Annotated in this window: 49 protein-coding genes; 17 read left to right on the top strand and 32 right to left on the bottom strand. The window is 70.4% G+C overall.

All coding sequences use genetic code 11. The features are described from left to right. Positions 1-4: 4 nt before the first annotated feature. Genes C466_RS13535 through C466_RS13525 form a run of 3 tightly spaced genes read left to right on the top strand, consistent with a single transcriptional unit; the run spans position 5 to position 1,594 of the window. Complete coding sequence (locus C466_RS13535; protein WP_004599298.1) at positions 5-946, top strand: tetratricopeptide repeat protein; 942 nt, start codon at positions 5-7, stop codon at positions 944-946. Continuing rightward, positions 947-1,246 (top strand): DUF424 domain-containing protein, encoded by a 300-nt coding sequence (locus C466_RS13530; protein WP_004599299.1) that lies wholly within the window; start codon positions 947-949, stop codon positions 1,244-1,246. 60 nt (positions 1,247-1,306) lie between these two features. After that, on the top strand, positions 1,307-1,594 hold the full coding sequence (locus C466_RS13525) for a hypothetical protein (protein WP_004599300.1): 288 nt from the start codon (positions 1,307-1,309) through the stop codon (positions 1,592-1,594). 37 nt (positions 1,595-1,631) lie between these two features. On the opposite strand, the gene C466_RS13520 is transcribed toward C466_RS13525, so the two are convergent. Then, positions 1,632-2,741 (bottom strand): pyridoxal-phosphate-dependent aminotransferase family protein, encoded by a 1,110-nt coding sequence (locus C466_RS13520; protein ID WP_004599301.1) that lies wholly within the window; start codon positions 2,739-2,741, stop codon positions 1,632-1,634. 230 nt (positions 2,742-2,971) lie between these two features. Here C466_RS13520 and C466_RS13515 point away from each other — a divergent pair, with 230 nt between their 5' ends. Beyond that, positions 2,972-5,374 carry an amino acid permease gene (locus tag C466_RS13515; protein WP_004599302.1) on the top strand — a complete coding sequence of 801 codons (2,403 nt, stop codon included), beginning with the start codon at positions 2,972-2,974 and terminating at the stop codon, positions 5,372-5,374. Positions 5,375-5,438: 64 nt separating this feature from the next. On the opposite strand, the gene C466_RS13510 is transcribed toward C466_RS13515, so the two are convergent. The 4 genes from C466_RS13510 to C466_RS13495 all read right to left on the bottom strand — a co-directional run bounded on the left by C466_RS13510 (position 5,439) and on the right by C466_RS13495 (position 10,417). Beyond that, on the bottom strand, positions 5,439-5,696 hold the full coding sequence (locus C466_RS13510; RefSeq protein WP_004599303.1) for a DUF7561 family protein: 258 nt from the start codon (positions 5,694-5,696) through the stop codon (positions 5,439-5,441). A 447-nt stretch (positions 5,697-6,143) separates the two neighbouring features. Continuing rightward, entirely contained in the window at positions 6,144-7,304 is a 1,161-nt protein-coding gene (locus tag C466_RS13505) for an ABC transporter ATP-binding protein (protein ID WP_004599304.1), read from the bottom strand. Then, on the bottom strand, positions 7,294-9,132 hold the full coding sequence (locus C466_RS13500) for an ABC transporter permease (RefSeq protein WP_004599305.1): 1,839 nt from the start codon (positions 9,130-9,132) through the stop codon (positions 7,294-7,296). The genes C466_RS13505 and C466_RS13500 overlap by 11 nt, the downstream gene beginning before the upstream one ends. 28 nt (positions 9,133-9,160) lie before the next feature. Next, a complete protein-coding gene (locus C466_RS13495) occupies positions 9,161-10,417 on the bottom strand; it encodes a thiamine ABC transporter substrate-binding protein (RefSeq protein WP_004599306.1) in 1,257 nt (418 codons plus the stop codon). A 167-nt stretch (positions 10,418-10,584) separates the two neighbouring features. Here C466_RS13495 and C466_RS13490 point away from each other — a divergent pair, with 167 nt between their 5' ends. The 5 genes from C466_RS13490 to C466_RS13470 all read left to right on the top strand — a co-directional run bounded on the left by C466_RS13490 (position 10,585) and on the right by C466_RS13470 (position 16,604). Then, complete coding sequence (locus C466_RS13490) at positions 10,585-11,403, top strand: hypothetical protein (protein WP_004599307.1); 819 nt, start codon at positions 10,585-10,587, stop codon at positions 11,401-11,403. A gap of 466 nt (positions 11,404-11,869) precedes the next feature. After that, positions 11,870-12,622 carry a 1-(5-phosphoribosyl)-5-[(5-phosphoribosylamino)methylideneamino]imidazole-4-carboxamide isomerase gene (gene hisA, locus C466_RS13485; protein ID WP_004599308.1) on the top strand — a complete coding sequence of 251 codons (753 nt, stop codon included), beginning with the start codon at positions 11,870-11,872 and terminating at the stop codon, positions 12,620-12,622. 441 nt (positions 12,623-13,063) lie between these two features. Then, positions 13,064-13,660, top strand: a complete 597-nt coding sequence (hisB, locus tag C466_RS13480; RefSeq protein ID WP_004599309.1) for an imidazoleglycerol-phosphate dehydratase HisB — start codon at positions 13,064-13,066, stop codon at positions 13,658-13,660. Positions 13,661-13,764: 104 nt separating this feature from the next. Next, positions 13,765-14,652 carry a YkgJ family cysteine cluster protein gene (locus C466_RS13475; RefSeq protein ID WP_004599310.1) on the top strand — a complete coding sequence of 296 codons (888 nt, stop codon included), beginning with the start codon at positions 13,765-13,767 and terminating at the stop codon, positions 14,650-14,652. A gap of 164 nt (positions 14,653-14,816) precedes the next feature. Continuing rightward, the gene (locus C466_RS13470; protein ID WP_004599311.1) at positions 14,817-16,604 is read left to right on the top strand and encodes an L-aspartate oxidase; all 1,788 of its coding nucleotides are present in this window, start codon (positions 14,817-14,819) and stop codon (positions 16,602-16,604) included. A 52-nt stretch (positions 16,605-16,656) separates the two neighbouring features. Here C466_RS13470 and C466_RS13465 read toward each other — a convergent pair whose 3' ends face one another. The 7 genes from C466_RS13465 to larE all read right to left on the bottom strand — a co-directional run bounded on the left by C466_RS13465 (position 16,657) and on the right by larE (position 21,692). After that, on the bottom strand, positions 16,657-16,947 hold the full coding sequence (locus C466_RS13465; protein ID WP_004599312.1) for a DUF7861 family protein: 291 nt from the start codon (positions 16,945-16,947) through the stop codon (positions 16,657-16,659). Then, complete coding sequence (locus C466_RS13460; protein WP_004599313.1) at positions 16,944-17,564, bottom strand: GNAT family N-acetyltransferase; 621 nt, start codon at positions 17,562-17,564, stop codon at positions 16,944-16,946. Before C466_RS13460 ends, C466_RS13465 begins: the two co-directional genes overlap by 4 nt. Positions 17,565-17,629: 65 nt before the next feature. Beyond that, positions 17,630-18,802: a Brp/Blh family beta-carotene 15,15'-dioxygenase gene (locus tag C466_RS13455; protein ID WP_004599314.1), complete on the bottom strand. Its 1,173-nt coding sequence runs from the start codon at positions 18,800-18,802 to the stop codon at positions 17,630-17,632. Beyond that, positions 18,795-19,625, bottom strand: coding sequence for a lycopene cyclase domain-containing protein (locus C466_RS13450; RefSeq protein ID WP_004599848.1), 831 nt, complete (start codon positions 19,623-19,625; stop codon positions 18,795-18,797). The genes C466_RS13455 and C466_RS13450 overlap by 8 nt, the downstream gene beginning before the upstream one ends. 105 nt (positions 19,626-19,730) lie before the next feature. Further along, positions 19,731-20,381 (bottom strand): phosphoserine phosphatase SerB, encoded by a 651-nt coding sequence (gene serB / locus C466_RS13445; protein ID WP_004599316.1) that lies wholly within the window; start codon positions 20,379-20,381, stop codon positions 19,731-19,733. A gap of 46 nt (positions 20,382-20,427) precedes the next feature. Then, complete coding sequence (locus C466_RS13440; RefSeq protein ID WP_004599317.1) at positions 20,428-20,631, bottom strand: hypothetical protein; 204 nt, start codon at positions 20,629-20,631, stop codon at positions 20,428-20,430. Between the two features lie 95 nt (positions 20,632-20,726). Further along, positions 20,727-21,692, bottom strand: coding sequence for an ATP-dependent sacrificial sulfur transferase LarE (gene larE, locus C466_RS13435; RefSeq protein WP_004599318.1), 966 nt, complete (start codon positions 21,690-21,692; stop codon positions 20,727-20,729). Between the two features lie 132 nt (positions 21,693-21,824). On the opposite strand from larE, the gene C466_RS13430 reads away from it, so the two are divergent. After that, positions 21,825-23,864, top strand: a complete 2,040-nt coding sequence (locus tag C466_RS13430) for a MutS-related protein (protein WP_004599319.1) — start codon at positions 21,825-21,827, stop codon at positions 23,862-23,864. Between the two features lie 24 nt (positions 23,865-23,888). On the opposite strand, the gene C466_RS13425 is transcribed toward C466_RS13430, so the two are convergent. Both C466_RS13425 and C466_RS13420 read right to left on the bottom strand, forming a co-directional pair. Further along, positions 23,889-24,746 carry a hypothetical protein gene (locus C466_RS13425; protein WP_004599320.1) on the bottom strand — a complete coding sequence of 286 codons (858 nt, stop codon included), beginning with the start codon at positions 24,744-24,746 and terminating at the stop codon, positions 23,889-23,891. Positions 24,747-24,818: 72 nt separating this feature from the next. After that, positions 24,819-25,199 (bottom strand): RidA family protein, encoded by a 381-nt coding sequence (locus C466_RS13420; protein ID WP_004599321.1) that lies wholly within the window; start codon positions 25,197-25,199, stop codon positions 24,819-24,821. A gap of 117 nt (positions 25,200-25,316) precedes the next feature. Here C466_RS13420 and C466_RS13415 point away from each other — a divergent pair, with 117 nt between their 5' ends. Further along, a complete protein-coding gene (locus C466_RS13415) occupies positions 25,317-25,565 on the top strand; it encodes a hypothetical protein (RefSeq protein WP_004599322.1) in 249 nt (82 codons plus the stop codon). 598 nt (positions 25,566-26,163) lie between these two features. Here C466_RS13415 and uvrA read toward each other — a convergent pair. Together uvrA and tatC are read right to left on the bottom strand one after the other, a co-directional pair. Further along, on the bottom strand, positions 26,164-29,115 hold the full coding sequence (gene uvrA / locus C466_RS13410) for an excinuclease ABC subunit UvrA (RefSeq protein WP_004599324.1): 2,952 nt from the start codon (positions 29,113-29,115) through the stop codon (positions 26,164-26,166). Between the two features lie 117 nt (positions 29,116-29,232). Then, positions 29,233-31,461 (bottom strand): twin-arginine translocase subunit TatC, encoded by a 2,229-nt coding sequence (gene tatC / locus C466_RS13405; RefSeq protein WP_004599325.1) that lies wholly within the window; start codon positions 31,459-31,461, stop codon positions 29,233-29,235. A gap of 181 nt (positions 31,462-31,642) precedes the next feature. On the opposite strand from tatC, the gene C466_RS13400 reads away from it, so the two are divergent. The 5 genes from C466_RS13400 to C466_RS17035 all read left to right on the top strand — a co-directional run bounded on the left by C466_RS13400 (position 31,643) and on the right by C466_RS17035 (position 37,750). Continuing rightward, on the top strand, positions 31,643-32,815 hold the full coding sequence (locus C466_RS13400; RefSeq protein ID WP_004599326.1) for a twin-arginine translocase subunit TatC: 1,173 nt from the start codon (positions 31,643-31,645) through the stop codon (positions 32,813-32,815). A gap of 191 nt (positions 32,816-33,006) precedes the next feature. After that, positions 33,007-35,889 (top strand): bacterio-opsin activator domain-containing protein, encoded by a 2,883-nt coding sequence (locus C466_RS13395; protein WP_004599327.1) that lies wholly within the window; start codon positions 33,007-33,009, stop codon positions 35,887-35,889. A gap of 113 nt (positions 35,890-36,002) precedes the next feature. Then, on the top strand, positions 36,003-36,146 hold the full coding sequence (locus C466_RS16645; RefSeq protein ID WP_004599328.1) for a rubrerythrin-like domain-containing protein: 144 nt from the start codon (positions 36,003-36,005) through the stop codon (positions 36,144-36,146). After that, positions 36,143-37,450 carry a glutamate dehydrogenase GdhB gene (gene gdhB, locus C466_RS13390; RefSeq protein ID WP_004599329.1) on the top strand — a complete coding sequence of 436 codons (1,308 nt, stop codon included), beginning with the start codon at positions 36,143-36,145 and terminating at the stop codon, positions 37,448-37,450. Before C466_RS16645 ends, gdhB begins: the two co-directional genes overlap by 4 nt. A gap of 144 nt (positions 37,451-37,594) precedes the next feature. Further along, on the top strand, positions 37,595-37,750 hold the full coding sequence (locus C466_RS17035) for a hypothetical protein (protein ID WP_004599330.1): 156 nt from the start codon (positions 37,595-37,597) through the stop codon (positions 37,748-37,750). Positions 37,751-37,794: 44 nt separating this feature from the next. On the opposite strand, the gene argF is transcribed toward C466_RS17035, so the two are convergent. From argF to C466_RS13320, 14 genes are all read right to left on the bottom strand, one after another. Beyond that, positions 37,795-38,694: an ornithine carbamoyltransferase gene (argF, locus tag C466_RS13385; protein ID WP_004599331.1), complete on the bottom strand. Its 900-nt coding sequence runs from the start codon at positions 38,692-38,694 to the stop codon at positions 37,795-37,797. 55 nt (positions 38,695-38,749) lie between these two features. After that, the gene (locus tag C466_RS13380; protein WP_004599332.1) at positions 38,750-39,913 is read right to left on the bottom strand and encodes a [LysW]-lysine hydrolase; all 1,164 of its coding nucleotides are present in this window, start codon (positions 39,911-39,913) and stop codon (positions 38,750-38,752) included. After that, positions 39,913-41,040 carry an aspartate aminotransferase family protein gene (locus C466_RS13375; RefSeq protein WP_004599333.1) on the bottom strand — a complete coding sequence of 376 codons (1,128 nt, stop codon included), beginning with the start codon at positions 41,038-41,040 and terminating at the stop codon, positions 39,913-39,915. The genes C466_RS13380 and C466_RS13375 overlap by 1 nt, the downstream gene beginning before the upstream one ends. Beyond that, a complete protein-coding gene (locus C466_RS13370; RefSeq protein WP_004599334.1) occupies positions 41,037-41,963 on the bottom strand; it encodes an acetylglutamate/acetylaminoadipate kinase in 927 nt (308 codons plus the stop codon). Before C466_RS13370 ends, C466_RS13375 begins: the two co-directional genes overlap by 4 nt. Further along, positions 41,960-43,009 carry an N-acetyl-gamma-glutamyl-phosphate reductase gene (argC, locus tag C466_RS13365; protein WP_004599335.1) on the bottom strand — a complete coding sequence of 350 codons (1,050 nt, stop codon included), beginning with the start codon at positions 43,007-43,009 and terminating at the stop codon, positions 41,960-41,962. Before argC ends, C466_RS13370 begins: the two co-directional genes overlap by 4 nt. After that, positions 43,006-43,935, bottom strand: a complete 930-nt coding sequence (gene lysX, locus C466_RS13360) for a lysine biosynthesis protein LysX (protein ID WP_004599336.1) — start codon at positions 43,933-43,935, stop codon at positions 43,006-43,008. The genes argC and lysX overlap by 4 nt, the downstream gene beginning before the upstream one ends. 78 nt (positions 43,936-44,013) lie before the next feature. Then, positions 44,014-44,202, bottom strand: a complete 189-nt coding sequence (gene lysW / locus C466_RS13355; RefSeq protein WP_004599337.1) for a lysine biosynthesis protein LysW — start codon at positions 44,200-44,202, stop codon at positions 44,014-44,016. 249 nt (positions 44,203-44,451) lie between these two features. Continuing rightward, the gene (argH, locus tag C466_RS13350) at positions 44,452-45,924 is read right to left on the bottom strand and encodes an argininosuccinate lyase (RefSeq protein WP_004599338.1); all 1,473 of its coding nucleotides are present in this window, start codon (positions 45,922-45,924) and stop codon (positions 44,452-44,454) included. Next, positions 45,925-47,166 (bottom strand): argininosuccinate synthase, encoded by a 1,242-nt coding sequence (locus C466_RS13345; RefSeq protein ID WP_004599339.1) that lies wholly within the window; start codon positions 47,164-47,166, stop codon positions 45,925-45,927. Positions 47,167-47,907: 741 nt separating this feature from the next. Further along, positions 47,908-49,245, bottom strand: coding sequence for a glutamate-1-semialdehyde 2,1-aminomutase (gene hemL / locus C466_RS13340; RefSeq protein ID WP_004599340.1), 1,338 nt, complete (start codon positions 49,243-49,245; stop codon positions 47,908-47,910). Between the two features lie 120 nt (positions 49,246-49,365). Then, complete coding sequence (locus C466_RS13335; protein WP_004599341.1) at positions 49,366-51,045, bottom strand: ammonium transporter; 1,680 nt, start codon at positions 51,043-51,045, stop codon at positions 49,366-49,368. 497 nt (positions 51,046-51,542) lie between these two features. Further along, a complete protein-coding gene (gene radA, locus C466_RS13330) occupies positions 51,543-52,574 on the bottom strand; it encodes a DNA repair and recombination protein RadA (RefSeq protein ID WP_004599342.1) in 1,032 nt (343 codons plus the stop codon). 181 nt (positions 52,575-52,755) lie between these two features. Beyond that, positions 52,756-53,256, bottom strand: a complete 501-nt coding sequence (locus C466_RS13325; RefSeq protein ID WP_004599343.1) for a hypothetical protein — start codon at positions 53,254-53,256, stop codon at positions 52,756-52,758. A 55-nt stretch (positions 53,257-53,311) separates the two neighbouring features. After that, positions 53,312-53,782, bottom strand: coding sequence for a hypothetical protein (locus C466_RS13320; protein WP_004599344.1), 471 nt, complete (start codon positions 53,780-53,782; stop codon positions 53,312-53,314). A gap of 189 nt (positions 53,783-53,971) precedes the next feature. On the opposite strand from C466_RS13320, the gene C466_RS13315 reads away from it, so the two are divergent. Further along, a complete protein-coding gene (locus tag C466_RS13315) occupies positions 53,972-56,182 on the top strand; it encodes an ATP-dependent DNA helicase (protein WP_004599846.1) in 2,211 nt (736 codons plus the stop codon). Positions 56,183-56,251: 69 nt separating this feature from the next. Here the strand turns inward: C466_RS13315 and C466_RS13310 are convergent, their stop codons facing one another. Together C466_RS13310 and C466_RS13305 are read right to left on the bottom strand one after the other, a co-directional pair. Next, complete coding sequence (locus tag C466_RS13310) at positions 56,252-56,611, bottom strand: DUF7473 family protein (protein ID WP_004599346.1); 360 nt, start codon at positions 56,609-56,611, stop codon at positions 56,252-56,254. 114 nt (positions 56,612-56,725) lie between these two features. Next, on the bottom strand, positions 56,726-57,286 hold the full coding sequence (locus tag C466_RS13305) for a TATA-box-binding protein (protein ID WP_004599347.1): 561 nt from the start codon (positions 57,284-57,286) through the stop codon (positions 56,726-56,728). Positions 57,287-57,319 lie beyond the last annotated feature (33 nt).

Raw genomic sequence — 57,319 nt, 5'->3', positions numbered from 1 at the left:
GGGTATGACCGACGAACGCGACGACGACGGCCACGAGTTCTCCTCGGGGCAGGGCGTCGACGCCGACTACGACGCGTTCACGCTGGACCCGCCGGAGCTCGGCGAGGACCCGAGCCGCGTCGACCCCGTCGACTCCCGCGTGTTGACCGAGGAGCTGGACCGCCGGAACATCGGCAGCGAGGACGTCGACGTCGAGCAGCTGATCGACGTCGGCCTCTCGTACATGGGTATCAACCGCTTCGAAGAGGCGACGGAGACGTTCGAGCGCGCCGCCAACTTCGCCGAGGAGGACTCGCTCGAGGCCCAGGAGGCGTGGGTGAACAAGGGGGCCGCCCACGCCCAGCTGGAGGAGTTCGACCAGGCGATCGGCGCGTATCAGGAGGCGCTGCGCATCGACGAGGAGTCCGAGCACGCCGCGACCGCGGAGACGAACCTCGCGTACGCGCTCTGGGAGTCCGGGCAGGGCGAGCAGGCGCTCGAACACGCCGAGCGCGCCGTCGAGACCGACCCGCGCTTCGCGGAGGCGTGGTACAACCGCGGGTTCCTGCTGGTCGAGCGCGGGCTCGCCGAGGACGCGGTCTCCTGTTTCGACAACGCGATCCGGCTCGGCTACCGCGACGCTGGCGTCTTAGAGGAGAAGGCGCGGGCGCTCGAAGAGGCGGGCGAGCACGAGCAGGCCGAGGAGGTCGCCGATCAGGCCGAGGAGCTCCGCCGCGAGACGGAAGAACAGATGATCGAAGAGCAGACCGGCCAGGCGCCAGGTCCCGGCGGACAGCCGCCGCAGGGCGGTCGCGGCGGACAGGGCGGCGCCGGCGGCCCCGGGGGCCAGCCCGGTGCCGGCGGGCGCGGCGGGCAGGGCGGCGGCCGCGGCGACCGTACCGGGCAGGACGGCGAGGCCGAGGGCCCGGAGCGAGAGCTTCAGGGCGAGGGGCCCGAGGGCTTCTGAATGCTGCTGCGCGAGCGCGAGACCGCCGAGGGACGGCTCGTCTCCGTCTGCGACCCCGACTGCCTCGGCGAGACGTACGACAACGGGAGCGCGACGCTCACCGTCAGCGAGGAGTTCTATGGCGGGGACGACGCCGTCGAGGCGACCGCCGAGGAGGTGATCGCGGGCCTTCAGCGCGCGCAGGTCGCGAACATCGTCGGCACCGAGGCGGTCGGCGTCGCGGTCGAGGCCGGGCTCGTCGACGAGGAGACGGTCCTAGAGTTCGACGGCACGCGGCACGCGCAGCTGCTCTGGCTGTAGCGGGCTCCGACTTCGCCGGATTCCGAACCGGCTAAGGGCGCGCGCGACGAGTCGAACCCGATGAGACGACTCACGCGGAGCGAGTTGGCGTCGCGGGTGGGGCCGCGGCCGCCCTCGGACGCCTTCTGGCGGCGCGCGATCGACCGGGGAGCGGCCGCGCTCGCCGTCGGCGCGGACGCGGTCGTCGGCGAAGGGGAGGAGGAAACCGACGGGCCGACGGAGCCGCTCGACACGGGCGACATCGTCGATGTCGGCGACCGCGCGTTCGTCGTCGTGGGCGCGGAGCGAACGGAGAGCGGCGGCCGGATCTACAGGATCGAACTCGTCGCCGACCGCGACGAGGGCTGAGCGGGGCGGGTCGGCGGGTTCGCGGGGACGCGCCCGCTCAGAGGTCCGCGACGTCCTCGATGGCGTCGGTGAGCTCCGTCACGCTCTCGACGGTGTGTTCGCCCATGTGACCGATCCGGAACGTCTCCTCGCCGAGGTCGCCGTAGCCGTTCGAGAAGGCCATGTCGTACTCCTCGTTCACTTCCTCGATGGTCGCGGCCACGTCGATCCCCCGCGTGTTCTCGACGCAGGCGACGGTCTGCGACTCGTACCCGTCCTCGGGGAACATCGCGAAGTGCTCGTCGGCCCAGTCGTGGACGTACTCCATCATCTCGCGGTGGCGCTCGTCGCGGGCGCGGTGGCCCTCGTCGAGCATGTGCTTCATCTGCTGGCGGTACGCCAGCATGATCGGGATAGCGGGCGTCGAGTGGGTCTGTCCCTTCCGGTCGTAGTAGTCGATGGTGCGGCGGAAGCCGCCGTACCACGAGGAGTCGCCCTTCTCGACCTCGCGGTCGTAGGCGTCGTCGCTGACGACGCAGACGGCGAGCCCGGGGGGCATCGCGAACGCCTTCTGGGTTGACGCGAAGATGGCGTCGATGCCGTGGGCGTCGATGTTGATGTAATCCCCGCCGAGACAGGAGACGGCGTCGACGGCGAAGTAGGTGTCCGGGTACTCTTTGAGAACGTCGCCGATCTCTTCGATCGGATTGCGGACGCCGGTCGAGGACTCGTTCATCACGCCCGCGACCATGTCGTAATTGACGTCGGCGGTCTCGATCGCCTCGCGGACGTCCTCCGGCTTGACCGCCTCGCCCCACTCGTACTCCAGACGGTGGACGGTCTTCCCGAGGCGCTCGGCGACGTTGGCGTAGCGCTCGCTGAACGCGCCACAGGTCGGGACGAGGAGGTGTTCGTCGACGAGGTTCAGCGTCGTCGCCTCCCAGAACTCAGTGCCGGAGCCGGTGAGGATGACGACCTCGTTGTCGGTGCCGAGGAACTCCTTCGTGTCCTCGACGATGGTGGTGTAGAGGTCGGTCATCCGGTCCATCCGGTGGCCGAACGTCGACTCCGTCATCGCCTCGATGACGTCGTCGCGGACCTCCGTCGGGCCGGGGATGTACAGCGTCTTGTCGTCGTAGTCGTCGCGGTATTCGCGTTTCTTCGTCACGGGATCCACCTGTTGGATCGTACCGGGACGCGTGAGGGTATGGACCTTGTGTTCCGTTCAAAAGGCGCGAGGTTGAACGCTCCGTGACCGGGTGGCTCCGGACCGCCGAACCCCGCGCTCCCTTCCGGAAACGGCGCTGTCGACGGGATCAACCGACTTTATACGAACGGAGAAGAGAGAGGGCGTATGATATACGCCCGAAGAGTTACAACCGCCCGAGGTGGCCCGCCGTGAGCGGCGACGAGGAGCTCGCGAAGGACCTGGGCCCGCTCGCGGCGCTCACCATCGGGATCGGGACGATGATCGGCGCGGGGATCTTCGTGCTGCCCGGTACCGCGGTCGCCCGCGCTGGCCCGCTCGCGGCGTTCACCTTCGTCCTCGGCGGCGTGATCGCCTTATTCACCGCGCTGTCGGCGTCCGAGCTGGGGACCGCGATGCCGAAGTCCGGCGGGGCGTACTTCTACGTCAACCGCGCGCTCGGCCCCATGTTCGGCTCCGTCGCGGGGTGGGCGAACTGGCTCGGGCTGGCGTTCGCGTCTGCCTTCTACATGTACGGCTTCGGCGAGTACGTCAACGCCCTCCTCGGCCTCGGGCCGGTCGGACTCGGCTTCGTGACGCTGGAGGCGGCGCAGGTGATCGGCCTCGCGGGCGCGCTGCTCTTCATCGCGGTCAACTACTTCGGCGCGAAGGAGACGGGCGGGCTCCAGATCGTCATCGTGATGTCGCTTCTGGGCATCCTCGCCGTCTTCACCGTCGTCGGGCTGCTGAACGCCGAGATGTCGTCGCTGCGGCCGCTCGCGCCGCCGGGCACGACGAGCCAGGTGCTGCCGGTGACGGGGATCATCTTCGTCTCCTATCTCGGGTTCGTCCAGATCACCTCGGTCGCCGAGGAGATCAAAGACCCCGGGCGGAACCTCCCGCTCGCGGTCCTCGGCTCGGTCGTCATCGTCACGGTCGTGTACGCGCTGTTCCTCCTCGTGCTGCTCGCGGCGGTCCCGAACGACCTCGTCGCGAACAACGAGACCGCGGTCGTCGACGCCGCCAGACTGCTGTTCGACAACTACGAGGTGTTCGGCTACTCGCTGGGCGCCGTCGGCGCTGGAATGTTACTGATCGGCGGGCTGCTCGCGACCGCCTCCTCCGCGAACGCCTCCATCCTCTCGTCGTCCCGGATCAACTTCGCGATGGGCCGCGAGAAGATCGTCACCCCGAAGCTCAACGAGATCCACGACCGGTTCGGTACGCCGTACAAGTCGATCGCGCTCACCGGCGCGCTCATCCTCGTCTTCCTCGTCGCCGGCGGCGTGGAGTCGCTGTCGACGATGGGCTCCGTCCTCCACCTCATCGTCTACGGGCTGCTCAACCTCGCGCTCATCGTGATGCGCGAGTCGGAGGTCGAGGGGTACGACCCCGACTTCGAGGTCCCCTTCTACCCGGCCGTTCCGATAATCGGAACGCTGTCGTCGTTCGCGCTGATCTACTACATCGACCGGACGATCATCCTGATCTCGTTCGGGCTCGTCGTCTTCGCCGCCCTCTGGTACCTGCTGTACGCCCGCGGGAAGGTCGAGACACGCGGCGTGCTCGGGACGTGGATCCTCGACCGCTCCGAGGACCTGCCCGAGCAGGCCGTTTCGGCGGCGACCGCCGTCCAGCCGAGCGGCGACGACTACCGCGTGATGGTGCCGCTCGCGAACCCCAAGACCGAGGAGCACCTGATCACGCTCGCCTCGGCCATCGCCAAGCAGCGGAACGGGACGGTCGTCGCGGTCAACATCGCGAACGTCCCCGACCAGACCTCGCTCGAGGCCGCGCGCGACCGCGGCGCCCACGAGGCGGCTCACGGCCTCCTCGACCAGGCCCGCGAGGACGCGGAGACGTTCGGCGTCGACGTGGAGACCCACGTCGTCCTCTCGCACCGCGTGTTCGAGGAGGTGTTCGACGCCGCGCGCACCTACGGCGCCGACATGACCGTGATGGGCTGGGGCGAGGACTCCCACGGGGCGCCCGGGCGCGCCGAGTCCGCCGTCGACGAGCTGGCGTACTCGCTCCCCTCGGACTTCCTCGTGTTCCGCGACCGCGGGTTCGACGCCTCGCGCATCCTCGTGCCGACCGCGGGCGGTCCGGCCTCGGACCTGTCCGGCGCCGTCGCGAAGATGCTCCAGGCGGAGTTCGGCGGCGAGGTGACCCTGCTCCACGTCGCCGAGGACGGCGAGGAGGCGGGCCGCGCGTTCCTCGCCGAGTGGGCCGACGCCCACGACCTCTCGGACGCCACGCTGCGGATCGAGACCGGCGACGTCGAGGACAGCATCGAGCGCGCCGCCCGCGACGCGACGATGCTCATCATCGGCGCGACCCAGAAGGGGCTCCTCTCGCGGCTGGTCCGCGGCTCGCTCGTGTTGGACGTGCTCAACGAGGTGGAGTGTTCCGTGCTGCTTGCCGAGCCGAAGAGCGACCGCGGCTTCCTCGACCGGCTGTTCGGCAGCGGCGCGCGGTCGAACGACGTGACCGACGCGACCCCGACGCCCGCCGAGACCGGCGTCGAGCCGGAGCCGTCGACGCCGGAGATCGACGAGGGCGGGTCCGGCGAGGAGCCGAAGTCGGACGCGGACGAGGAGTCGAAGTCCGACTGACGCGGCGGCTCATTTTTAAACGGCGGGAACATAGCGGTGCGGAAGCCGTCCGAACCGACCGGCGTCAGCCCCAGTGCCAGAAGTGGTTGTCGTCCTCGTCGACCGGGTCAGTGCGCTCCCGGAGGTCGGCGACGTCCTCGGCGGTCGGCTCGTGGTCGTCGGGGAGCCGCTCCATGCAGTCGAAACAGAGGAAGAACTCCGAGCCGTCGGTGAGTTCGAGCGTGAGTCCCTGCGTCGACTCGAACGCGAAGTTCCACAGGTCGCCGATCCCGCCGGCGATCCGCACTGACCGCTCGCAGACGTCGCACGCCTCGGAGGCCATATACGTGCCTTACTGGGTCCGCGGGGTAAGGCGTGTCGCCTCGATACGTTTACATCGTTGTTGGTTGGGAATACGCGACCGGTCGCTCCTCGGGGAGCGCCTCTTAAGCCCCAGCCGTTTGCTTATAAATGACTGGCCATAGATCGACGGACGACACCTCCAAAGCCCCAGCCGGCGAGGCGGGCGCACGCTCGCTGTGTTCCTCGGTCGCTCACTCCGTTCGCTCCCTGCGGTACTTGCGTCGCCTGCGCCCGCCTCGCCGGCTGCCCCTTTGAGTCCCGCCCGACCGCGACCGCACGGCGCCTCACGCCTCCCCAGCCTCGTCGCTGGCACCCTCCGCTTCGCTCCGGGAGCCAGCGACTCCCTCGCGCGTGCTCCTCGCGGCCGCCTTCGGCGGCCACTCGGAGGCACGCGCCACCGCATCTATTTATAAATAAACGTCGCTGTTCACCGCGATTCGACCTCGATCACGTGCGCGTCTTCGGGGTCGAACCCGACCGTGACAGCGCCGTCGAGGGGGTCCACGGCCCGGACGAGCAGTTCGCGGTCGCCCCAGTCGAGCGTGACGCGCGTCGTCTCCCCGAGGAACTCCGCGCTGGCGACGGTCGCCCGGAGGGCGTTCTCGCCCGCGGGGGCTGCGCTCTCGTCGGCCCCTCCGTCGTCCGCGCTCGCGACGCGGAGGTGTTCCGGACGGACGCAGAAGGCGATCCGGTCGCCGACCGACGCGGCTGTGCCGGGGTCGGCGTCGGTTCGCGCCCGGAGCGTCTCGTCGCCGCCGTCGACGTCGACCGCGAGCTCGCCGTCGGGCGCTGCGGGCGCGTCGACGACGCTCCCGGTGAACACGTTGTTGTCGCCGACGAACTCCGCGACGAACCGGGTCGCGGGCTCGCGGTAGACCGTTCTGGGGGGCGCCACCTGCTCGGGCGTCCCGCCGTTCATCACCGCCACGCGGTCGGAGACGGCCAGCGCCTCCTCCTGGTCGTGGGTGACGTATATCGTGGTGATCCCCAGCTCGGACTGGATCTCCTTCACCTGCGCGCGCAGTCGCTCGCGGAGCCGCGCGTCGAGCGCGCTCATCGGCTCGTCGAGGAGGAGCACGTCGGGGCCGGGGGCGAGCGCCCGGGCCATCGCGATCCGCTGTTGCTGCCCGCCCGAGAGGCTCTCGGGGTCGCGGTCGGCGGCGTCCGGGAGGTCGACGAGTTCGAGCAGCTCCGCGACGCGCTCGTCGCGCGTCGTCCCCTCGGGCGGGTCGGCGAAGTTGAGCCCGTACGCGACGTTCTCGCCGACGGTCATGTGCGGGAACAGCGCGTAGCTCTGGAAGACGACGCCCACGTCGCGGTCCTCTGGCGGGACGCCGGCCATCGACTTCCCGCCGAACCGGACCGTCCCGCTCGTCGGCTCCTCGAACCCCGCGATCAGCCGCAGCGTGGTCGTCTTCCCGCAGCCCGAGGGGCCGACGAGCGTGAAGAACTCCCCCTCGCGCACCCGGAGGCTCACGCCGTCGACGGCGGCCGTCTCGCCGTAGCGCTTCGTCACGCCGTCGAGTTCGACGGCGACCGCGGGGTCCGTCTCGTCGCCTGTCGGTTCCGCCGGCGGTTCAGAGCCCACGGTGCTCACCTCCCAGCCGCTCGATGACGACGAAGCTGAGCCCGGTGACGACCAGCAGGACGACGCCCATGGCGGTCGCCGGTCCGAGCCGCCGCCCGATGAACCGTTCGATCGCGACGGGCATCGTGTACGCGTCGGCGCCGGTCGCCAGCACGACCGTCGAGGTGAACTCGCCGATGGAGATGGCGAACGCGAACGCCGCGCCCGCGACGACCGCGGGCCAGACGAGGGGGAGCTCCACGTCCCGGATCACCCGCGCCCGCGAGGCGCCGAGCGCCCGCGCGGACTCGACGAGCGAGCGGTCCAGCCCGGCGAGCCCGGGCGAGACGGTGCGCACGACGAACGGGTAGCCCGAGACCGCGTGCGCGACCACGACCGCGACCGCGCCGCTCGCGGCGATCCGCCAGCCCGCGATCTCGACGCCGAAGACGAGCCCCCGGAGGAGCCCGAGCCCGACGATGATCCCCGACACCGCGAGCGGCGCCATCGCGGCCGCGTCGACCAGCGTCCGCCCGCGGTACCGCCGCGTGGTCAGCACCGCGACGACGACGCCCATCGGGAGCGCGAGCAGCGTCGCCCCCGTCGCGAAGAGGAGCGAGTTGCGGATCGCGGGCCACGGCCGCACCTGAAACGCCGCCCCCGTCTGCTGGCGCTCGACGAGGAACCGGTAGTGGTCGAGCGTGAGCGCGCCGTCACCGCCCGTGACGCTCGCGAGGATCATCGACGCGATCGGCGCGAGGAAGACGACCCCCGCGACGGCGACGTACGCGGCCAGCCCCGCCCGCGGCAGCAGTTCGCGGAGGGTCGGCGCGGGCGGGACCAGCGAGCGCCGGGGGAGGGGTCGCGCTCCGCGGGTGCTGGTCGAGTTGCGGGCCTCGTACCGGAGGTACGCGAGCAGGACCCCGAGCGAGATAACGAGCTCGACGATCGCCAGCGCGGCGGCCTCGGCGTAGCTCAGGTCGCGCACCAGCCGGTAGACGAACACCTCGACGGTCGCCAGCTGGAACCCGCCGAGCGCGAGCACGATGGGGAAGGTGCCGAAGGTGAACACGAAGGTGAGCGCCGCGCCCGTGAGCACGGCGGGGTACACCTGCGGCGCGACCACGTCGACGAACGCCCGGACCGGGCCGGCGCCGAGGCTCCGGGCGGTCTCGACCGCGCTCGCGTCCACCGACTCCCACGCCGCGGTCGTCACGCGCGCCACGAGCGGCGCGTTGTAGAACGCGTGGGCGATCACGACCGCTTCGAGCGTGAACAGCAGGTCGACCCGCGGGAGCCCGAACGCGGTCAGGGCGGCGTTTAACGTGCCGTTGTCGCCGAACGTCGCGACGAACCCGACCGCGACCATGATCGACGGGAGGACGAACGGGACGATGGTGAGCGAGCGCAGCGTCTTCCGGCCGGGGAACTCGAACCGCGCGAGCAGGTAGGCGGCCGGGAGTCCGAGGGCGACGCTCGCGATAGTCGAGAGGACCGCCTGGTACGCGGTGAAGCCGACGATCCCGAGCCGGCGGTCCGGCGAGAGCAGCGAGCGCGCGACCGCCGCCGGCGACTCGCCCGACAGCAGCCGCGCCAGCTCGCCGAAGTAGAACGGGTCGGTGAGAACGTCCGCGAAGACGCCGAGGGTGACGGCGCCGTCGACGACGACCGCCTCGACGAGGACCGTCGCGGTCGGGTAGTAGAAGGCGACGACGAGCGCGGCGCTGGTGATGACCGCGAGCGCGGTCAGCGCGTGCGACTCGACGCCCTCGCGGAGGCGGGCCAGCCGATCCCCGTGGTCGCCGCGGCCGCCGCGGTCGGCCGCGCGATCGCCGTCGACTCCCGTCACGCGCTCGGTCCCTCGTCGCGCACGCGGCTTAGTTCTCGGCGAACTGCCGCTCCCAGGCCTCGACCCACGCGTCGACCGATCCCTGGAGCTCGTCGTAGGTGAACGTCACCGGGTCGGCCGGCTCTTGGGCCAGCTCGGCGTAGTCGCTCGGGAGCTCGGCGCCGCCGGTCGCCGGGAACGCGACGTTGCGCTGGGCGATCTGTCCCTGAACGTCCGGCTCCAACATGAACGACATGAACTGCCGGGCGAGGTCGGGCTCGGCGGCGTCGGCGAAGACGGCCATCCCCTCCGGGTTCGCGTACGCCTGGTCGTTGAGGAAGCGGATCTGGTGTTTGTCGAGGTCCTGGCCCTCCATGTCCGCGAACACCTGATCGGTGGAGTAGGAGACGACGATCGGCGCCTCGCCCTCGCTCCAGGCCGCGTACGCGTCGTCCCAGCTCCCCAGTACGCGCACGTCGTTCTCCTGGAGGTCCGCCCAGTAGTCGAGGTAGTCGTAGTCGGGGTCGCCGTCCTCGCCCTCGATCGCCTCGCCGTCGCCGTCGCTCGCGACGCCGCCGTCGCCGAAGCGGCTGACCGTGTGGAGGAGGAACGCGCGCCCGGTCGAGGAGGCGCCGGGGTTCTGCGCGATGAGCGCGCCCGCGTGCTCGTCGTCGAGCAGCCCGTCGAACGTCTCGGGCGCCTCCATCGTCGTGCCGTCGTACACGAGGCTCACGTAGCCGGTGTCGTACGGGACCGCCCGGTCGAACGGGTCGAACCGGAGCCCCTCCTTGACCGCGTCGCGCCCCTCGATATCGCCCGCCTCGGCGAAGAGGTCCTCGTCCAGTTGCTCGTCGACGCGCACGAGGTCCTCCGTCGTCAGGCCGACGTAGAGGTCGGCGTCGATGCCCGCGCCCGAGGCGGCGCGCTCGACGTAGTAGTTCACCTCGTTGTCCGGGGTCGCCCACTCCAGCTCGGCGTCGTACCGGCTCTCGAACTCCTCTTTGAGCCACTCGCCGGGGCTCACCGAGGGCGCGTCGATGAAGCTCGTGTAGGTCGCCACCGTCAGCGTCGGGGTCTCGTCGTCGCCGCCGTCGCCCTCCCCGTCGCCGTCGTCGGTGTCGTTTCCGTCGCCCGTCCCGTCCCCGTCGCTCCCGGAGCCGTCGCCGCCGTCGTCCCCGTCGCCGGTCCGCTCGGCGCTACAGCCGGCGAGCGCGACGGCTCCCGCCGTCCCGGCCGCCGTCAGGAACCGCCGTCGGGTGCGTGGCCGGGCGCGTCGCCGCCGCGTCTCGCTCTCGTCGGTGGTCATCACCTGGTTGTTGTACTCGGTGGTTACATAAGGGATCCGTCCGCGTCCCGACGCCGTCGCCGAGCGACGTCCCCGAGCTGCTCCGCCCGATCTCCGCCCGATCTCCGCTTCGTGTCCGAACACTGGCCCGCCGACACCCATTTACTCCGGGACGACCACCCGGATCCATGGACGAGCACTCCGGAGCGCGGTCGACGCGGACGACCCGGCGGCGGCTGCTCGCCGGCGGCGCGGCGATCGGAACCGTCGGTCTCGCGGGCTGTCTCGGCGGGCGCGACGGGCCGGTGCCGGAACCCGAGGTGACGAGCGACCGGATCGAAGACTGGCGGCAGACCGACGGGTCCGAGAGCACGGTGTTCGAGCAGTCGTACGGCCCCGTCACGGTTCGGGCGCTCGAACGCACGCGGATCTTCGAGTACGCGCCCGTCGCGGACGCGCTCGCCGAGACGATCGACGCGTCGGGGTCGCCGGTCGTCTTCTTCGCGACGCGGATCGACCTCCGGCCCGCGGTCGACCAGCTCCCGGCCGGCGTCGGCCGCGACCGGGTGATGAGCGAGGTGGAGACGGCGGCGACCGACGCGTTCCGCGCGCAGCTCCGGACCGCCGGCATCGAGGACGTCGAGGTCGCCGAGGAGATGACCACCACCGTCCGGTCCGGCCACACCGCGACCGCGTGGCGGCTGACGGGCGAGTACCCGATCGACGGCGGGATCCCGCTCCCGACCGGGTCGACCGCCGAAATCGATCGGCCCCTCGAGATCGAGGCCCGGCTCGGCGTCTGGCACGACGGGACCGACGTCATCGTCGCCGGCGGCGCCTACCCGACCGAGCCGCTCCTCGAGATCTTCGACGCGGCGCTGCCCGACTCGGTCGACGCCGAGACCGCTGTGACGCAGCTCGCCGACGCCGAGACCGCCGAGGCGCTCGCGACCGACCCCGCGGCCTACGACGAGGACGTCTCGCAGCTGCTCATCTCGGTGGAGTGAGCGGATCGGGATTCCGGCTTTTCGGCTCCGTTGAAACGCTATTGCTTATAAATGAACGCGGTGGCGCGTGCCTGCGAGGCCGCCTCGCGGCCGAGCAGCACCGCGCGAGGGAGTCGGTCGCCGGAGCGGAGCGGAGGCGACCGACGAGGCTGGGGAGGNTCAAAGGGGCAGTCGCGAGGACGCCGTAGGCGACGTAAGCACCGCAGGGAGCGAGTGAAACGAGCGACTGAGGAGCGCAGCGACCGTACGGCGTCCTCGCGACTGGGGCTTTGGAGGTGTTCGCCGTCGTTCTCCGGTCAATCACGTATCGCCGAGCGACTGGGGCTTTGGAGGCATTCGCCGTCGATCCACAGCTGGCCATTTATAACCAATTGACTGAGGATTTGGAGACGATCAGTTCACTGGTTCGCCCTCTGTTTCATCTCGAATCGACCAGTTTAATCACCGGCCGCGACTCCCCTCCCGTATGAGCCAGTTCCCCGAGTTCGAGGTGATCCCCGCCGTCGACGTCCAGGACGGCGAGGTCGTCCAGTTGGTCGGCGGCGAGCGCGGGACGGGCAAGCGCTACGGCGACCCCGTCGCGGCCGCCGAGCGGTGGATCGAGGCGGGCGCCGGCACGCTCCACCTCGTCGACCTCGACGGCGCGTTCGAGGGCGAGCGCGTCAACGCGACGGCGATCGAGTCAGTCGTCGAGGCCGTCGGCGGCGACGACGAGGACGGCGTCGGCCTCCAACTGGGCGGCGGCATCCGGACCGCTGACGGCGCGCGCGACCTCTTGGACTTGGGACTCGACAGCGTCATCCTCGGCACCGCGGCGGTCGAGACGCCCGAGATCGTCGCCGAGATCGACGAGACGCACCCGGGGAGCGTCGTCGTCAGCCTCGACGCGAAGGACGGCGAGGTCGTCGTCTCGGGCTGGACCGAGGGGACCGGACTGGACCCGGCGGAGGCCGCGGCGCGCTACGAGGAGCTGGGCGCCGGCGCGATCCTCTTCACGAACGTCGACGTGGAGGGGCAGTTAGAGGGGATCGACCGCGAGGCGGTGGCGAGCGTGGTCGAGGCCGTGGATATTCCGGTCATCGCGTCCGGCGGGGTGGCGACGGTCGAGGACGTCGTTGATTTAAAAAAGGCCGGCGCGGCCGCCGTCGTCGTCGGCACCGCCCTGTACGAGGGCGAGTTCACGCTCCGAGAGGCGCAGAACACGGCTGACGAGGTTTAAATAGTAAGCGCCGGACGTGTCGTTGATTACTTATAAATAAATGACATCGGATCGTCGGCGAACACCTCCAAAGCCCCAGCCGGGAGGACTCGCGCGGCTTGCTGCGCTCCTCGGTCGCTCGTTTCACTCGCTCCCTGCGGTGCTTACTGCGCCGGGCTTCGTCCTCCCGGCTGCCCCTTTGAGTCCCACCCGACCGCGACCGCACCGCTGCCTCACACCTCCCCAGCCTCGTCGGTGGTCCTCCGCTTCGCTCCGGACCACCGACTCCCTCGCGCGTGCGACTCGCGGCCTCCGCTTCGCTCCGGCCGCTCGCAGACACGCGCCACCGCACCTCTTTTATAAATGCTTCTTCGACTCCCGCATCGCGTCCGCTCTTCTGTCACGGACCCAGACCCCCGCCCCACCCGCAACCGACTTACGAATCCCCCGCGACGGGCCGGTATGAGCGAGCACGACCGGACCGCGGCCGTCACCCGCGAGACGAGCGAGACGACGATCGAACTCACCCTCGCGCTCGACGGCGACGGCGACAGCGAGGTCTCGACGGGGATCGGCTTCTACGACCACATGCTCGAATCCTTCGCCAAGCACGGCCTTTTCGACCTCACGGTCCGCTGCGACGGCGACCTTGACATCGACGACCACCACACGGTCGAGGACGTGGCGATCTGCCTCGGGGAGGCGTTCGACGAGGCGCTCGGCGACAAGCGGGGAATTCGGCGGTACGCCGACCGCCGCGTGCCCCTCGACGAGGCGGTCGCGAGCGTCGTCGTCGACGTCGCGGGGCGCCCCTACTACGAGTTCGAGGGCGCCTTCTCCCAAGAGTCGGTCGGCGAGTTCACCAGCGTCATGGCCGACCACTTCGCGCTCTCTCTGGCCCACAACGCCGGGCTGACGCTCCACGCGACGGTCGAGAAGGGCGACAACGCCCACCACGAGGTCGAGGCGCTGTTCAAGGCGCTGGCGCGCGCGCTCGACGACGCCACCCGCCTCGACGAGCGCCGCAGCGACACGCCGAGCACGAAGGGCGAGCTCTGAGCGACCGCCGGCCGGCGAGCCGCCGACGCCGACCGCCCTTTTCACCGCTCTGTCCCCCGCGGCCGCCGATCGCTTATCCCCGCGCGAACCGTTAGCACGGACGTATGGAACTCGACTGCGAGGGCTGTGCCGGCTGCTGCGTCGACTGGCGCCCGCTCGACCCGGCCGCCGCGGGCTCGGACCGCACCGGCCCGCGTCCCCCGCTCGACGACGCCTACGACCTCGTCCCGCTCACCCGCGACGAGGTCGCCCGGTTCGTCGACGACGGCCTCGGCGACGCCCTGATCCCCCGGCTGTTCGAACCTGCCGAACGGGACGACAGCGTCCGGATCGACGGGGTCGAGCTCGCCGCCGTCGACGACCGGCCCGTTTTCGTCGTCGGCCTCCGGAAGCCCCCCAAGCCGGTCGCGCCGATCGGGACCGACGAGCCGCGCTGGCTCGACGCGTGCGCCTTCCTCGACCCGACGACGCTCCAGTGCCGGATCCACGACACCGACCGCTACCCGCGGACCTGTTCGACGTACCCGGGACAGAACCTCGACCTCGGCGCCGAGACGGAGTGCGAGCGCGTCGAGGCCGCGGGCGGCGGCGAGCGCCTCCTCGACGACGAGCCGCCCGAGGACCTCCCGGCGCCCGCGTTCGGTCCGCAGGCCCTCGGCGCGACGGTGTTCGCCTACCCGGATCCGGACGGCCTCGACGGCGCCGTCGTCCGCCTCCGCGACGGCGCCGGGACCGCCGACGACCGCGCGCGCTTCGCCGGCGCCGCCGTCGGCTCCCGCCCGGGGTCGCTGTCGGTGAACCGCGAGCGCATGACTGAGGCCCGAGAGCGCGCCCGCGAGGCCGACTCGTGGGTCGGCCGAGCGATCGGGGCGTGGACCGAGCGCGCCGGCGACGACGGCGAGCGCGTCGCCCTCGACCGCGAGGCCCGCGACCGACTCGTCCGCGAGACGGAGGACGACGCCGGCGCGCCCGGGACGCCGGGCTGGGACTGACGCGGCCGCGCGGTCGCCGGATCGGAGCCTCAGACGCGTCTCTCACGGGCCGTCAGCAGCGCGCATCGCCTCTCTCGCAGGTCGCCGGCGACTCGGTCTCCGTCTGCCTCGCGTGCGCGCACACGCGCGTGAGGCTTACCCGTGTCCGGCCCCTCCCGTACGGTATGAGCGAACGCCAACCGATCGACGCCGAGCCGGTCGAATACGACTGCGAGGACGTCTCCGTCCTCGTCGTCGGCGCCGGCGCAGCGGGCGCCCGCGCCGCGATCGAACTCGCCCAGCGGGGCGTCGACGACGTGCTCGTCCTCGGCAAGCGCGGCCACGGCGACGCGCACACGACGTGGGCCCGCGGCGGGATCAACGGCGCGCTCGGGACGCACGACCCCGAGGACTCGCCGGCGATCCACGCGGCCGACACCCTCAACGAGGGTCACTTCGTCAACGACCCGGCGAAGGTCGAGACCGTGACCGAACAGATGCCGGAGCGGCTCCGCGAACTCGACGAGTGGGGCATGGCGTACTCCCGCACCGAGGACGGCGAGATCGACCAGCGCTTCTTCGGCGCGCAGTCGTTCCGGCGGACGGCGTTCGCCGGCGACCACACCGGGGAGTCGATGCTGAACGCGCTCGTCGATCGCGCGCAGGAGCTGTCGGTCCCGTACCGCGAGAACGTGATGATCACGAAGCTCGTCTCGGACGGCGACGCGGTCCACGGCGCCGTCGGCTTCGACATGGACACGGGCGAGTTCGTCCTGTTCAACGCGGGGACGGTCGTCCTCGCCGCCGGCGGTCACGCGGCGATCTACAACCGGCACACCTCCAGAGACGACGAGAACAACGGCGACGGCGCGGCGCTGGCGTACGACGCCGGGGCGTCGCTGATGGACATGGAGTTCATACAGTTTCACCCCACGGGGATGGCCGTCGACGAGGACGACCCCGAGTGGGAGCCGTGGAGCGGCCGCCTCGTGACCGAGGCGGTCCGCGGCGAGGGCGGCCGCCTGTTCAACGCCGAGGGCGAGCGGTTTATGGAGCGCTACTCGCCGGATCAGATGGAGCTCGACGCCCGCGACGTTGTCGCCCGGGCCATCGCGCAAGAGGTCGCCGAGGGGCGCGGCACCGAGAACGGCGGCGTCTACCTCGACATCTCCCACCGCGACGCCGAGTTCATCGAGGAGCGGCTCCCCCGGATGTACGAGCGGTTCGACGACCTCGGGGTGGACATGGCCGAGGAACCCGTCGAGGTGGCGCCGACCTCCCACTACGGGATGGGCGGCGTCGCCGTCGACGATCACGGCGAGACCGACGTCGACGGCCTGTTCGCGATCGGTGAGACGATGGCCGGCGTCCACGGCGCCAACCGCCTCGGCGGGAACTCACTGGCCGAGACCGTCGCGTACGGCGTCGTCGCCGGCGAGCGGATCGCCGACCGCGCGGACGGCCCCGGGACGGTCCCGGACGACCTCCGCGAGTCGCTCGTCGAGCCGCACTTCCGCGAGCTGCGCGCGATGGCGAACAACGACGGCGAACACGACGTGGGCGCGGTGCTCGCCGACCTGCGCGAGCTGATGTGGGAGCACGCGGGCATCCTCCGCGACGAGGCGTCGCTCCGGGAGGGGCTCGACCGCCTCGCCGCCGTCCGCGACCGCGCGACCGATCTCGACGTCGGACCCGTCACGAGCGAGACGTTTGAGTTCGCGGTCGATCTCGGATTCATGACCGTCGCCGCCGAGGCGGTCCTCCGCGGCGCGCTCGAACGCGAGGAGTCCCGCGGCGCCCACTTCCGCACCGACTACCCCGACGTCGACGGCGACTGGCGGCGCAACGTCCACTTCGACGCCGCCGACGTGGGCGGCATGCGACTCCGCACCGAGCCGGTCGACGAGCCGAGCGAGGCCGTTCAGGCCGCCCTCGACGAAGGCCACGAGCTGGACTACCACCAGCTGGAGTAGCGGCGTCGACGCCGGCGGGGACTCGCTTTATCCGCTCACCTACCCAGCCCGCTCACCCGCCCCGCTTCCGATACCAGACGCGCTCGCCGACCGGCGACTCGCCGTCGTCGATCGGGAGCCGGCTCACGAACAGGTCCCGCACGGCGAGCGTGAGCGTCAGCTCGACCGGCTCTCCGCGGTCCGCGTCCTCCGCTGGCTCGTCTCCCTCTTCACCCTCCGGCGCGACCGGTCGGACCGTCACGACGTAGTGGCCGTCGCGCTCGCCGATCGACTCGACGACACCGACCGTCCACCGGTCGACGTGGTGCGACGGCTCCCGGGCGTGGACGCGGTCGTGGTTCACGACCGGGTCGCCTCCGCGTCACTCTCCTCGCCTGCGACCCGCCGCACCGCGAGCGCGCCCTCGCAGACGCACTCCCCCTCGCACTTCGGACACTCCGCCGCGGGGCGCTCGATCGGCTCGCGGTGGACCGTCTCGTAGCCGTGCGCGTCGAACAGCCGCTCCGGCGAGTCGTCGCCGCCGTGGTACCACGAGTCCGCGAGGAACAGGTCGACGCCGCGCGCCGCGCCCACCGCGTGGAGGCGTTCGAGCAGTCGGCTCCCGATCCCTCGGCCGGTCGCGCCGTCGCGGACGTACCCCATCTCCAAGTGGCCGTACAGCCCCGCGTCGGGGAGCAGGTCGGGGTCGTCGAAGAAGTACATCTCCTCGGCCACGTCGGTCGGGTCGTCGAACTCGCGGAGCGCCATGACGCCGAGGATCGCGTCGTCGCGGTCGCTCTCGCCCCGGGTCGCTTCCGCATCCGCGGCGCCGCCCTCGACCGCGACCAGCACGTGGTACGTCGGGTCGCCGATCCCGAGGTCGACGCCGTAGGAGCTCCCCTCGCTGAAGTGCGAGGTGATGAGCGCCTCCAGCGGCTCGGCGTCCGCCGGCCGGGGGTCGCGGATCGCGATATCGTCCATCTATCGGAGAGACGCCGCCGCCGACAAAGAACGGTGCGGTGTCGGCACCGCGCGTTCCGCTCGCCTCACGCGTCGGCACCCGGCCGCCAGACGCCCTGCCGCCGGTCGAGCCACGCGACGACGACCACGTGCGGCAGCGTCATCGCCGCGATGGCGACCAGCGACACGGCCAGCAGGTCGCCGGGCGCCGCGACGCCCGCGGGGACGCTCGCGCCGACCGCGGCCACGACGAGAAACCCGCCGAGCGTGAGCGGCGCGGCGTCGCGGCCGAAGCGGGCGAGCGCCCCGAAAGCGTCGCCGGCGGACGCCGCGCCCGCCGCCTCGGGGTCCACGAGGACGAGCCGCCCGACGTGCCGGAGCGCGTGCCACAGCGCGAAGTACACGCCGATCGCGAACACGGGCGCGGCGAGCAGGAACCACGCCCACAGCACCGCGAGCTCGCCGACGTCGCGCCGCCAGCCGCCCGGGTCACGCCGCGAGCCGTCCGCGTCGCGCCCGTCCCGGACCCGACGGTATCCCAGTCCGACCGACGCCAGCGTCGCCGTCGCCATCCCGACGCCGACCCCGATCCGGACCGCGGGCGCAAAGAGGGGGTCGACCGCGGTCGCGGCCGCACCGGGGTCGACGAGGAACAGCCCGACGATCCACTCGGCCACCAGCCGGTACTCCTCGGGGTGTGCGAGGAGGGGGACGCCCATCGGCAGGCCGCCGCGGACGACGAGCGCGAGCCACCGCTCCCCGGAGGTGGGCAGGTGGTCGACCCCGGCGATCGCGAGCGTCGCCACGTCGCCCTGCCCCCAGTGGAGCCAGGTGAGCGCGATGAACCCGACGAACGCCGCGACGGGCGCGGCGAAGAACGCGGCGACGACCGCGCCGCCGAGGACCGCGTAGACGACCGAGACGACCGCGATCGACCGCCGAAGCGACACGCCCGGCGCGCCCCGGAGGGGAACGAGGTGGTCGACCGCGCCGTGGGCCATCCCGACGGCGAGGGTGCCGAGCGCGAACGTCGCGACGCCGACTTCGACCGGAAACAGAGGGGTCACGGCGCCGATCGGCAGCAGCGCGGCCAGCGCCAGCGCCGGGCGGCGCGCGAACCACCGGTCGACGCGCTCGCTCGCGGCGGCCGTTCCGGCCCCGGCTCGCTCGCCCGGGGACGCCTCCCCGGCGTCGCGCTCGCGAGCCTCGGCCGGAGGGGCGTCGGCCGCGCCCGTCGACGCCGAGGACGCCTCAGTCATCGACCACGTCTGGGTCCGGGTCGGCCGGCGCCTCCGGGCTGGGGACGTCGCGCTCGGTTCCGCCGGACGGCGACGGCCCGGCGACCGATCTCCGGCGGTCGTTCCAGTCGAGCACCCACTCGAACAAGACGAGGCCGTTGATCGTCATCGCTCCCGCGGCGACGAAGAACAGCATCTCCTCTATCGGAAGTCCGAGGACCGCGATCCCGGTCGTCAGCTCCGGCGACAGGTACCAGGTCCCCATCCCGATCGCGATCCGGTCCGCGACCCAGAAGTACGCTGCCGGGACCAGCGTCGCCGTGACCCACAGCCGAGGCGTGCGCGCGAGGTACCCCCCGCCCACGCTCCACTGGAGCGCGAGGACCGGCCCGACCCACGCGATCAGCCCGCCGAGGTACAGGAACGAGGGGTCGAGCCGAACGAGCCCCAGCCCGACCGGCACCATCGCGAGGCCGACGGCGACCCCGGCGGCCCGCGGCGCGCGGTCGAAGTCTCCCTCCCGGAACGTCGGGTCGAAGCCGATCCGGTGGAGCGCGAACGCGACGACGACCGTCTGTACCGTGAAGAAGAGGTACTCCCCCAGCGGGATCGACAGCGCCCGCGCGACGACGGCACCGTCGGCGTATCCCCACGCCCCCCGTCGGATCATGTAGCTGATCCACGGCGTGGTGTAGGCGTACGCGATAGCGACGAGGATCGCGATCCCGGCGACCGCCCGGCGCTGGCGCTCCGGCTCGTACCGCGGGGCGACGTACCACAGCAGCGCCAGGACGGGGAGACTGAAGACGAGATGAAACTGGAGATACGTCAGCGTCGGCAGCATCGGACCACCCCAACGAGGACGCTCATGTCTACGTGTACTCTCTAGTTCTCTTTAACCCTTCAGCCGAACGTGGTCAGGTATCTCCGGCCCGAACCGGTTCGGGGGTCACGCTTCGGCGGCGAGCACGCCGTGCGACTCCAACACCTTTCCGAGCCGGTACATGGATGCGACGACCGAGTCGCAGACCGGGCGCACCGCGGACTTGGGGACGAAGCCGACGGCGAGTCCCGCGACCTCCAGCATCGGGAGGTCGTTCGCGCCGTCGCCGACCGCCACCGTCTCCGCCATCGGCACGCCGGCCTCGGCCGCGAGGTCGGCGAGCGCGTCGTCCTTCGTCCCCTCGATGAGCGGCCCCTCCGCCTCGCCGGTGAGCGCGCCGTCTGCGTCGGTCGGCAGCCGGTTGGCGACTATCGTGTCCACCGAGACGCCCTCGCGGGCGAGCGCCGCCTCGACGCCGCGCTCGAACCCCCCGGTGAGCACGGCGACGTGGTGCCCCTCGTCGCGTAAGCGCTCGATGAGGCGCGCGGCGCCGGGACGGATCCGGACGGCGTCGAACGCGTCCTCGACGTCGGCAGCCGAGAGGCCCTCCAGTAGCTCCGCGCGCTGGTAGAGGCTCTCGGCGTAGCTGAGCTCGTCGTTCATCGCCCGCTCGGTGATCTCGGCGACCTCGTCGGCGACGCCGGCCCGCTCGGCGAGTAAGACGGTCATCTCGGAGTCGGAGAGCGTTCCGTCGAAGTCGAACGCGATGAGGCTCATGGCACCCGTTCGTCCCGGCGGGGCCTTGAAGCGCGCGGTCGACGGGTCACTCGCCGTCCGCGTCGGCGAGGAACTCCACGTCGCCGGCGATCACCGCGCTCGCGATGACCCCGACGCCGACGAGGAGCGCGACCCCGAGGGTCGTCAGCGTCACCGAGACCGCGGACCCGCCGACCGCGACGCCGACGAACGCCCCGACGGTCCCGCCGACGCCGCCGGCGATCACCGCAAGCGTCTGTGCCTCGCGCATAGCTGTCGGTTCAGTAACACGGTTTATAAGCGTTCCTCCCGGGTTCTCTCGGGTGATAACGCTGAGAGGGTGGCCCGAGTCCGTCCGGATCCGCTTCAGCGCGGATAGCTCCGACCGAGGTCGACGCCGACGGACTCGTCGCCGTCGTCGTTCGCCTCGTCGTCGCCGTCGTCGTTCGCCTCGTCGTCAGCGCCGTCGGAACCGCTCTCCTCCTCGCCGCCCGGACTCACGCTCCCGGTCCGGTAGCCGGCCATGTCGAGGGTGACGTACTCGAAGCCGAGGTCGGTGAGGTGTTCGTGGACGGCGTCGGCGAAGGCGGGGTCGAGCGCGCGCTCCAGCTCGTCCGGCGCGATCTCGACGCGGGCGAGGCCGTCGTGGTCGCGGACGCGGAACCCCGAAAAGCCCCACTCGCGGAGCACCCGCTCGGCCTTCTCGACGCGGGTCAGCCGCTCCTCAGTCACCTCCAGCCCGGTCGGGATCCGCGAGGAGAGACACGCCATCGAGGGCTTGTCGGCCACGGAGAGGTCGTAGGCGTCGGCGATCGCGCGGACCTCCGCCTTCGAGATCCCGGCGTCGAGCAGCGGCGAGAACACGTCGAGCTCCTCGACCGCGCGCAGCCCGGGCCGATGCCCCTCGCCCGGATCGTCCGCGTTCGTCCCGTCGCAGACGGTGTCGATCCCGAGCCCTTTGGCCGTCTCGTACATCCGGCCGAGCCGCATCGTCCGGCAGTGGTAACACCGGTCGCCGTCGTTGGCGACGAAGTTCGGGTCGTCGAGCTCGGAGAACGTCACCGTCTCGTGGTCGATTCCGATCTCGTCGGCGACCTGCTTCGCGTCGTCGAGCTCGGCCGCGGGGAGCGTCTCGCTGCGGGCGGTACACGCCACGGCGTCGTCGCCGAGCGCGTCCCGCGCCAGCGCGGCCACCACCGCGGAGTCGACGCCGCCCGAGAACGCGACGAGGACCCCGTCGCGCTCGCCGAGCGCGTCGCGGGCGCTCGCAGCCTTCGCCGCCGTCTCGGGTGCGAGCGACCCGTCGTCGGCCGCTCGCGCGTTTCGGCTCATGGCCGGCGTTCGCGGCGGGCGTGAAAAAGCCCGTCGCACGCGGAACCGACGCCGTCGTCCCGCGCTTCCGAACCGGCGGACCCCGGGAGCGACCCGCACGCTTTACATCGTTGCCGCGATACCGGCGGGTAGATGGAGCTGGAGGCGATCCCCGGCGTCGGCGCCAAGACGGCCGCGGCCTTACGCGAGCTCGACGACCCGGCCGCGACCGTCGAGTCCGGCGACGTGGCCGCCATCGCCCGCGCGCCGGGCGTCAACGAGGCCCGCGCGGCCCGCATCGCCCGCGGGGCGATCCGCCGCCGCCACGGCGACGACGGGCGCGTGCTGGCCACCGATCGCGCCCGCGAGCTGTACCGGGAGGCGATCGACCTGCTGCGCGAGCGCACCGTCACCGACTACGCGGCGAAGCGGCTGGAGACGTTCTACCCGAGCGCGTCGGCCTCGCGGATCGAGGAGGCGCAGGCGTTCGCCGCCGAGGCGACCGACCGCGAGCCCGCCCCGGCGGTCCGCGAGGCGCTCGCCGACTGCGCGCCCCTCTCCGACCCGCCGACCGTCCGCGTCCGCGACCGCTGCCTCGCCACCGCCGACGCCGAGACGCTCGCTCGCGCCGAGGCCGAGGTGCCGGAGCTCTCCGTCGAGACCGTCGAGGACGCGCGCGACGTCTCCGAGCTCGGCCGGTCGTACGCCTCGGTCATCGTCTTGGACGAGTCGTTCGCCGGCCTCGACGTGGAGGGCGACGTGAGCGTGCGGCCTGACGCCCTCGAAAACCCCGCCGAAACCGTCCCCGAGCGCCTGCTCGCGTTCTTCGCCGAGAACCGCGAGCGGCTGGAGGCGGCCGCGGCGGTCCACGAGGCGGCCGCGGCGGCCGGCGACCCCGTCTCGGGAGGTGATCCCGACGGCGAAAGCGACGCCGGCACCGACCCCCCGGTCGAGACCGACCGCCTGCGCGACGCGCTCTCGCGGCTCGACGACGACGGCACCATCGCCGGCGACGCGGAGCTGGACCGGCTGACGGCCGCCGTCGACGACCTCGACGCCGCGGTGTCGACCGCCGCGTCCGTCGCCGACGACCGCCTGCGCGAGGCGATCCGCGAGCGCGACGTCACCATCGAGGGGACCGACTTCCTCTCCCTCGTCGAGCAGGGCGCCCGCGTCGACTCCCTCCTGGACCGCGAGCTGGCCGACGAGTACGACGCGGCGGTCGACGCCGCCCGCGAGCACCTCGCCGACGCGCTCCGCCTGGAGCCCGAGGAGGCGGAGCTGGCCGAGCGCGTCTTCGGCGGCGACCCATCCTTCCCGGTCGACCACGACGAGAGCGCCGTCTCGCGGCTCCGGACCGAGCTCTCCGCGGCCCGGGACCGCCGCGCGGCGAAGCTGAAAGCCAACCTCGCGAGCGACCTCGGCGACCTCCGCGAGCCGGTCGAGCAGTTGGTGCGCGACGCGTTGGAACTCGACGTGGAGCTCGCGATTTCGCGGTTCGCACGCGACTTCGACTGCGCGATGCCCGAGGTGGTCGACCCCGACTCGTCAGATCCGGGCTTCCGCATCGAGGGCGGCCGGTCCCCGCTGCTCGACGTCGACTTCGCGGCGGTCGAGCCCGTCGACTACGCCGTCTCCGGCGCGACGCTCCTGTCGGGGGTCAACTCCGGCGGGAAGACCTCCACGCTCGATCTGGTCGCCCTCGTCGTCGTCCTCGCGCAGATGGGGCTCCCCGTGCCCGCCGAGTCGGCCACGGTCGAGCGGTTCGAGGAGATCCACTACTACGCGAAGTCGCAGGGGACCCTCGACGCGGGCGCGTTCGAGGCGACGCTGCGCGACTTCGGCGACCTCGTCGACGGCGCCGACGGCCGGCTCGTCCTCGTCGACGAGCTCGAATCCATCACCGAGCCCGGCGCCTCCGCGAAGATCATCGCGGGCATCTTGGAGGCGCTCGACGACCAGGACGCCACCGCCGTCTTCGTCTCCCACCTCGCCCGCGAGATCCGCGACGCCGCCGACTTCGAAGTCGCGGTCGACGGCATCGAGGCCGCGGGGCTCGTCGACGGCGAACTCCGGGTGAACCGCTCGCCGAAGAAGGGGCACCTCGCGCGGTCGACGCCGGAGCTCATCGTCGAGAAGCTCGCGGACGACCGCGGCGGCGAGTTCTACGGCGACCTGTTGGAGAAGTTCTGAGCGGCGGTTCGTCGACGGCGCGTCTCAGAGCCAGACGAGCCGCCACTCGCCGTCGTCGGTCGCGACGAGCCACTCCAGCTCGAACTCGTCGCCGTCGTCGGCGGCGACCGTCACCGAGACGATAGCGTTCTCCGCTGCGACGGCCTCGACCGTCTCGCCGTCCGCCGCCCCGCCGAAGAAGTCGGAGACTGCGCGGACGCGCTCGGCGTCCACGTCCCGCGCAACGACCTCGGCCGCGACGAGCTCCTGCTCCCGCGCGCCGTCGAAGAGGCCCGGCACGTCCGCCGCGACCTCGCCCAAGGGGGAGGCGGGGTGCGCGAGCGCCTCGACGTCGGCGGCGAACGCCGCCGCACTCTCGGCCGCGCCCGCCCGCCGGTAGTACTCCCTGACGACCGTCACCGGCCCCTCCGGCTCGCCGGGCCACACGAGCCGCCACTCGCCGTCGTCGGTCGCGACGAGCCAGCGGAACTCGGCCTCCTCGCCCTCGCCGCCGATTACGGTCGCCGAGACGACCGCGTTCTCCGCCGCGATCGACTCGATCTCCTCGTCCGTCAGCGAGGCCGCGAGGAACCCCGAAATCGACCGGATCTCGTCGGCCGAGATGTCCTCGCCGACGACCGCGGCGTCCGAGAGCTCCTGCCTGATGACCGCGTCGAACGCCATCGGGACGTCCTCGGCGATGCGCGACAGGGGAGAGAAGGGGTGTGCGAGGGCCGTCACGTCCGCCGCGAACGCCTCCGCGTCTTCGCTCGCGCTCGCCCGCCGGTAGTACGCCTCGACCGCCGTCGCGGGACTGCCGGCGTCGCCGGCGGTGGAGGAGCGTCCGGCCGCGAGCGCGAGGACCGCTGCGCCGCCCGCAGAGAGGAACGACCGTCGTTCCATGAGCGTGTGGGAAGGAGTAACAAGTAAAAATTCTTTTCCCAATTTCGCCCCGAAACGGCCCGCAGATGCCGCTCAGTCGCCGTCGAGCTCCGCCGTGACTGTGATCTCCACGTCGAGCGGCGCCGGAAGTCGAGATACCTCGACGCAGGTCCGCGCCGGGTACGGTTCCGAGAGGAACGACCGGTACGCCTCGTTCACCGCGTCGTAGTCGTCCATGTCCGTGAGGTAGATGGTCGCCGACACGATCGCGTCCGGGGTCGTCCCGGCGGCCTCCAAGATCGCGGCGACGTTCTCGAGCGTCTGCGTCGTCTGTTCGGCGACCGACTCGGGGGCCTCGCCGGTGTCGGGGTCCACGCCCGTCTTCCCCGAGACGTGGACCGTGTCGCCGGAGACGATCCCCTGTGAGTACGGGCCGAGGGCCTCCGGCACGTCGTCCGTCGTGATCTCTCGCATGACCGGGGCGACGGCGCGCCGCGGTATCAAGATACGGGTCGCGGGGGTCGCCCCGGCCGCTCCGGCGCTCTTCGTTCCGCCGACATATTCATACTGGCTCGGTCGGAATCGAGCCGTATGCCAGCCGTGTCCCCGTTCGGCGTCCTCCTCTTCGCGGCGCAGGTCGGCGTCGGCGCTCAGGTGTCCCGCTTGCTTTCGACCACCGACCGCGCTCGTCGCGCCGCGGTCGGGCTCGCGGTCGCGGTGCTCGGACTGTTGGTCCTGTTCCGCTTCGGCGCGGTCGCGGCGCTCACGGCCGACCTGATCGCGCTCCTCGTCGTTGCGAGCGCGACCGGATCGTCCGGTCGTCGCCCGACTGCGGGGTGACCCTCGGCAGGTGACCTCTCGGCTTCGTTCGCTTCTTATAGTGATCGCGACGGTCGATAGCGGGAGTAGGTGTAGTACATCTTTAGTGGGCAGTTTATAAGTGGAATCTCGACGTTGCCGTCGGTTGTTTATAAGTAATCGATGCTACTGCGGTGAGGGCTTCCAAAGCCCCAGCCGTCGAGGGCGGTGTACGCTCGCTGCGCTCCTCATTCGCTCGCTGCGCTCCTCATTCGCTCGCTTCGCTCCCTCATTCCGGTGCTTACGTCGCCTACACCGCCCTCGACGGCTGCCCCTCTAAGTCCCTCCCCACACCGCACAGCACCGCAGCCTCACGCCTCCCCAGCCTCGCCGCTCACGCCCTCCGGGCGTTCGCGGCGTCCCTCGCGGGCTGGCTCGCGGCCGCCGGTGGCGGCCGCTCGCAGGCGCGCCACCGCACTTTCTTTTTATAAGCGCTCGTCGCCGTCGTCCACGGCTATTTAAATACGACATCGCGACCGACGATCTGCGATACCTCCTCTCGGTATCGCTCGACGACGGGAAATCTCAGTTTCGTCTCCGTTCGATCCGAGGCGCGGAACCCCACCGGAGCGCTCCCGCCTCAGTCGTCGTCGGCCACCGCGGGCTTCCGGCGGTCGTCGCGGGGCCCGTCGAGGTCGACCTTCGGGAGCATGTCTCGGAGGTAGCGCCCGGTGTGGGACGCCTCCTCGTGCGCGATCTCTTCGGGAGTGCCGTCCGCGACGAGTTCGCCGCCGCCGTCGCCGCCCTCGGGACCGAGGTCGATCACGTGGTCGGCGTTCTTCACGAGGTCGAGCTCGTGTTCGATGACGACGACGGTGTTGCCGGCGTCGACGAGGCGGTGGAGCACGTCGATCAGCTTGCGCTCGTCCTCCTTGTGGAGCCCCGTCGTCGGCTCGTCGAGGAGATAGAGCGTGTCGCCGGTCGCGCGCTTGCCCAGCTCCTCGGCGAGCTTCACGCGCTGCGCCTCGCCGCCGGAGAGGGTCGTCGAGGGCTGACCGAGCTCCATGTAGCCGAGCCCCACGTCCTTCAGGAGCTTCAGGCGGCGTTCGAGCCCGCGGTGGCTCTCGAAGAACTCGTGGGCCTCCGCGACGCTCATGTCGAGCACGTCGGCGATGGTCTTCCCCTTGTACTCCACGTCGAGCGTCTCGTCGTTGTAGCGCGAGCCGCCGCACTCCTCGCAGGGGACGTACACGTCCGAGAGGAAGTTCATCTCGATCTTGACGGTGCCCTGCCCGCCGCACTCCTCGCAGCGGCCGCCCTTCACGTTGAACGAGAACCGGCCCTTCTCGTAGCCGCGGCGCTTCGAGAGCTTCGTCTCCGCGAACAGCTCGCGGACGTGGTCGAACACGTCCGTGTACGTCGCGGGGTTCGAGCGCGGGGTCCGCCCGATCGGCGACTGGTCGATGAGCCGCACCGTCTCGACCTCGTCGAGCCCCTCGATCGCGTCGTGCTCGCCGGGGTCGACCGAGGTGTTGTCGTTCATCTCGCGGGCGAGTCCTTTATAAAGAATGTCGTTGACGAGCGTCGACTTCCCCGAGCCGGAGACGCCGGTGACGGTCGTCAGCGTGCCGAGCGGGACCGGCACGTCGAGGTCCTTCAGGTTGTGCTGGCGGGCGCCGCGCACCACGAGCTCGCCGTCGGGCTCGCGGCGCTCGTCGGGCACCGGAATCGACTTCCGGCCCGCGAGGTAGTCGGCGGTGACCGACTCGTCGGTCGCGACCACCTCGTCGAAGTCGCCCTGCGCGACCACCTCGCCGCCGCGCTTGCCCGGGCCGGGGCCCATGTCGATGATCTCGTCGGCGCGCCGCATCGTCTCCTCGTCGTGCTCGACGACGAGCAGGGTGTTTCCGAGGTCGCGCAAGCCTTCGAGCGTGTCGAGCAGCCGGTCGTTGTCGCGCTGGTGGAGGCCGATGGAGGGCTCGTCGAGGACGTAGAGGACGCCGACCAGCCCGGAGCCCACCTGCGTGGCGAGCCGGATGCGCTGGCTCTCGCCGCCGGAGAGGGTCGACGCCTCGCGGTCGAGCGTGAGGTACTCCAAGCCGACCTCCTCCATGAAGCCGAGCCGCGCGCGGATCTCCTTTAAGATCTCCTCGGCGATGGTCGTCTCGCGCTCGTTGAGCTCCGACTCCATCCCCTCGAAGTGCTCGCGCGCCTCGGCGATCGACAGCTCGTTCACGTCGGTGATCGACGTGCCGGCGACGAGGACGTGCCGCGACTGCTCTTTCAGGCGCGTCCCCTCGCACTCGGGGCAGGTCGTCACGGCCATGTACTCCTCGATGTGGTCGCGGGCGCGCTCGGAGTCGGTCTCCACGTGACGGCGCTCCAGGTTCGGGATCACGCCCTCGAAGCGCTCCGTCTTCTCGCGCGTGCCGTTCTTGGTGGTCCACTCGAAGTGGACCATCTCGTCGGTGCCGTAGAGGAACTGCCGCTGAATCCCCTCGTCGAGCTCCTCGAACGGGGTGTCGAGGTCAACGCCGAAGTGGTCGGCGACGTTGTCGAGCTGGCGGGAGTAGTAGGTGCGGTCGTAGCTCCACGGCTCGAACACGTGTTTGAGGGGTTTCGAGGGGTCCTCGACCACGAGGTCCTCGTCGACCTCCTTCGTCGAGCCGATCCCCTCGCACTCGGGGCAGGCGCCGTACGGGCTGTTGAAGGAGAACGAGCGCGTCTCGATCGCGGAGAACTGGACGTCGGAGTTGGGGTTGCCGAGCTCCTCGGAGAACTCCACGACGAGGCGGTCGTCGCCGTCCGCGTCGGCCGCGAGCGACCCCGTCGAGCGCGCGTTCGACGCGAAGGGCACGTCCTCGGGCGGGTCGGGGACGATCAGCTTGAGGGCGCCGTCGGCCTCTTCGAGGGCCGTCTCGACGGAGTCGGTGATCCGCGAGCGGGCGTCCGACGAGACGGTCACGCGGTCGACGATCACGTCGATCGTGTGGTCGTAGTTCTCGTCGAGGTCCGGGTCGTCGAGGGTCAGGTCGACCGGCTCGCCGTCGACCTCGACGCGGCTGTACCCGTCGCTCACGAGCTCTTCGAAGAGGTCCTCGAACGCGCCCTTCTGGTCGCGGACGACCGGCGCGGCGATCTTCGCGCGGGTGTCCTCGGGGAGCTCCAGGATCTGGTTCACCATGTCCTGAGCGGACTGCTCGCCGACCTCCTCGCCGGTGACGGGGTCGTACTGGGTGCCGATCCGGGCGTACAGCAGGCGGAGGTAGTCGTGGAGCTCCGTGACGGTCCCCACGGTCGACCGGGGGTTGTTCGCGGCGTTCTTCTGATCGATGGAGATCGCCGGGGAGAGCCCCTCGACCGACTCCACCTGCGGCTTGTCCATCTGCCCGAGGAAGTTGCGGGCGTACGCGGACAGCGACTCGATGTAGCGGCGCTGCCCCTCGGCGTAGACGGTGTCGAACGCGAGCGACGACTTCCCGGACCCGGAGAGCCCGGTGACGACCGTGAACTCCTCGCGCGGGATCCGGACGTCGAGGTCCTTGAGGTTGTGTTCCTCGGCGCCGCGGACCTCGATGTACTCCTTACTCATTTCACTCCTCCGTTGCGGGCGCGCGCGGGAATAGTCGTCGGTCGCGGGGGCCGCGAGGGGCCGTTCCCGCCGTCGGCCGCGTCGAGCGCGGGGCTCACTCCGCGTCGAGCGCGGGGCTCACTCCCCGACGAACTCCGCGGGCGGCGAGAGGTCGCGGCGCCCCCCGAAGGTGACGAGGAAGAGGACGCCAATCCCGACGCCGTACGCCAGCATCAGCGGAATCGTCGCGAGGAACATCGTGATCACGTCGGCGGGGGTGAACACGGCCGCGACGAGCAGGATCCCGATCGTCACCTCGCGCCAGCGTGCGCGGAACACGCGGTACGGGACGCCCGCGTTGTTCAGCAGCACCATCGCGATCGGGATGTCGGCGAGGAAGCCGATCCCGATCGTGGTGTAGATGACGAGCCAGAGGAAGTCGCTCACCTGGTAGGTGATCACCATGTCGGCGAGGCGGGCGTCGGTGACGAGCCAGCCGATGAGCCCCGGCGCGATGGTCGTGTAGCCGAGCGCGAAGCCGCCGATCATGCCGGCGCCGAGCGCGCCCGCCCACAGGTACACCTGGTAGAGCCGCCCGGCGACGAAGCCGCGCTCGCGCAGCGCGGGCCACGCGTAGTAGAGGGCCACCGGGAACGCGGCGAAGATCCCGAGCATCACCGAGAACTTCACCATGAAGATGAGCGCCTCGACCGGGTGGAGGGTGATGATGTTGATCCCGCCCTCGATCTCCGCGGGCACGCGCCGCTCGAGGTCGCCGCGGACGGTGCCGAGCCCGCCGAGGTACAGCCACGTGAACGCGGCCGCCATCACGGCGCCGAACACCGCGACGATCCGGAACGACCGCGTGCGCAGCGAGTCGAAGATGAACTTGAGGTCCGTGTAGTAGCCGCCGATGTCGTCCTCGGCCGCCTCCTCCTCGCCGTCCGTGAGCTCGGCGAGGAACGTCGAGCTCGCGCGCGAGGTCCGGTTCTGGACGGAGCCGACCAATCCGTCCCCGCCGGCGTCGCCGTCGCCGCCAGCGCTTCCGGCGTCGCTCGTGTCGCCGTCCGCGTCGCCCCCCTCGCCGTCGCTCCCCTCGTTCACCTCGTCGAAGCGGTCGAGGATCGCCTGCGCCTTCTCCGGGTCGTCGTCGTCGATCGCGGCCTGCGCCAGCGCGAGCGACTCCTCCTCCTCCATCTGGGCGAACGCGTCCGCGGGGGCCGCTCGGACGCCCGCGGCGTCGAGCTCGCCCACGTCGATGGCGGTCGGGTCGCCGTACTGGTAGCCCGCGCTCGCCGTGTCGAGGTCGGTGTACACCGCCCACAGCGTCGCGACCGCGGCGAACGCCAGCGCCCACAGCGCGGCGTAGATCCCGAGCGCGGTCGCGGGGTCGAGGCCGAGCCCCTCGCCCGGCGCGAGGAAGCGCCGGGTGCTCCCCGCGAGCCGCAGGAGGTCGTTGAACGCGGTCCGGCCGCCGTACTCGTAGAAGCCGTACACGACCGCGCCGCCGAGGACGGTCGCGCCCCCGACGACGTTCCAGTGGTTTCGGACCGCGCCGAGCACGTCGATCCGGTCTGAGCTCCGCTTCGCCGTGACGACGAGCTTCGCGAGGTAGAGGCTGAAGCCGTACAGCGCGACCAGCGGGAACGCCCACAGCAGCTGGGTGAACGGGTCCGGCGGGGAGAAGACGGCGCCAAACACGAAGATGGCGACGACCGCGTAGCGCCACTTGTCGCGGAACGTCTCGTACGGGACGATCTCGGCGTACGAGAGGCCGGTGATCACCATCGGCATCTGCCCGGCGAGCCCGAAGGAGAGCGAGAGGAAGACGATGAACTCGGTCCACATCACGATCCCGTAGGTCGGCTGGATGTCGGCCTCGAGGCCGAACTCCGCGAGGAAGCCGAACATCAGCGGGAAGAAGGCCAACACGCCGTAGGCGACGCCGGCGGAGAACAGGCCGGCGCCGAGCAGCCCGAGCAGCGCGAGCTTCCAGCGGGCGATCGGCGACTTCGGCCACATGCCGCGGGCGCGGAGCTCGTCGCGGGTGACGTAGATCAGCGGCGGGATCGCGACGATCGCGCCGACGATCAGCCCGATCTTCGCCTGGAGGAGGATCACCTCGAACGGGGTCGTCGCGATGATGTCCGCCTCCTCGGCGACGGCGGCGCTCATGTTCGACTCCGTCACCTCCCGGAGCCGGTCCCAGATGTACGTCCGGAGCGCCCAGAACGTCGCGAGGAAACCGATCAGGAAGACGACGAACACCTTCTGGAGGTCCTTCTGGATCGACCGAAGGAACGCCTTCGCCGTCTCTTGGCCCTCCGCGATCGACCGTTGGGTGTCCTCGTCGAGGGCGCTCGCCATACGGAGGGCGAAGGCCGTCGCCGTTATCAACCTTTTCGACCGCGGGCGCTCCCGCCGCCGACGCTCCCCGCCGATCCGGCCGACGACGCTCCCGGACACGCCGGCGAACGGGGCCGATCGACCCCGCGCGGCGCCGCTATCCGAAAAGGTTGATAACCGCCCGGTCGCGTAGGGCAACTGAATGGACGACTCGGACCGGTCGCGCGACGACGACTCGGCCGCCGCTGACGGGTCGACCGACGAGGCCGAACCCGGAAGCGACGGCGCCGTCGACGGGGGGTCCGAGGCCGACGAACCCGACGACTCGCCGGCGTCCGAGAGCGTCGAGTCCGAGGTGACCGCGGAAGTCGAGCCCGAGGTGGGGTCGGCCGAGAGCGACGCGGACGAGTCCGCCGACGAGCGGCCGGAGACGCTCTCGGACCCGGACGAGGTGGTCGAGGCCGAGGACGCCGGTCGGTCGGACGCCCTCGACGACGAGAGCGAGAGCGACCAGGGGTCGGTCGACGACGCCGCGGGCGCGGGCACCGAGGCCGCCGGCGACGGCGGCGCCCCGGCGACGACCGCCGACGCCGCGGACCCCGCGACCGCCGGCGTGCCGGCGACCGAGGACGACGAGCCCTTCGACGGGATCGAGGGCCCCGAGACGGACGAGGAGATGCCGCTGGCGGCCCACATCGAGGAGATGATGCGCCGGCTGGCGGTCGTCTTCCTCATCGGCGGCCTCGCCACCCTCGTCGTCGTCACCGAGTCGACGGAGCTGATCAACTACTTCTGGAGCTACCACATCCCGGCGCCGATGGAGAACCGCCCGCGGCTGTACGGCCCGCTCGAACTCCCGCTCACCCGGCTGAAGGTCGCCGGCCTCGCGGGCGTCGTGGTCGGGCTCCCGGCGTTCGTCTACGAGACGTACCGGTTCATGCGGCCGGGGCTGTACCAGACCGAGCGGCGCTACTACCTCGCCGCGGTGCCGACGAGCCTCGTCTTAGGTGGCATCGGGATCGCGTTCGCACACTTCCTCGTGTTGCCCGCGATCTTCTCGTACTTCACCACCTACACCGCCGACGCGGCGACGATCGCCTTCGGGCTCGCGGAGACGTTCAACCTGATCGTCATCATGCTCGCGTTCATGGCGATCGTGTTCCAGATCCCGCTTTTCATTATGCTCGCGATCATGATGAACCTCGTCACCCGGCAGTGGCTGGAGGCGAAGCGGCTGATCTTCTGGGGGTCGTTCCTCGGGATCGCGTTCCTCTTTAGCCCCGACCCGACCGGCATGGCGCCGATCATCGTGACGCTGACGATGATCGCCCTCTTCGAGGGGACGCTCGCCATCCTGCGCTGGACCGGGAACTAAACCGGCGTCGGGCTCCGGTGGCGTGTCTCGACCGCACGTCCCCGGAGGTTCGACACCAAACAGCTTTGGTAAGCGGTGGTTCGGTGTTATACACTCATGTGCGCGTGTCCCCGGACCGACGCCAGTGGCATAGCCGAGACGGAGCGCGACTCGCGGTCGAGAACCGCGTCGGCTCCTCCCTTCGGCGAACGATGACTCCAGAGACACGGGTCCTCGATTCGTCGACGGTCTTGCTCGTCGGGGCGAACGACTGGGTCGTCCGGCTCGCGGAGACGCTTGAGGGCCGGACTGACGCGACCGTGACGCGGGTCCGAACCAAGGCGGAGGCGCTCGACGCCGTCAGGGAACGATCCCCCGACTGCCTCGTCAGCGAGTACGCGCTGGAACGCGAGACCGGGATCGACCTCCTCAGAGCGGTCCGCGACGAGACCGCGACGCTCCCGGTCCTGTTGTGTACCGCGGCGGGGAGCGAGGCCGTCGCCAGCGAGGCGATCGGGGCAGGGGTCACCGATTACGTCGCGCTCACGGAGCCGGACGCACGGATGACAGACGAGCTCGTCGATCGAACGGAACGGGCCGTCCGGTCCGCAAGGCGCTCGGTCACGCAACGGGAGCGTGCCAGACAGTTCGACGCGGTGTTCGACGACTCCCGGACCGCGACGTGGGTGCTCGACCCGGACGGATCACTCACCCGCGCGAACGAAACGGCGCGGGAGATGATCGACGTCGACGTCGAGGCGACGCTCGGCGAGCCGTTCTGGACGCTCCCGTGGTGGTCGCGGAGCGACGCCCCGAACGCGGACGTCCGACAGATCGTGACGGACGCGCTGGGCGGCGAATTCGTCAATGCCGTCGTCACGCAGCCCCCGGGCGTCGACGACCAGCGCGTCGTCGACCTCTCCGCGCGCCCCGTCGAGAACGAGCGCGGAGCGCTCGTTTCGGTCGTCGTCGAAGGGGTCGATATCACCGAGCGCGTCGAGCTGGAGCGCGACCTCCGTCAGTCGGAGGAGCTCCACCGCGTCACGCTGAACAACATGACGGACACGGTCCTCATCACGGACGAAGACGGCGAGTACACCTACGTCTGTCCGAACGTCCACTTCATCTTCGGCTACACGGCCGACGAGATCCGCGAACAGGGGACGATCGACGACCTCCTGGGCGAGGACCTCTTCGATCGCGCCGAACTCGCGGCGGACGGCGTTCTCAAGAACATCGAAACCACCGCCACGGACAAGGCCGGCCGCGAGCACACGCTCTTGGTCAACGTCCGCGAAGTCTCGATTCAGGACGGGACGGTCCTCTTCAGCTGTCGGGACATCACGAAGCGCAAGCGGCGTGAGGAGGCGCTCACGACGCTCCACGAGACGGCTCGCGATTTCCTCTACGCGGAGACGCATCAAGAGGTCGCCCAGCGCGTCGTCGACGACACGCCGGGCGTGTTGAACCTGGACGCGAGCGCGGTGTACCTCTTCGACGCCGACACCAACGACCTCCGGCCCGCGGCGTATTCCCCCGCGATGAAGTCGCTCAACGGGCCGCTCCCGGTCGTTCACGCCGACGGGGAAGCGATCCCGAGCTACAGCTTCGTCGAGGACGAAGCGCTGTTTTTCGACGACGTCCACGGAGCCGACCGCCTCGAAAACCGGGCGACGGACCTTCGGAGCGCGACCTACATCCCACTCGGCGACCACGGCGTGTTCGTCGCCGGCTCGGACCGGGTGGGCGCCTTCGACGACGTGACGCGGGACCTCGCCGATCTGCTCGCCGCGACCGCCGAGGCGGCCCTCGACCGAATTTCCCGGGAGTCGCGACTCCGCGAACAGGACCGCACGCTCCAGCGCCAAAACAAACAGCTCACCGCCCTGAACCGAATCAACGAGACGATCCGCGAGATCGATCAGGCGGTCGTCCAAGCCGAAACGCGAGAGGAGATCGACCACGCGGTCTGTGAGCTGTTGACCGGGGCCGACCGCTTCAGGTTCGCCTGGATAGGCACGGTCGACCCGGCGACCGACACCGTCGAACCGCGGGCCTGGGCGGGCACCGGGCGGGGGTACCTGGACAGCCAGTCGTTCGCGGTCGGCGTGGAACACGCGGAACCGGCCGGCCGAACCGCGGCCACCGGCGACGTGACGCTGGTGACGAACGTCGCCGCCGAGCTCCGAGACGCCCAGTGGCGCAAGGACGCGCTGGCCCGCGACTACCTCTCCGTGCTGAGTATTCCGCTCGTGTATAACGACCTCTCGCACGGCGTCCTGACGGTGTACGCGCCGGCCCGGGACGCGTTCGACGACACGACGAAGGCCGTCCTCGCAGAGCTCGGCGAAACGGTCGCCTCCGCCCTCAGCGCGATCGAGCGGAAGAACGCGCTGCTCACGACGTCGATGACGCGCGTCGAGTTCGACGTCGACGATCCGGGGTTCGTCCTCTCGCGGCTCGCGCGGGACGCGGGCTGTACCCTCTCGTATCAGGGGGGCGTCCGACAGTCCACCGAGGGGAGCTACGTGTTCGTCACCGTCGAGGACACCGCCTTAGAGGCCGTTATCGAGGCCGCCTCGCAGCTCGTCGCGATCGACGACGTGCGGACGATCAGCGCCGGGGAGGACGGCGGGGTCTTGCGACTCAGGCTCACGCAGCCGTTCCTCGCCTTGGACCTGGCCGATCACGGCGCCGTGTTTCGCGAGGCGACGGCCGATCCGACCACGACGACGCTCGTGATCGACATCCCGGACAGCATCGAGGTCCGGACGATCACGCGGCTCGTCCGGGAGACTTTCTCCACCGTCGAACTCAGCGCCAAACGAACGCTCGACCAGACCGCCACGCACGACCCCTACTCGAAGTTCCTCGACAAGCTGACCGAGCGGCAACTCGAGGTGATCCAGACCGCGTACTACAGCGGGTACTTCGAGTCTCCACGCGAGAACACCGGCGAAGACGTCGCGGCGACGTTAGGGATCTCTCCGCCCGCCTTCTACGCGCACGCCCGGACCGTCCAGCGCAAACTGTTCGCGACGCTCTTCGAGGAGAACAACCTCCCGATCGCCGCGTCCGCGGAAACGGTTGAATAACGAACAACCTCTCTCTGAAATGGTTCTATAATAAACCTGTACACATACCCTTATACACTTATTATGTCTGCCCAGAGTGTCCCGCGCCGTCTGCTGGCACTCGTGAACTCACGATGAAAGACCTCGAACCCGAAACGGACGACGAAACCACGTACGAGTGCTTCGAGTGCGGAAACATCCTCATCAGCGAGCGCAAGCCCGGGCAGTGTCCGGACTGCGGCGGACCGATGCGAAACCGGCAGATGCCGCTCGAATGACGATGGCCTCCAAATCGGACAACGCCGGCGACGAGTCGGCCCAAGAGGCGGACGAACCGGTTGAGCCGACGTCCGCGGTCGAAACGGCCCGTCGCCAGCTGTCCCACGCCGCCGACCACCTCGACATCGACCCGAACGTCGTCGAACGCCTCAAACACCCGAAGAAGGTCCACGAGGTGACGATCCCCGTCGAGCGAGACGACGGGACCGTCGAGGTGTTCACGGGGTATCGCGCCCAACACGACAGCGTCAGAGGCCCGTACAAGGGCGGGCTCCGGTACCACCCGCACGTAACCAGAGACGAGTGCGTCGGGCTCGGTATGTGGATGACCTGGAAGTGCGCGGTCATGGACCTACCGTTCGGCGGCGCCAAAGGCGGCGTCGCCGTCGATCCGAAGGAACTGAGCACGGACGAGAAAGAGCGGCTCACTCGTCGGTTCGCACAGGAGCTCCGGGACGCCATCGGTCCCAACCGAGACATACCCGCCCCCGACATGGGAACCGACCCGCAGACCATGGCGTGGTTGATGGACGCGTACTCGATGCAGGAGGGCGAAACGATACCCGGTGTCGTCACCGGGAAACCGCCGGTCGTCGGCGGCAGTGAGGGTCGCGAGGAGGCCCCGGGTCGCAGCGTCGCGATCATCACGCAGTTGGTCTGTGAGTACTACGACCGTCCGCTCGCGGAGACGACGGTCGCGGTCCAGGGGTACGGGAGCGTCGGGGCGAACGCCGCGCGGCTGCTCGACGACTGGGGAGCGACCGTCGTCGCGATCAGCGACGTGAACGGGGCGATGTACGACCCGGCGGGGATCGACACGGCGTCCGTCCCGTCGCACGACGAGGAGCCGGAGGCCGTCACCACGTACGCGGACACCGTGATCACGAACGACGAGCTGCTCACGCTCGACGTCGACGTGCTCGTTCCGGCGGCGCTGGGGAACGTGATCACCGAAGCCAACGCCGACGCGATCGCCGCGGACCTCGTCATCGAGGGCGCGAACGGGCCGACGACCGCGGCGGCCGACTCGATCCTCGCGGCGCGGGACGTCGCGGTGATCCCGGACATCCTCGCCAACGCCGGCGGCGTCACGGTGAGCTACTTCGAGTGGCTCCAAGACATCAACCGTCGGTCCTGGTCGCTCGAACGCGTGAACGACGAGCTCGAAACGGAGATGCGGGCCGCCTGGCGGGCCGTCAGAACGGAGTTCGAAGCGCGCGACGTCACGTGGCGCGACGCGGCGTACATCGTGGCGCTCACGCGGATCGCCGAGGCCCACGAGTCCAGGGGACTCTGGCCGTAGCGGATCGGGCTCCTCCCAGCCCGCACGGCACCGCCGGCGGACGTTCCCCCGCGGTTTAGCGTCGCAGCGCGGCGCTCAAGAGGCCGACGCCGCGTCGCCGCGCCGCCGATACGCATTTGTCCGCTGCGGAGCGATCGGACCCGTATGGTCCTCGGTCTCGTCGTTCCGGCCGCCGTCTCGTTCGTGTTCGCCGCGATCGCGGCGTACGTGGGTGCCCTCCGCGCGCTGGAGGTCTACTTCGACCCGAACCAGGACAGCGTCTTCCTCATGGACGACCGCGACCCGCCGCGGCGGCAGTGACGCCGCGGCGGCCGCGTCGCGGCCGGTGACCCGTCCTCGCCCTCTCACTCCCCGCCGAGCAGTTCGACGAGCAGCGCGTTCTGCGCGTGCATCCGGTTCTCCGCCTGGTCCCAGACGAGGGCGCGGTCGGACTCCAACACGTCGTCCGTGATCTCCTCGCCGCGGTGTGCGGGCAGGCAGTGCATCACCTTCGCGTCGGTGCCGGCGAGCAGGTCTTGGTTCACCTGGAACCCGTCGAAGGCGGCCAGCTTCTCGCCGCGTACGTCCTCCTGTCCCATCGAGATCCACACGTCGGTGTACACCACGTCGGCGCCCTCGACGACCGCCTCGGGGTCCGTCGTCGGCGCCACGTCCAGCCCGAACTCCGCGGCCCGGTCGAAGACGGATTGGTTCATTCCGTACTCCGCGGGCGTGGCCACCTCCACGTCGATGCCGGCCATCGCGGCGCCGACGACGAACGACTGCCCGACGTTGTTGCCGTCGCCGACCCACGCGACGGTGGCGTCCTCGCCGACCGTCTCCCGGATCGTGAGCAGGTCCGCGAGCGTCTGGCAGGGGTGCGCCTCGTCGGTGAGCCCGTTGATCACGGGGCAGTCGGCGTACTCGGCGAGGACCTCGACGTCCTCGTGGTCGAAGAGGCGCGCCATCACGCCGTCGACGTACCGCCCGAGCACGCGCGCCGTGTCCCGCAGGGGTTCCCCGTGGCCCAGCTGGATGTCGTCGGGCCCGAGGAACATCGCGTGGCCGCCGAGTCGGGTCATCCCCGTCTCGAAGGAGACGCGGGTGCGCGTCGAGGGCTTCTCGAAGATCATCCCGAGCGTCGCGTCCGCCAGTCGGGGGTCCGTCTCGCCCGCCTTCATCGCGGCGGCGCGGTCGAGCAGGGCGTCCAGTTCGGCGGGCGTCACGTCGTCGATGTCGAGGAAGTCGTCGGTGGCGAGTGGCATCGTTGGGTTGAGTGTGGTGTCGTTCGAAAACGGTGTGCGTCGGGTTCGCGGACGGTCAGCGTCGCTTCCGGCAGACCTCGGTCAGCACGTCCACGGCGCGGTCGAGGTCAGGGAGCGGGAGCCGCTCGTCGGGCGCGTGGTCGAGGTCGGAGTTCCCGGGGCCGTAGGTGACCATCGGGCAGTCCCACGCGGCCGCGAAGAGGTTCATGTCGCTCGTGCCGGTCTTCCGGAGCAGGCGCACGTCGCCGCCGGCGCCCCGTATCGCGACGCGGAACGCCCGCGCGAGGTCGGTCCGCGGGCTCTCCATCACGGGCGGCATCGGCTCGCCCCAGTGGACCGACCCGGTCGACAGCTCCGCCTCCGCCAGCTCGTGGATCTCGTCGACCGGGCGCGAGGGCGGGATCCGGAGCTGGACGTCCATCGTCGCCTCCACGGCGAGCCCGTCGTCGCTCAGGCCGCCGTCGACCGAGATGGGCTTCGTCGTCACCTGGTCGAAGACGGCGGTCTCGGCGTCGTCCGGCGTGAACGCCGCCTCGACGCCGTGCCACCAGTCGATCGCGTGCTGGATCGCGTTCGGCTCCGGCCGCGAGGAGTGGCCCGACTCGCTCGTGTTGACGTACGTCCCCTCCAGCAGGCCGCGGTAGCCGAGGGTGATCCCCCGCCAGCCCGAGGGCTCGCCGTTGACAACCGCCTCGGGCGCGTCGCGGTCCTCGATGAGGGCGCGCGCGCCGCCGGAGTCGACCTCCTCGCGGACGACGCCCGCGAACGAGACCCCCGTCTTCACCGCCGCGACCGCCATCGCGACGAGCGGGCCCGTCGCGTCGACCGATCCGCGGCCCCACAACACGGGGTCGCCGGGCTCGCCGACGCGGACGTCCGAGGGCTCGGGCAGTTCGCCCTCCGGCGGCGCCGGCCGCACCTCGACGGGGATATCGCCGGGGACGGTGTCGACGTGGGAGGTGAGGAGGACGGCGTCGTCCGCCGGCGCGCGGACGTTCCCGACCTCGTCGATCCACGCCTCGCGGCCGTTCGCCTCGAAGAAGTCGACGAGGCGCTCCGCGGCCCGCTCCTCCTCGCCCGACGGCGAGGGGATGGAGACCATGTCGTACAGCAGCTTCCGGGCGGGCGTGTCGCAGGCCGCGGGGTAGCCGCCGCCGGCGACGACGTCGGTGCCGCCCTCGGAATCGGATTCGGCCTCCCGCTCCGTGCCGGCCGCCATCAGCCGATCACCTCGGCTATCGCGTCGACGACGGCGTCGGCGTGTTCGCGCTCGATCGTCAGCGGCGGTAGCAGCCGCAGCACGGTCCGCCCCGCGGGGAGCGCGAGGATCTGGTGGTCGATGGCGAGGTCGCGCAGGAGGCGGTTCGAGCCGCGGCGGACCTCGATCCCGACCATCAGCCCGTCGCCGCGCACGTCGCGGACGTCGTCGCCGAGACGGTCGCGGAGCTCGCCGCGGAGGTAGCTCCCTATCTCGTCGGCGTGTGCCGCCAGCTCCTCGCGCTCGATCACGTCGAGGGTGGCGCCCGCGGCCGCGGAGACGACCGGGCCGCCGGAGAACGTCGAGCCGTGGTCGCCGCTGTCCTCGGCGATCCAGTCGCGGCACAGCGTCGCGCCGATCGGGAGCCCGCTGCCGAGCCCCTTCGCGGTCGTGAGGATGTCCGGGACCACGTCGTGGCGGTCGGCCGCCCACATCGAGCCCGTCCGGCCGAGTCCGGTCTGGATCTCGTCGAGGATCAGCGCCGCGCCGCTCGTCGCGGTCGCGACGCGGACGGCCTGGAGGTACTCAGTCGAGACCGGGTTGATCCCGCCCTCGCCCTGGAGCGGCTCTAAGATCACCGCGGCGGTGTCCTCGTCGACCGCCTCGCGCATCGCGTCGGCGTCGCCGTACTCGACGAACTCGACGCCGCCGGCGAGGGGGCCGAACCCCTCCTTGTACTTCTCCTTCCACGTGGTCGCGAGCGTTCCCATGGTCCGGCCGTGGAACCCCTGCGTGGTGGCGACGATCTTCTGCCGCCCCGTCGCGTGCCGGGCGAACTTCAGCGCGGCCTCGTTCGCCTCGGTGCCGGAGTTACAGAGCCAGACGTTGTCGACGTCGACCGGGGCGACCTCGGCGAGCCGCTCGTACAGCGCCGTCCGCGCCGCGTGCGGGTACGACGCCTGGACGTACATGAGATCCTCCAGCTGACTCGTCGCGGCGTCGACGACCTCGGGGTGACAGTGCCCGACGGGCGTACAGGCGTAGCTGGCGCCGAAATCGAGGTACTCGGTGCCGTCGGTCGCGGTGAGGTACACGCCGTCGCCCGACGCCATCTCGATCGGCTTCTCGGAGAAGACGAAGCCGCTCACGCGTCGATCCCCTCCGTTTCGTCCGCGTCGCCGGTCTCGCCACCGGCGTCGTCGTCAGCCAGCGCGGACCGTTCGATCGTCGTCCCCTCGCCGCCGAGCGCGGCGACGACCGGGTCGCGGACGTTGGCGTCCGCGATCACGACGCGGCCGGACCCGCCTTCGAGCGCCTCCGTCGCGGCCATCACCTTCTTGCCCATGAACCCCTCGGCGGCGTCCTCGACGGCCGCCAGCTCGCCGGGCGTCGCGGCCGAATCGATGCGCGTCTCGGGGTCGTCCGGGTCGGCGTACACGCCGGACACGTCCGTCAGCAGGACGAGGTCGGCACCGAGCGCGCCCGCGACCGCCGCGGCCGCGCGGTCGGCGTCCGCGTTGACGGGAGTGACCTCGCCGTCGCCCTCGTCGCCCGCCATCGGCGGCGAGACGACCGGGGTGTAGCCGTCGTCGAGGAGCCCGGCGAGGAGGTCGGCGTTCACCGACTCGATCGTCCCGGAGTGGTCGCCGCGCCGGATCTTCTTCTTCCCGTCCTCGACGACGCGGACGGCCGACTTGCGGGGTCCCGCGAGGAGCCCGCCGTCGACGCCGCTCAGCCCGACCGCGTCGACGCCGGCCGACCGGAACTGTGCCGTCAGCTCGGTGTTGAGCTTGCCCGCCATCGCCATCGCGAACGCCTCCATCGTCTCCGCGTCGGTGAAGCGGCCGGTGACGCCGGAGGCGGACTCGACGTACTCCGGCTCGATGCCGAGCCGTTCGAGCGTCTCGTCGACGACCGTCGAGCCGCCGTGGACGACGACGACCGCGCGCCCGTTGGCCGCGAGGTGCGCGACGTCGCCGACCGCGCCGGCCGGGTCGACCGCCTTCGCCCCGCCGACCTTGACGACGACCGGGGGCTCTGCCCCCGACGCCGCCTCGCTCTCGCCCGTCATGGCGACCCCACCGGGTGGAGCCCGTCGAACTCGAGGCCGGCGGTCTCCGGCAGCCCCAAGGCGACGTTCGCCGCGTGGACGGCCTGCCCCGCCGAGCCCTTGGTCATGTTGTCGATCGCCGAGAAGACGACGACGCGCCGGTTCCCGGGGTCGAGCTCGAAGCCGACCTCGCCGTGGTTGGTGCCGGCGACCGACTTCGGCTCGGGGTAGCGGTAGACGCCGCCCCCGCCGGAGACGATCCGCATGAACGGCTCGTCGGCGTAGGCGTCGCGGTACGCGCCCCACAGGTCCCCCTTCGAGACCGGCTCGTCGGGGAAGACGTGGCAGGTCGCGCTCGCGCCGCGGACCATGTCGACCGCGTGGACGGTGAACGAGACGGAGAGGCCGAGGTACGCCTCGATCTCCGCCTCGTGGCGGTGGCCGGTGGGTGCGTACGGACGCACGACGCCCGAGCGCTCCGGGTGCGAGGAGGCCGCGCCGCCGCCGGCACCGCCCTCCGAGGAGCCGACCTTCACGTCGACGACGACCTCTCCGGCGTCCGGACCGAGCGCGCCCGCGTCGACCAGCGGCTTGAGGCCGAGGATCGTCGCGGTCGCGTTGCAGCCGCCGCCGGCGATCAGGTCCGCGCCGGGGAGGTTCTCGCGGTTCAGCTCCGGGAGCGCGTACTCGGCGCGTTCGAGGTACTCCGGCGACTCGTGGCCGTCGTACCACTCGTCGTAGGCGTCGGCCTCGGGGAGCCGGAAGTCGGCCGAGAGGTCGACGACCGTGTCCGCGGCCTCGAAGAACTCGTCTATCCGCTCCATCGAGACGCCGTGGGGCGTCGCCGCGAACAGCACGTCGACCGACTCCAGGTCGTCGGGGTCCGAGAAGCGCAGGTCCAGCCCGCGCAGGTTCGGGTGCGAGCGCCCGACGGTCATGTTGTCGGCCGACCGCGAGGTGGCCTGAACGACCTCGAAGCCCGGGTGGCCGGCGAGGATCCGCAGCAGCTCGCCGCCGGTGAAGCCGGTGCCGCCGACGACGCTCGCGGTGTAGGTGTCGGCGGTCATGCGTTCGCCTCCTCGGTTTCGTTTTCGTCGCCGCCGTCGGCCAGCGCCGCGGCCTTCGCCTCCAGCCAGTCGACGACCCGCGCCGGGACGTCGACGTCGGTGGCCGCGTCGAGCGCCTTGAACTCGACGGTGTGGTTCACCTCGTGGACGGTGTAGTCGTCCGCGGCGCCCTCGGCGGCGTCCGCGTCCGCGCCGACGCCCACCTCCATCAGGTCGACGCCGAGCATGCCGCCGCCGACGGCGTCCGAGGCCTTCTCGACCAGTTCGGTCGCCCGCTCGTCGAGGTCGAACGACTCCGTCTCGCCGCCCTTCGCGGCGTTCGTGAGCCAGTGGTCCGACGAGCGCGTCATCGCCGCGATCGGCTCGCCGTCGACCGCCAGGACGCGGACGTCGCGGCCGGGCTTGTCGACGAACTCCTGGACGTAGAACACCTTGTGCTCGTAGTGGCCGAGCGTCTCCTTGTGTTCCAGGATCGCCTCGGCGGCGTTTCGCGAGTCGATCTTCGCCATCAGGCGCCCCCACGAGCCGGTGACCGGCTTGAGGACGCACGGGTAGCCGAACGACTCGATCGCCTCCAGGGCGGCGTCCGTCGTGAACGCGACCTCCGTCGCCGGGGTGGGGATGTCCGCCTCGGCGAGCGCGAGCGAGTTCTTCGCCTTGTCGGCGCAGACGTCGCCCGTCTCCGGGGCGTTCACCACCGGGACGCCGTAGCTGTCGAGAAAGCGCGTCGCGTACAGCGACCGGCTCGTGGAGAGGCAGCGGTCGACGACGATGTCGAGGTCGTCGACCGCCGCCGTCGTGGACTCCAGCCCGAACCGCTCCTTGCGCACGTCGATCTTCTCGACCTCGTGGCCGCGCTCGCGGAGCTCGTTGAGCAGGAGCTTCTCGTCCTTCCGGATCCGCGAGTAGAGGATCCCTACGCGCACGTCGGCTCCCCTCCGTTCGCGTCGGCGCTCACGCGCATGTCGACCACTCGCGTGTCGCGGCCGTGGCGGTCGTCGCCATTACTCGCCCCAGTCCTCCTCGAGCTCGGGCGCCTCTTCCAGGACGACCGGGTCGAGCGAGATGACCTCCAGCTCGGTCCCGGTGACCGGACTGTCGATGATCTCGCCGACCTCGACGTCGGCCGGGATCTCGATTTCCTCGCCCGTGATCGGGTCCTCCGCGGTCAGCGTGTCGGTGTCGCTCGTCATCGTGGCAGAGACTCGTCCTCGAACGGGCATAAAGGCTTCGAACTTATTGGATAGTTTACATAAAATATATCGGTCGCTAATGGTGGCAGTTCGACGAAATAGCGCCGTATCGAGATCGAATGTCAGATCTCGGTAGTAAATATGTCCCCCTACGGGGACGGTCGTCGTCGTCGATCGGGTCGGCGCCGATCGGGGCGACGGCGGTTCGCCCGGCGCCGACCGAGCTGACGACCGCCGCGCGGTCGCGGCTCAGACATGGCGTTCGACCTCCGCGTCCAGCGCCTCGCTCGCGGCGGCGAGCGCGTCGCGCTCGGCCGCCAGCGCGGCGTCGTCCGCTTCGATTCCGTCCTCGGCGGCGGCGAGCTCGTCGGCGACCGCCTCGGGGGCCGGCCCGCCGGGGGAGTCGCGGCTCGCGACGCTCTCGGCCGGGTCGAGCGCCGACGCCACGTCCTCGCGGCTCACGTACGCGGAGAGGGGCTCGCCGGTGACCTTTCGAGCGGCCTCGTCAACTTTTGCGGCCGCCGCGTCCGGCGAGTCGCGGTCCTCGACCGCCTCCGCGGCCGCCGCGACGATCTCGTGGGCGGTCCGGAAGGGCATCCCGCCCATCGCGAGCAGGTCGGCGACGCCCGTCGCCGTCGAGAACCCCTCGCCCGCGGCGGCCGCGAGCGCGGCCTCGTCCCAGTCGGCGGTCGCGACCGCGCCCGCGGCGACTTCCGTCGCCTCCCGCACGTCCCCGGCGATCTCGAAGACGCTCGCGTGGGCGCGCTGGAGGTCGCGGTTGTAGGCGCGCGGCAGTCCCTTCAGCAGGCTCAGCGTACCGGTCGCCTCGCCGATCGCGTCGCCCGCGACGCCGCGGGTCAGCTCCAGCGTGTCGGGGTTCTTCTTCTGGGGCATGATCGAGGAGGTCGACGAGTAGGCGTCGGCGAGCTCGACGACGCCCTTGTTCGAGAAGACGATCAGGTCCTCCGCGAGCCCCGACAGCGTCGTCGCGAGTGTCGCGAGCGCGCTCGCCGACTCCGCGAGGAAGTCGCGCGCGGAGGCGGCGTCCATCGAGTTGCGGACCGTCCCGTCGAAGCCGAGCAGCTCGGCGGTGCGGTCGCGGTCGACGTCGAACGGCGTCCCCGCGAACGCGGCGGCGCCGAGCGGCGACCGGTTCGCACGGTCGTAGGCGTCGAGCAGGCGCTCCGTGTCGCGCGCGAGCCCGCCCTCGTACGACAGCAGGTAGTGCGCGACCGTCGTCGGCTGGGCCGGCTGGAGGTGGGTGTAGCCCGGCATCACCGTCTCCGCGTGTTCGTCCGCGACGTCGACGAGCGCCTCCCGGGCGGCGACGGTCGCCTCGACCGCGTCCAGTAGGTCCTCGCGCAGGCGGTACCGGACGCAGGTCGCCACCTCGTCGTTGCGCGAGCGGGCGGTGTGCATCCGGCCGCCGTCGGGCCCGATCCGGTCGATGACGGCCGTCTCTATCGCCTCGTGGACGTCTTCGCCGTCGGGGAGCGCGCCGTGGCCGGCGGCCTCGACGTCGGCGAGCGCCCCGAGGATCTCGCCCGCGACGGCGTCGTCGACGATCCCCTGCTCCGCGAGCATCACCGTGTGCGCGCGGTCGACCGCGAGGTCCGCCTCGAAGATGGCCGCGTCGGCCGCGAGGCTCGATAAGAACTCGCGGGCGGGGCCGCCGCTGAAGCGGTCGCGGCGGACGGCCGTGCCGGGGTCGTCGTCGGTCATTTACTCGTGGTCGGCGTCGGTCTCGGCCGTTTCACCGGAGCCGTCAGTGGCCAGTTCGGGCTTCGAGACGCTCGCCTTCACGTCGTTGGCGAGGCGCTCCTGGAGCCCGTGGTACTTCGCGACGCCCGTCGCGTCCGACTGGGCGATGCCGGCGACGTCCTCGGTGTTGAACGAGGCCATCTCCTCGGAGTAGACGGCGTACTCGGAGTCGCGCGCGACGACGCGGCAGTCGCCGCCGGACACCTTCACCGTCGCCGTGCCGGTCACCACGTCCTGCGTCTCGTCGACGAAGGCGTCGAGCGCGTCGACGACGGGCGCGAACACGAGCCCCTCGTACGCCTTCTCCGACCACTCCTGCTCGATCCCCTTCTTGAACGAGCGCTCGTTCTTCGTTAAGACGAGGTCTTCGAGCGCCTGGTGAGCGGTCAGCAGGACGGTCGCGGCCGGGTGCTCGTAGTTCTCGCGCACCTTCAGCCCGAGCATGCGGTCCTCCATCACGTCGGTGCGGCCGACGCCGTAGCCGCCGGCGTACTCGTTGAGGTGCTGGATCAGCGGGACGGGGTCCATTTCTTCGCCGTCGACGGCGACCGGGACGCCCTCCTCGAAGGCGATCTCGATGGTGGTCTCGCCCTCGGGCTCGGCGGTCCACTCGTAGATGTCCGCCGGCGGCTCGTAGTCCGGGTTCTCCAGCTTGCCGCCCTCGACCGCGCGCGACCAGATGTTCTCGTCGATGGACCAGACGCCGCCGTCGCCGGCCTCGACGGGCAGGTCCTTCTCGGCGGCGTAGTCGATCTCCCACTCGCGGGTGAGGCCGAGCTCGCGCACGGGGGCGATCACTTCGAGGTCGGAGCCGCGCCAGACGGCCTCGAACCGGAGCTGGTCGTTGCCCTTGCCCGTGCAGCCGTGGGCGATGGCGTCACAGCCCTGCTCCTCGGCGACGCCCAGAATGGCCTCCGCGATGACCGGACGCGCGAGGGCGGTGCCGAGCGGGTAGCCCTGGTAGTCGGCGTTCGCCTTCACCGCGTCGAAACAGAGGTCCGCGAACTCGTCTTTCGCGTCGACGACGTGGATGTCGAGCCCCAGCGCCTCGGCGGTCTCCTCCGCCTCGTCGAACTCCTCGGTCGGCTGGCCGACGTCGACGTTGACGCCGATGACCTCGTCGTAGCCGTACTCCTCTTTCAGTAGCGGTACGCAGACCGTGGTGTCGAGTCCCCCGCTGAACGCGAGTGCAACGCTCGTCATTACCAGTGTACACCCGGCCTACACCCTTAAATTCAGCGGTTTTAATATTGTAAGAAAAGGGCGGAGCGGCCGCTCGCGGAACGCGGAGTCGAGACTCTTCGGAACGGAACGGCGCGAACGCGACGAGGGATGAAAGTTATCGGCCCGAGGGGCCTCGTCGTCGCGCCGCGCCGGAAGCCGGTCGCGGCGGTCGGACGTCTCGTCGCGGTCGCAGGGCTCGTCGGCCTCGGACGAGGTCGCGGCGAGCCGCTGCGGTCATCACCTGTACGTACCCGATCTCCGCTATAAAACTGTTCCGCTATACGTGACCGGCAGCGGATCGGCGGCGAACGGATTCAAATTCCCTGTCGCTTGCTTATAAATAGCTGATAGCGGATCGGCGGCGAACACTTCCAAAGCCCCAGCCGTGAGGGCGCCGTACGCTCGCTGCGCGCTTCAGTCGCTCGCGTTGCTCGCTCCTTCCAGTGCTTGCGTCGCCTACGGCGCCCTCACGGCTGCCCCTTTGAGTCCCACCCGCCCCGCTCCGCACAGCGCCTCACACCTCCCCAGCCTCGCGGTTCGCTCGGGCTCCCTTCGGTCGCCCGTCGCTCACCGCGTCCCTCGCGCGCGCTGGCTCGCGGCCTGTCGGCCGCTCGCAGGCACGCGCCACCGCTCCGCTCTTTATAAGCAATCACTGTTACGGCTCTCGTATTTAAAAACTGCCGCGACGAAACCAGTCTCGAATGCCGGATTTAGCCGCCGTCAGATCGCCTCTCGGTACGCCTCCAGCGTCCGCTCGACGTCCTCCTCGGTGTGCGCGTAGGAGGTGAACTGACACTCGAACTGGTTCGCAGTGAGGAACACGCCCTGCTCTTTCATCTCCTGCCAGAACACGCGCTCCCAGCGGTCGGTCGCGGCCGCGGCGACGTCCGCGCCCGTCTTCGGGCAGTGGTCGTACCGGGCGCAGTCGGGGTCCTGTCGGCAGCCGCCCGCACAGCAGTCGTCGACGTCGGCGGGCGCCTCGCGGGTGAAGATCGTCTTGAACATCGAGTCGGTGCCGACGACGGTGTACTCCGGCGCGCGCTCGGCGCAGATCTCCGCGATCCCCTCGCGGAGCTTCCGCCCGAGGCGGTTGACGTGCTCGTACACGTCGTTTTCGGCCGCGTACTCCAGTCCGGCCTTCCCCGCGGCCATCGTCACCGGGTGGCCGGAGAAGGTGCCGGACTGGAACACGTCGCCCGCGGGCGTGAACCCCTCGATTATCTCCGCTTTCCCGCCGATCGCGCCGACCGGGAAGCCGCCGCCGATGATCTTGCCGAACGTCGTCACGTCGGGGGTGACGCCGAACTTCGACTGCGCGCAGCCGAGGCCGCCCACCCGGAACCCGGTGATCACCTCGTCGAAGACCAGGAGCGAACCGTGGTCGTCACAGAGGTCGCGCAGCGTCTCGTGGTAGCCGTCGATCGGCGTCACGATCCCCTTGTTGGCGAGGATGGGCTCGACGAGGACCGCCGCGATCTCGTCGCCGTGTTCCGCGAACACCTCCTTGGCCGCTTGGGGGTCGTTAAAGGGGATCGGGAGGGTGTGCTCGGCGAACTCGTCCGGGATCCCCTTCGTGGAGGGGTGCGCGTCCCCCGGCGACCCCTCGACGAGCGTCGACTCCTGCGCGCCGTGGTAGCCGCCCCGCATCACGACGATCTTGTCGCGGTCGGTGTGACCGCGCGCCAGCCGGACCGCCGAGACGGTCGCCTCCGTCCCCGAGTTGACGAACCGGATCGACTCCACGCTGGGGACGTGCCGCGCCACGAACTCCGCGTGTTCGACCTCGATCTCGGTCGGCGCGCCGTACATCGGCCCCTCCGCGACGTGCGACTGGACGGCGGCCTCGACCGGGTCCGGGAGATCGTGGCCGTACAGGAGCGGCCCGTACCCCATCACCCAGTCGACGTATCGGTTGCCGTCGGCGTCGATCACGTGGCCGCCGTCGCCGCGCTCGATGAAGAACGGGTGCGGCATCGTCGCCCGGACCGAGGAGTTGACGCCGCCCGGCATGACCGACAGCGCGCGGTCGTACAGGCCGCGCGAGCGCTCGTGGTTCATACCGATCGGTTGGGTCGGCGGGCTGAAAGTAGTTGCCGAACCGGGCGGCCCGATTCGGCCGCTCAAAAGGAACCGCGTCGGTTCGCACGCTACGCGCCTCCACCGTCTCCGGTCCGGTCGCTACACCGCCTCCGGGCCGGTCACGCCCGTGCGGACCTGGAGCGCGTCCTCGACCGGCATGACGAACACCTTGCCGTCGCCCGGCTCGCCGGTCTCGGCGGCGTCGGCGATCGCCTCCGCGACCTCGTCGGCCGGGATGTCGGCGACGACGACCTCGACTTTCACCTTCTGGTGGAGGTCGACGGTGAACTCCTCGCCGCGCCACTGACCCTTCTTCGCGGGCTGGCTGCCGCGCCCGGAGACGTTCGTCACCGTCAGCGAGGGGGCGTTGATCTCCGCGAGCGCCTGCTTGATGGCTCCGAGCTTGTCGGGGCGGACGACCGCGGTGACCATCTTGATCTCCGCGCCCGCCTCCTCGCCGCCGTCGGCGCGGGGGGACCCGTCCGTGGTGTCGACGACGGCGGAGCCGCCGTCCGTCGCGACGTTCGCGCGGCCGAACTCGGGGTACGTCTCGACGCCGTGTTCGCTGACGTCGAGCCCGTCGCGCTCGTGTTCGGGGGTGACGCGTGCCTGCCCGACCGCCTTGAACAGGCCGAAGACGGCCGCCGTCGCGACCACGGTCCAGCCGGCGATGACGACCACGCCGATGACCTGCGAGACGAGCACGTCGACGGAGAAGCCGTTGATGCTAACGAACGGTAGCGCGAGCACGCCGAGAACCCCGGCAGAGCCGTGGACCGGGAACACGGCGCAGACGTCGTCGATCTTCATCGTGTCCGAGACGAACTCGAAGACCAGCGGGAGCTGGAGGCCGCAGAGGAGCCCGACCGCGATAGCGCCCCACCAGGTGGCGAGGTTCGCGATGCCGGTCACGCCGACCAGCCCCGCGAGCAGCCCGTTCGCGACGTACAGCGTGTCGACCTTCTTCGAGAGGGCCACCGACGCCAGCGCGGCGCCGACCCCGCCGGCGGCCATGCCGAGCGTCGTGGTGAGCGAGACGCGGCCGACCGCGGCGTAGCCGCCGAGCGCGAGCTCGCCGGACTCCGTCACCGAGAACACGGTCGCGGTGGTGCCGACGTTGAAGCCGTACCAGCCGAACGCCAGGATGAGGGTGCCGAGCACCGCGAACGTCATCGAGTGACCGGGGATGACGTTCGAGGAGCCGTCCTCGGCGTAGCGGTCCATCCGCGGGCCGAGCACGTACGCAGCCGTGAGGCCGGCGATGCCGCCCATGCCGTGGACGATCATCCCGCCCGCGAAGTCGGTGAAGCCGAGGCCGGCGCCGCCGAGGAAGCCGCCGCCCCAAGTGATCCCCGCGACGACCGGGTAGATGACCGCCGAGATGGCGAACGTGTACGCCACGTACGCGCGGAGCTTCGCGCGGCCGGCGACCGCGCCGGAGACGATGGTCGCCGCCGTCATCGCGAAGACGGCGCCGAACAGCCAGCTGTTGACCCAGCCGCCGTCGCCGAGCGCGGACGCCGCGGAGAAGCCGGCGCCGCCGGCGATCCCCTCGACGCCGAACCCGATCAGGAAGTAGACGAGGACGCCGACGCTCCACGTCAGCAGGTTCTTGGTGAGCTGGTTGGCGACGTTCTTCGCGCGCACCTGCCCCGCTTCGAGCATCGCGAAGCCGGCGTGCATGAAGAAGATGAGGAAACACACCACCGCGACCCACATCAGGTTCACGCCCTCGGCGAGGACGCTCGGGTCGATCGAGGCGAGCACGCCGCCCGTCACGCGTCCGCCACCTCTACTGAACGACTGTCCGGTTCACGCTTCGTTTCGCTCGTGTTCATGTGCTGAATCACGTTTCGACTCCCGGGAACGGCTATACATAAACGTTAGAGTTGAGTTTCACAAAAAATCTACTTGATAATACGGTGTGCGTCCGATATAAGGAGAAGTCTATGGAATATAAGGTCGTTTCTTCGAGGATTTCGCGGCAATCGTTGCGCTCGAAGCGGACGGGCGTTGTGTAAAATTTCTATCCGTTCCGTCGTGATCCCCCGCTGACGGCCGCTCTGCGCCCGTGCGCGGTCGGTTCTGGCGAGTATTGCCACGCCGCCCTCTCGCGATTCGTCGTCGTACGGGGCGTCCTCCGCGAATTCGGACGGCTGGAGGCTTCTCGATGAAAATTGACGTTCGTCAACCCGATATCCCGTTCGACGGACGATTCGATCGATCGGTAGCCGTTCGACACGATCACCGATCGACTAACGTCGGCGAAACCTCGCTTACTCCGGTTTCAGGCCCTCGTTCTGGACGCGCATCACGGCCTCGCCGTCGGCGAGATTCGGCGCGTCGACGAGGCGGACGATCCGCTTGTCGCCCTTCGACTTCCGGAGGTAGATCCGGAAGGTGGAGGCGTGGCCGAGGATGTTGCCGCCGATCGCCTGGGTCGGGTCGCCGAAGTAGGAGTCGGGGTTCGACGCGACCTGGTTGGTGACGAGGATGGCGGTGTTGTACAGGTCGCCGAGCCGCATCAGGTCGTGGAGGTGCTTGTTGAGCTTCTGCTGGCGCTCGGCGAGCTCGCCGCGGCCGACGTACTCCGCGCGGAAGTGCGCGGTGAGCGAGTCGACGCAGACGATCCGGATCGGCCACTCCGTCTCCTCGTGTTCGCCGGCCAGCTCCTTCGCCTTCTCGGCGAGCAGGATCTGGTGGTTGGAGTTGAACGCCTTCGCGACGTGGATCTGGTCCAAGAACGCGTCGACCAGGTCCTCCAGCGCCTCTTCGTCGTTCGGGGTGCCCTCGATCTCGCGGCGCTCCATCTCGTCGGCGAGGATCTCGTCGTCGAGCCCGCGGACCATATCGTCGATCCGCTCCGGGCGGAACGTGTCCTCGGAGTCGACGAAGATGCAGCCGCCCTCCAGCCCGCCGTTCTCCTTCGAGAGCTGGACGTTGACGGCCATCTGGTGGGTGACCTGCGACTTCCCGGAGCCGAACTCGCCGTACACTTCCGTGATCGACTGCGTCTCGATGCCGCCGCCGAGCAGGTCGTCGACCTCGTCGATCTGCCAGGAGAGCTTGCCGATCTCCTGGCGGCGTTCGAGCACGGTCGCGCCCGTCTCGAAGCCGCCGACGTCGGCGGCCTCGCGTGCGGCGTTGATGATGTCGCTGGCGGACGACTCGCCGATGTCGGCGGTGTTGGACATCTCGCCGGGGCTGGCGACCGCGATCGACTGGTAGCTCTCGAATCCGTTGTCAACGAGCTTGTCCGCGGTCGCCGGGCCGACGCCGGGGAGGTCCTCGAGTTCGTCTTCAGGCATGTACACGAGGCTTGTTCCCCATCCCGTATAAAGACTGGTTTACACCCCAGTGAAAGTGAAATGCGCGCGGCGCCATCGCTCGGTCGTGGCTCGTCATCTCTCGTAACGCCTCGCCGGAATTGCCCGTCGGACCGCGCGGTGAAACTGGTCCGGCGGTCCGGAAAATCCGGATCTCAGTCCCTCAGAACCCGACGCGACGGACGTAGTCGAGGTCGCGGATCTCCACGAGCAGGTCGCCCGACAGGTCGGCGTCGGTGATCACGTACAGCTTCGGGTCGTCGGTGAACTCCGGGTCCTCGCTCAGCACCTGCCGGATCGAGACGTCGCGGTCGGCGAGGATGGACGTGACTTCGGCGACGATCCCGGCCTCGTCGGCGGCCGCGACCTCGATGGTGAGGACCGTGAGGTCCAAGACCGGGGCGAGATCCATCAGGCTCGGGATCGACGAGATGTTGGTGAAGATGCGCTTCAGTTCGGGGTCCGCCAAGATGGCATCCGTCGTCGAGTCCACGACGCGGCGGTCGACGTCGAGCTCGCGCGCGATGCCGGTGTAGGGGATCTCGATCCCGCCGGAGACGACCCGCCCCTCCTCGTTGACCGAGAAGCCGCGCTCTAAGAACAGCCGGATCACCGCCTGCTGGCTGGGGGACCCCTCGAACTTCTCGAGGATCTCGTCGAACATTCGTTGCTACGGATCCGCGACGCGAGGGGTTAAAAAACGGGGTTCCGCCGCGGCGTCAGTCCGTCGTCGCCGCGTAGACGCCGCCGAGGACGGCGCCGTAGACGACGTGGCCGACGAGGCTCTCGACGCCGACGTTCGGCAGCGGCGGCGCGCCCGGGAACCCGACGGCGCCGAGCCAGATCGGCATCGCGACCACGGCGAGCGCGACCCAGACGAGGAGGCCGTAGCCCGCCCCGACGCCGAGGCCCGCTCCGATCGAGCCGCCGAGGTCGGGCCGCAGTCCCGCGACCGCGGCGAACCCGAGCCCGATGACTGCGCCGTGAGACATGTGGATCGCCCAGCCGAGGGCGCCGGCGGGCCCCTCGATGCCGTACATCGCCGGGATCGCCATCCGCAGCACGCCGGGGGTCATCGCGGACATCATCGCACCGAAGACGAGGCCGCCGACCAGTCCGCCGGCCACGCCCGCCTTCCAGTTCCCGGTCTCCGTCGATACGTCGGTCGAAGTTACGGTTTCGGTCGCCATCTCGGTTCAGTGGTCACCCGAGAACCGGTAATGTATGCCGGAATAATGCGGTCGCGGCGCACTGGCCCGGTAGTTATTTATAATAACTGAGGTTATTTCCTCGGATCAAATCATCGACACTCAGCGCCGTTCGACCACTTCCGCCCCGCCACCCGACTCCTTTTGACCGGTGGCGCCGAACCCCATCCCGTGTCAGAGTCGCCGCACCTGCGGTTCTTCCCGTACGAGGAGCCCTACCCGAACCAGCGCGAGGCGATGGACAGGGTCGCCAACGCGCTGGACCGGGGTCAGGACGTGCTGTTCGAGGGCGCCCCCGGAACGGGCAAGACCCTCTCCGCGCTCGTGCCCGCGCTCGAACACGCCCGCGAGCACGACCGCACGGTCGTCATCACCACCAACGTCCACCAGCAGATGCGGCAGTTCGTCGAGGACGCGCGCGCTATCACCCGCGAGGAGCCGATCCGCGCGGTCGTATTTAAAGGAAAATCGTCGATGTGCCACATCGACGTCGACTACCAGGAGTGTCAGACCCTCCGGGACACCACCCGCGAGATGGTGGAGACGGAGAGCGAGGTGCGCGAGCTGGAGTCGCGCCAGCGCGAGCTGCTGGCGGAGAGCCGCGAGGGCGACGCGGGCGCCGCGGAGGCCCGCGAGGCGATCATGGCGGAGCTCGACGAACTGGAGGCCGAAGTCGACGAGTACGAGGCCGCCAACGTCTGCGAGCACTACCGCAACAACCTCCCCCGCGACACCGACGAGTTCTTCTCGTGGCTCTTCGATGACGTCCGGACCCCCGACGACGTGTACGAGTACGCCGACGAGCGCGGGCTGTGCGGCTACGAGCTGTTGAAGGAGGGGATGGAGGGCGTCGACCTGGTCGTCTGCAACTACCACCACCTGCTCGACCCGAACATCCGCGAGCAGTTCTTCCGCTGGATCGACCGCGACCCGAGCGAGATAATCACCGTCTTCGACGAGGCGCACAACATCGAGGACGCCGCCCGCGACCACGCGACTCGGACGCTGACCGAGAACACCCTCGACGCCGCGCTCGACGAGCTGGCCGACAGCGACGACTCCCGGGCGGAGCCCGCCGAGAACGTCCTCCGCGCCTTCCGCGACGCCCTCGTCGAGACGTACGAGGACGGGCTGGGGTTCGGCGGGGTCGACGAGAACTGGGAGGACGTGTCCATCGCCAACGACGACCGCCGCGACGACCTCACGCTGGCGTTCCTCCGCAACTACGAGGGACGGGGGATCGACACCGAGGCCGAGCTCGCCGTGCAGCTCGGCCAGGCCATAGACGAGGAGTACGAGCGCCGCTACCGCGACGGGGAGGCGACGACCCGGTCGGAGTCACAGACGCTCGCGGCCGCCCGGTTCGTCGCGACGTGGATGGACGAGGGGGCGGAGTTCGGCCAGTACCCGGTGGTCTCCGTCCGGCGCGACGCCGGCACCGACGAGGTGTACGGCCGGGCGGAGCTGTACACCTGTATCCCGCGGAACGTCACCAGCGAGCTGTTCGACGAGGTGGCCGCCTCCGTCCTGATGAGCGCGACGCTGCGCCCGTTCGACGTGACCGAGGACGTGCTGGGGCTGGAGGACGTCGCGTCGATGGCCTACGAGATGGGCTACCCCGAGGCGAACCGCCGGACGTTCGCCGCCGACGTGCCGCCGCTGTTCGCCTCGGACCGCAACGACCCGGAGACGCAGGCGGCGGTGTCGTCGCTGCTCCGCGACGCGATCCGATTCACGCCGGGCAACACGCTCGCCTTCTTCCCCTCGTACGCGGAGGCCGAGCGTTACCACGAGCGCCTCACCGGTGCGGGCGGCGGAAGGGACACGAGGGACGGGTCCGGAGCTGGAAAAAACGCTGACATCGGTCCGATCCACCTCGACGGGCCGGGGGAAGACGAGGAGCGGCTCCGCACCGAGTTCGTCGCGGGCGACGGCGCCGCGCTGTTCACCTCGCTGTGGGGGACGCTCGGCGAGGGGGTGAGCTTCGACGGCGACGACGCCCGCACGGTCGTCGTCGTGGGCGTCCCGTACCCGCACCTCTCGGACCGGACCGAGGCGGTCCAGAACGCCTACGACCGGGCGTTCGCGGACCGCGACCGCTCCCGCGACCCGGGGTGGACCTACGCCGTCGAGATCCCGACGATCCGCAAGACGCGGCAGGCGCTCGGCCGGGTGATCCGCGGCCCCGACGACTTCGGCGTGCGGATCCTCGCGGACCGCCGCTACACGACCGCCGACATGGGGAAGTACTCGGTCCGCTCCGCCTTCCCGCCCGAGGAGCGCGAGGAGCTGCTCGACGTCGACCCCGAGAAGCTGAAGTTCGCGATGCTGAACTTCTACCAAGATCACGACGCGTACGACGGGCCGCCGCCGTCGCCGTGAGGCAGTCGCTCGCGGGGACCGCCGTCGTCGTGCGGCGATCGGGAGCAGGAACCGCCGCCGTCGCCGACCCTACCCCGGCATCGACGCGAGCAGGACCGAGGCCACGAGCAGGAGCCCGCTGAGCAGCGTCGTGACCACGACGTGGATCAGCGTCATCACGGCCACGGCCCGCCGGGGCTGCTCGTAGCTCCACCAGAACATCGTCCCGTCGACGAGGAGCGCGGCGAGGAGGATGAGCGCCCCGGGGAGTTCGAACGCGTTTCCGACGACGCTTATCACCGCGGGCAGCGGGCCGATGTAGAGGGCGCGCCGCGGGTCGACGTCCCCGAGGACGTTCCGGGCCGCGATGTGCGCGGTGAGAGAGAGGAACAGCGCCAACAGGACGGTCGTCCCGAGCACGGAGACCGGCGTCACCGTCTGTAAGAGCATGGTCGGTCTACGGGACGAGGGGTAAAAGTGGCCGCGGAACGCGCCGACGGTGTCGCGTCCGCGTCGGGGCCGCGACGTTCTCCCGTCCGATGCGGTCCGTTTCGGTCCGCGGCGTTACTCCAGCAGTCCGAGCCCGTTCAGCTCCTCGACGATCACGTCGACGGCGGCCGCGGCGTCCTCGGGGCTCGTGCCGCCGGTGACGACCACCTTGCCGCTCCCGAACAGCAGCGCGACGACCTCCGGCTCGTCGAGCCGGTAGACGAGCCCGGGGAACTGCTCCGGCTCGTACTCGATGTGTTCCAGCCCGAGGCCGATCGCGATCGCGTTCAGGTTCAGGCTCTCGCCCAGGTCGGCCGAGGTGACGATGTTCTGGACCGTTATCTCCGGGTCTTCGATCGGGATCTGGAGCGCGCGGAGCTCGTCGAAGACGATGTCGAGGCTCTCGTGGACCGCCTCGATCGAGTTCGCGCCGGTGCAGACGATCTTCCCCGAGCGGAAGATGAGGGCGGCCGACTTCGGGTCGGTGGTGCGGTAGACGAGCCCGGGGAACTGCTCGGGGTCGTAGTCGGCGCCCTCGAGGTCCATCGCCACGCTCTGGAGATCGAGCTCCTGTCCGATCCCCGTGGAAGCGACGACGTTCTCTACGGTGATCGTCTCCTTCGGGTCGGCCGTCATTACCTCTATTCTCGCCCGAACGCCGTAAAAAGG

It is taken from the genome of Halorubrum distributum JCM 10118 (genome assembly GCF_000337335.1).
In the GTDB taxonomy this organism is placed as follows: Archaea; Halobacteriota; Halobacteria; order Halobacteriales; family Haloferacaceae; genus Halorubrum; species Halorubrum distributum.
This window is presented reverse-complemented; position numbering and strand designations above follow the sequence as displayed.

Bases quoted from the DNA above. Each gene is read 5' to 3' on its own strand.
- C466_RS13535 (WP_004599298.1), top strand. From the start codon at position 5: ATGACCGACGAACGCGACGACGACGGCCACGAGTTCTCCTCGGGGCAG.
- C466_RS13530 (WP_004599299.1), top strand. From the start codon at position 947: ATGCTGCTGCGCGAGCGCGAGACCGCCGAGGGACGGCTCGTCTCCGTC.
- C466_RS13525 (WP_004599300.1), top strand. From the start codon at position 1,307: ATGAGACGACTCACGCGGAGCGAGTTGGCGTCGCGGGTGGGGCCGCGG.
- C466_RS13510 (WP_004599303.1), bottom strand. From the start codon at position 5,696: ATGGCCTCCGAGGCGTGCGACGTCTGCGAGCGGTCAGTGCGGATCGCC.
- C466_RS13495 (WP_004599306.1), bottom strand. From the start codon at position 10,417: ATGACCACCGACGAGAGCGAGACGCGGCGGCGACGCGCCCGGCCACGC.
- C466_RS13490 (WP_004599307.1), top strand. From the start codon at position 10,585: ATGGACGAGCACTCCGGAGCGCGGTCGACGCGGACGACCCGGCGGCGG.
- hisA (WP_004599308.1), top strand. From the start codon at position 11,870: ATGAGCCAGTTCCCCGAGTTCGAGGTGATCCCCGCCGTCGACGTCCAG.
- hisB (WP_004599309.1), top strand. From the start codon at position 13,064: ATGAGCGAGCACGACCGGACCGCGGCCGTCACCCGCGAGACGAGCGAG.
- C466_RS13475 (WP_004599310.1), top strand. From the start codon at position 13,765: ATGGAACTCGACTGCGAGGGCTGTGCCGGCTGCTGCGTCGACTGGCGC.
- C466_RS13470 (WP_004599311.1), top strand. From the start codon at position 14,817: ATGAGCGAACGCCAACCGATCGACGCCGAGCCGGTCGAATACGACTGC.
- C466_RS13460 (WP_004599313.1), bottom strand. From the start codon at position 17,564: ATGGACGATATCGCGATCCGCGACCCCCGGCCGGCGGACGCCGAGCCG.
- C466_RS13455 (WP_004599314.1), bottom strand. From the start codon at position 18,802: ATGACTGAGGCGTCCTCGGCGTCGACGGGCGCGGCCGACGCCCCTCCG.
- C466_RS13450 (WP_004599848.1), bottom strand. From the start codon at position 19,625: ATGCTGCCGACGCTGACGTATCTCCAGTTTCATCTCGTCTTCAGTCTC.
- serB (WP_004599316.1), bottom strand. From the start codon at position 20,381: ATGAGCCTCATCGCGTTCGACTTCGACGGAACGCTCTCCGACTCCGAG.
- C466_RS13440 (WP_004599317.1), bottom strand. From the start codon at position 20,631: ATGCGCGAGGCACAGACGCTTGCGGTGATCGCCGGCGGCGTCGGCGGG.
- larE (WP_004599318.1), bottom strand. From the start codon at position 21,692: ATGAGCCGAAACGCGCGAGCGGCCGACGACGGGTCGCTCGCACCCGAG.
- C466_RS13430 (WP_004599319.1), top strand. From the start codon at position 21,825: ATGGAGCTGGAGGCGATCCCCGGCGTCGGCGCCAAGACGGCCGCGGCC.
- C466_RS13425 (WP_004599320.1), bottom strand. From the start codon at position 24,746: ATGGAACGACGGTCGTTCCTCTCTGCGGGCGGCGCAGCGGTCCTCGCG.
- C466_RS13420 (WP_004599321.1), bottom strand. From the start codon at position 25,199: ATGCGAGAGATCACGACGGACGACGTGCCGGAGGCCCTCGGCCCGTAC.
- C466_RS13415 (WP_004599322.1), top strand. From the start codon at position 25,317: ATGCCAGCCGTGTCCCCGTTCGGCGTCCTCCTCTTCGCGGCGCAGGTC.
- uvrA (WP_004599324.1), bottom strand. From the start codon at position 29,115: ATGAGTAAGGAGTACATCGAGGTCCGCGGCGCCGAGGAACACAACCTC.
- tatC (WP_004599325.1), bottom strand. From the start codon at position 31,461: ATGGCGAGCGCCCTCGACGAGGACACCCAACGGTCGATCGCGGAGGGC.
- C466_RS13400 (WP_004599326.1), top strand. From the start codon at position 31,643: ATGGACGACTCGGACCGGTCGCGCGACGACGACTCGGCCGCCGCTGAC.
- C466_RS13395 (WP_004599327.1), top strand. From the start codon at position 33,007: ATGACTCCAGAGACACGGGTCCTCGATTCGTCGACGGTCTTGCTCGTC.
- C466_RS16645 (WP_004599328.1), top strand. From the start codon at position 36,003: ATGAAAGACCTCGAACCCGAAACGGACGACGAAACCACGTACGAGTGC.
- gdhB (WP_004599329.1), top strand. From the start codon at position 36,143: ATGACGATGGCCTCCAAATCGGACAACGCCGGCGACGAGTCGGCCCAA.
- C466_RS17035 (WP_004599330.1), top strand. From the start codon at position 37,595: ATGGTCCTCGGTCTCGTCGTTCCGGCCGCCGTCTCGTTCGTGTTCGCC.
- argF (WP_004599331.1), bottom strand. From the start codon at position 38,694: ATGCCACTCGCCACCGACGACTTCCTCGACATCGACGACGTGACGCCC.
- C466_RS13380 (WP_004599332.1), bottom strand. From the start codon at position 39,913: ATGGCGGCCGGCACGGAGCGGGAGGCCGAATCCGATTCCGAGGGCGGC.
- C466_RS13370 (WP_004599334.1), bottom strand. From the start codon at position 41,963: ATGACGGGCGAGAGCGAGGCGGCGTCGGGGGCAGAGCCCCCGGTCGTC.
- argC (WP_004599335.1), bottom strand. From the start codon at position 43,009: ATGACCGCCGACACCTACACCGCGAGCGTCGTCGGCGGCACCGGCTTC.
- lysW (WP_004599337.1), bottom strand. From the start codon at position 44,202: ATGACGAGCGACACCGACACGCTGACCGCGGAGGACCCGATCACGGGC.
- argH (WP_004599338.1), bottom strand. From the start codon at position 45,924: ATGACCGACGACGACCCCGGCACGGCCGTCCGCCGCGACCGCTTCAGC.
- C466_RS13345 (WP_004599339.1), bottom strand. From the start codon at position 47,166: ATGACGAGCGTTGCACTCGCGTTCAGCGGGGGACTCGACACCACGGTC.
- hemL (WP_004599340.1), bottom strand. From the start codon at position 49,245: ATGAACCACGAGCGCTCGCGCGGCCTGTACGACCGCGCGCTGTCGGTC.
- radA (WP_004599342.1), bottom strand. From the start codon at position 52,574: ATGCCTGAAGACGAACTCGAGGACCTCCCCGGCGTCGGCCCGGCGACC.
- C466_RS13325 (WP_004599343.1), bottom strand. From the start codon at position 53,256: ATGTTCGACGAGATCCTCGAGAAGTTCGAGGGGTCCCCCAGCCAGCAG.
- C466_RS13320 (WP_004599344.1), bottom strand. From the start codon at position 53,782: ATGGCGACCGAAACCGTAACTTCGACCGACGTATCGACGGAGACCGGG.
- C466_RS13310 (WP_004599346.1), bottom strand. From the start codon at position 56,611: ATGCTCTTACAGACGGTGACGCCGGTCTCCGTGCTCGGGACGACCGTC.
- C466_RS13305 (WP_004599347.1), bottom strand. From the start codon at position 57,286: ATGACGGCCGACCCGAAGGAGACGATCACCGTAGAGAACGTCGTCGCT.